At 61.9% G+C, this 48,318-nt stretch carries 44 protein-coding genes (1 of these 44 only partly in view); 18 read left to right on the top strand and 26 right to left on the bottom strand.

The features are described 5' to 3' along the window. Positions 1-50: 50 nt before the first annotated feature. From gap to uvrA, 7 genes are all read right to left on the bottom strand, one after another. Positions 51-1,055 carry a type I glyceraldehyde-3-phosphate dehydrogenase gene (gap, locus tag KEM60_RS11840; RefSeq protein WP_219107819.1) on the bottom strand — a complete coding sequence of 335 codons (1,005 nt, stop codon included), beginning with the start codon at positions 1,053-1,055 and terminating at the stop codon, positions 51-53. Between the two features lie 280 nt (positions 1,056-1,335). Beyond that, positions 1,336-2,316, bottom strand: coding sequence for a DNA-binding protein WhiA (gene whiA, locus KEM60_RS11835; RefSeq protein WP_219107818.1), 981 nt, complete (start codon positions 2,314-2,316; stop codon positions 1,336-1,338). A gap of 108 nt (positions 2,317-2,424) precedes the next feature. Then, complete coding sequence (yvcK, locus tag KEM60_RS11830) at positions 2,425-3,366, bottom strand: uridine diphosphate-N-acetylglucosamine-binding protein YvcK (RefSeq protein WP_219107817.1); 942 nt, start codon at positions 3,364-3,366, stop codon at positions 2,425-2,427. A gap of 2 nt (positions 3,367-3,368) precedes the next feature. Continuing rightward, complete coding sequence (gene rapZ / locus KEM60_RS11825) at positions 3,369-4,268, bottom strand: RNase adapter RapZ (protein ID WP_219108188.1); 900 nt, start codon at positions 4,266-4,268, stop codon at positions 3,369-3,371. 69 nt (positions 4,269-4,337) lie between these two features. Beyond that, positions 4,338-6,314 (bottom strand): excinuclease ABC subunit UvrC, encoded by a 1,977-nt coding sequence (gene uvrC / locus KEM60_RS11820; protein WP_219107816.1) that lies wholly within the window; start codon positions 6,312-6,314, stop codon positions 4,338-4,340. 70 nt (positions 6,315-6,384) lie between these two features. Continuing rightward, positions 6,385-6,864 (bottom strand): Rieske (2Fe-2S) protein, encoded by a 480-nt coding sequence (locus KEM60_RS11815; RefSeq protein ID WP_219107815.1) that lies wholly within the window; start codon positions 6,862-6,864, stop codon positions 6,385-6,387. Positions 6,865-6,907: 43 nt separating this feature from the next. Continuing rightward, entirely contained in the window at positions 6,908-9,949 is a 3,042-nt protein-coding gene (uvrA, locus tag KEM60_RS11810; protein ID WP_219107814.1) for an excinuclease ABC subunit UvrA, read from the bottom strand. Positions 9,950-10,066: 117 nt separating this feature from the next. On the opposite strand from uvrA, the gene KEM60_RS11805 reads away from it, so the two are divergent. From KEM60_RS11805 to KEM60_RS11790, 4 genes are all read left to right on the top strand, one after another. Further along, complete coding sequence (locus KEM60_RS11805; protein WP_219107813.1) at positions 10,067-10,774, top strand: maleylpyruvate isomerase N-terminal domain-containing protein; 708 nt, start codon at positions 10,067-10,069, stop codon at positions 10,772-10,774. A 31-nt stretch (positions 10,775-10,805) separates the two neighbouring features. Continuing rightward, positions 10,806-11,480, top strand: a complete 675-nt coding sequence (locus tag KEM60_RS11800) for an MBL fold metallo-hydrolase (RefSeq protein WP_370626360.1) — start codon at positions 10,806-10,808, stop codon at positions 11,478-11,480. Beyond that, positions 11,474-12,343: a DMT family transporter gene (locus tag KEM60_RS11795; RefSeq protein WP_255574556.1), complete on the top strand. Its 870-nt coding sequence runs from the start codon at positions 11,474-11,476 to the stop codon at positions 12,341-12,343. Before KEM60_RS11800 ends, KEM60_RS11795 begins: the two co-directional genes overlap by 7 nt. Positions 12,344-12,491: 148 nt before the next feature. After that, positions 12,492-13,997: an acetyl-CoA hydrolase/transferase family protein gene (locus tag KEM60_RS11790; RefSeq protein WP_219107811.1), complete on the top strand. Its 1,506-nt coding sequence runs from the start codon at positions 12,492-12,494 to the stop codon at positions 13,995-13,997. A gap of 156 nt (positions 13,998-14,153) precedes the next feature. On the opposite strand, the gene KEM60_RS11785 is transcribed toward KEM60_RS11790, so the two are convergent. Beyond that, a complete protein-coding gene (locus tag KEM60_RS11785; RefSeq protein WP_219107810.1) occupies positions 14,154-15,308 on the bottom strand; it encodes an acyl-CoA dehydrogenase family protein in 1,155 nt (384 codons plus the stop codon). 147 nt (positions 15,309-15,455) lie between these two features. On the opposite strand from KEM60_RS11785, the gene KEM60_RS11780 reads away from it, so the two are divergent. Beyond that, entirely contained in the window at positions 15,456-16,121 is a 666-nt protein-coding gene (locus tag KEM60_RS11780) for a TetR/AcrR family transcriptional regulator (protein ID WP_219107809.1), read from the top strand. On the opposite strand, the gene KEM60_RS11775 is transcribed toward KEM60_RS11780, so the two are convergent. Together KEM60_RS11775 and uvrB are read right to left on the bottom strand one after the other, a co-directional pair. Further along, entirely contained in the window at positions 16,063-17,049 is a 987-nt protein-coding gene (locus KEM60_RS11775; RefSeq protein ID WP_219107808.1) for a TerC/Alx family metal homeostasis membrane protein, read from the bottom strand. The two genes, KEM60_RS11780 and KEM60_RS11775, sit on opposite strands and share 59 nt — an antisense overlap. A gap of 37 nt (positions 17,050-17,086) precedes the next feature. Then, entirely contained in the window at positions 17,087-19,198 is a 2,112-nt protein-coding gene (gene uvrB / locus KEM60_RS11770) for an excinuclease ABC subunit UvrB (RefSeq protein ID WP_219107807.1), read from the bottom strand. On the opposite strand from uvrB, the gene KEM60_RS11765 reads away from it, so the two are divergent. Next, positions 19,197-19,346, top strand: a complete 150-nt coding sequence (locus tag KEM60_RS11765) for a hypothetical protein (RefSeq protein WP_219107806.1) — start codon at positions 19,197-19,199, stop codon at positions 19,344-19,346. The two genes, uvrB and KEM60_RS11765, sit on opposite strands and share 2 nt — an antisense overlap. A gap of 17 nt (positions 19,347-19,363) precedes the next feature. Here the strand turns inward: KEM60_RS11765 and KEM60_RS11760 are convergent, their stop codons facing one another. Further along, a complete protein-coding gene (locus KEM60_RS11760) occupies positions 19,364-19,861 on the bottom strand; it encodes a hypothetical protein (RefSeq protein WP_255574553.1) in 498 nt (165 codons plus the stop codon). A gap of 241 nt (positions 19,862-20,102) precedes the next feature. On the opposite strand from KEM60_RS11760, the gene KEM60_RS11755 reads away from it, so the two are divergent. Both KEM60_RS11755 and KEM60_RS11750 read left to right on the top strand, forming a co-directional pair. Beyond that, positions 20,103-20,705, top strand: a complete 603-nt coding sequence (locus KEM60_RS11755) for an ATP/GTP-binding protein (protein ID WP_219107805.1) — start codon at positions 20,103-20,105, stop codon at positions 20,703-20,705. Positions 20,706-20,719: 14 nt separating this feature from the next. After that, positions 20,720-21,250: a hypothetical protein gene (locus KEM60_RS11750; protein ID WP_219107804.1), complete on the top strand. Its 531-nt coding sequence runs from the start codon at positions 20,720-20,722 to the stop codon at positions 21,248-21,250. A 6-nt stretch (positions 21,251-21,256) separates the two neighbouring features. Here the strand turns inward: KEM60_RS11750 and coaE are convergent, their stop codons facing one another. The 3 genes from coaE to rpsA all read right to left on the bottom strand — a co-directional run bounded on the left by coaE (position 21,257) and on the right by rpsA (position 25,065). Beyond that, positions 21,257-22,450 (bottom strand): dephospho-CoA kinase, encoded by a 1,194-nt coding sequence (gene coaE / locus KEM60_RS11745; protein ID WP_219107803.1) that lies wholly within the window; start codon positions 22,448-22,450, stop codon positions 21,257-21,259. A gap of 82 nt (positions 22,451-22,532) precedes the next feature. After that, complete coding sequence (locus KEM60_RS11740) at positions 22,533-23,423, bottom strand: glycerophosphodiester phosphodiesterase family protein (protein WP_219107802.1); 891 nt, start codon at positions 23,421-23,423, stop codon at positions 22,533-22,535. 181 nt (positions 23,424-23,604) lie between these two features. Continuing rightward, positions 23,605-25,065: a 30S ribosomal protein S1 gene (gene rpsA, locus KEM60_RS11735; RefSeq protein WP_219107801.1), complete on the bottom strand. Its 1,461-nt coding sequence runs from the start codon at positions 25,063-25,065 to the stop codon at positions 23,605-23,607. 280 nt (positions 25,066-25,345) lie between these two features. On the opposite strand from rpsA, the gene KEM60_RS11730 reads away from it, so the two are divergent. The 3 genes from KEM60_RS11730 (at position 25,346) to KEM60_RS11720 (ending at position 29,356) form a co-directional block, all read left to right on the top strand. After that, entirely contained in the window at positions 25,346-26,215 is an 870-nt protein-coding gene (locus KEM60_RS11730; RefSeq protein WP_219107800.1) for a class I SAM-dependent methyltransferase, read from the top strand. Between the two features lie 155 nt (positions 26,216-26,370). Then, complete coding sequence (locus KEM60_RS11725) at positions 26,371-28,074, top strand: formate--tetrahydrofolate ligase (RefSeq protein ID WP_219107799.1); 1,704 nt, start codon at positions 26,371-26,373, stop codon at positions 28,072-28,074. 157 nt (positions 28,075-28,231) lie between these two features. Next, positions 28,232-29,356, top strand: a complete 1,125-nt coding sequence (locus tag KEM60_RS11720; RefSeq protein ID WP_219107798.1) for an alpha/beta hydrolase — start codon at positions 28,232-28,234, stop codon at positions 29,354-29,356. A gap of 60 nt (positions 29,357-29,416) precedes the next feature. Here the strand turns inward: KEM60_RS11720 and KEM60_RS11715 are convergent, their stop codons facing one another. Genes KEM60_RS11715 through recO form a run of 3 tightly spaced genes read right to left on the bottom strand, consistent with a single transcriptional unit; the run spans position 29,417 to position 31,644 of the window. Then, positions 29,417-29,983, bottom strand: coding sequence for an LmeA family phospholipid-binding protein (locus KEM60_RS11715; RefSeq protein ID WP_219107797.1), 567 nt, complete (start codon positions 29,981-29,983; stop codon positions 29,417-29,419). Next, complete coding sequence (locus KEM60_RS11710) at positions 29,980-30,780, bottom strand: isoprenyl transferase (RefSeq protein WP_219107796.1); 801 nt, start codon at positions 30,778-30,780, stop codon at positions 29,980-29,982. The genes KEM60_RS11715 and KEM60_RS11710 overlap by 4 nt, the downstream gene beginning before the upstream one ends. 39 nt (positions 30,781-30,819) lie before the next feature. Beyond that, a complete protein-coding gene (recO, locus tag KEM60_RS11705; protein ID WP_219107795.1) occupies positions 30,820-31,644 on the bottom strand; it encodes a DNA repair protein RecO in 825 nt (274 codons plus the stop codon). 283 nt (positions 31,645-31,927) lie between these two features. Between recO and KEM60_RS11700 the strand changes: the two genes are divergently transcribed. Both KEM60_RS11700 and KEM60_RS11695 read left to right on the top strand, forming a co-directional pair. Beyond that, positions 31,928-33,439: a M4 family metallopeptidase gene (locus KEM60_RS11700; protein ID WP_255574653.1), complete on the top strand. Its 1,512-nt coding sequence runs from the start codon at positions 31,928-31,930 to the stop codon at positions 33,437-33,439. Between the two features lie 128 nt (positions 33,440-33,567). Then, positions 33,568-34,404 carry a hypothetical protein gene (locus tag KEM60_RS11695; protein ID WP_219107793.1) on the top strand — a complete coding sequence of 279 codons (837 nt, stop codon included), beginning with the start codon at positions 33,568-33,570 and terminating at the stop codon, positions 34,402-34,404. 158 nt (positions 34,405-34,562) lie between these two features. On the opposite strand, the gene leuA is transcribed toward KEM60_RS11695, so the two are convergent. Next, complete coding sequence (gene leuA / locus KEM60_RS11690) at positions 34,563-36,371, bottom strand: 2-isopropylmalate synthase (RefSeq protein ID WP_219107792.1); 1,809 nt, start codon at positions 36,369-36,371, stop codon at positions 34,563-34,565. A 416-nt stretch (positions 36,372-36,787) separates the two neighbouring features. On the opposite strand from leuA, the gene KEM60_RS11685 reads away from it, so the two are divergent. Beyond that, entirely contained in the window at positions 36,788-37,342 is a 555-nt protein-coding gene (locus tag KEM60_RS11685) for a LysM peptidoglycan-binding domain-containing protein (RefSeq protein ID WP_219107791.1), read from the top strand. A gap of 68 nt (positions 37,343-37,410) precedes the next feature. On the opposite strand, the gene era is transcribed toward KEM60_RS11685, so the two are convergent. Genes era through hrcA form a run of 7 tightly spaced genes read right to left on the bottom strand, consistent with a single transcriptional unit; the run spans position 37,411 to position 44,230 of the window. Further along, complete coding sequence (gene era / locus KEM60_RS11680; protein ID WP_219107790.1) at positions 37,411-38,340, bottom strand: GTPase Era; 930 nt, start codon at positions 38,338-38,340, stop codon at positions 37,411-37,413. Continuing rightward, positions 38,337-39,614 carry a hemolysin family protein gene (locus KEM60_RS11675; protein ID WP_219107789.1) on the bottom strand — a complete coding sequence of 426 codons (1,278 nt, stop codon included), beginning with the start codon at positions 39,612-39,614 and terminating at the stop codon, positions 38,337-38,339. The genes era and KEM60_RS11675 overlap by 4 nt, the downstream gene beginning before the upstream one ends. A 42-nt stretch (positions 39,615-39,656) precedes the next feature. Further along, entirely contained in the window at positions 39,657-40,121 is a 465-nt protein-coding gene (ybeY, locus tag KEM60_RS11670; protein WP_219107788.1) for an rRNA maturation RNase YbeY, read from the bottom strand. Next, the gene (locus KEM60_RS11665; protein ID WP_219107787.1) at positions 40,121-41,215 is read right to left on the bottom strand and encodes a PhoH family protein; all 1,095 of its coding nucleotides are present in this window, start codon (positions 41,213-41,215) and stop codon (positions 40,121-40,123) included. Before KEM60_RS11665 ends, ybeY begins: the two co-directional genes overlap by 1 nt. A gap of 13 nt (positions 41,216-41,228) precedes the next feature. Beyond that, positions 41,229-42,002 carry a 16S rRNA (uracil(1498)-N(3))-methyltransferase gene (locus KEM60_RS11660; RefSeq protein ID WP_219107786.1) on the bottom strand — a complete coding sequence of 258 codons (774 nt, stop codon included), beginning with the start codon at positions 42,000-42,002 and terminating at the stop codon, positions 41,229-41,231. A gap of 7 nt (positions 42,003-42,009) precedes the next feature. Continuing rightward, entirely contained in the window at positions 42,010-43,134 is a 1,125-nt protein-coding gene (gene dnaJ / locus KEM60_RS11655; protein ID WP_219107785.1) for a molecular chaperone DnaJ, read from the bottom strand. A gap of 40 nt (positions 43,135-43,174) precedes the next feature. Next, a complete protein-coding gene (gene hrcA / locus KEM60_RS11650) occupies positions 43,175-44,230 on the bottom strand; it encodes a heat-inducible transcriptional repressor HrcA (protein ID WP_219107784.1) in 1,056 nt (351 codons plus the stop codon). Between the two features lie 99 nt (positions 44,231-44,329). Between hrcA and KEM60_RS11645 the strand changes: the two genes are divergently transcribed. The 3 genes from KEM60_RS11645 to KEM60_RS11635 all read left to right on the top strand — a co-directional run bounded on the left by KEM60_RS11645 (position 44,330) and on the right by KEM60_RS11635 (position 47,039). Continuing rightward, the gene (locus KEM60_RS11645; RefSeq protein ID WP_219107783.1) at positions 44,330-45,229 is read left to right on the top strand and encodes a DUF3097 domain-containing protein; all 900 of its coding nucleotides are present in this window, start codon (positions 44,330-44,332) and stop codon (positions 45,227-45,229) included. A gap of 7 nt (positions 45,230-45,236) precedes the next feature. Then, on the top strand, positions 45,237-46,178 hold the full coding sequence (locus KEM60_RS11640) for a hypothetical protein (RefSeq protein ID WP_219107782.1): 942 nt from the start codon (positions 45,237-45,239) through the stop codon (positions 46,176-46,178). Positions 46,179-46,379: 201 nt separating this feature from the next. Further along, positions 46,380-47,039, top strand: coding sequence for a hypothetical protein (locus tag KEM60_RS11635; protein WP_219107781.1), 660 nt, complete (start codon positions 46,380-46,382; stop codon positions 47,037-47,039). A 101-nt stretch (positions 47,040-47,140) separates the two neighbouring features. Here KEM60_RS11635 and KEM60_RS11630 read toward each other — a convergent pair whose 3' ends face one another. Further along, positions 47,141-47,560, bottom strand: coding sequence for a hypothetical protein (locus KEM60_RS11630; protein ID WP_219107780.1), 420 nt, complete (start codon positions 47,558-47,560; stop codon positions 47,141-47,143). Between the two features lie 64 nt (positions 47,561-47,624). Between KEM60_RS11630 and KEM60_RS11625 the strand changes: the two genes are divergently transcribed. Then, positions 47,625-48,318: the 5' portion of an MFS transporter gene (locus KEM60_RS11625; protein ID WP_219107779.1), read on the top strand. 557 nt of this gene lie beyond the right edge of the window; 694 of the gene's 1,251 nt are visible here — the first part of the coding sequence; its start codon is at positions 47,625-47,627; the stop codon falls past the right edge of the window.

Raw genomic sequence — 48,318 nt, 5'->3', positions numbered from 1 at the left:
CGGGTCGGCCACCCGACGCACGGGGTGAATCGGAAGAGGCTCGACCAGGGTCAGAGCTTGCTACCGACCAGGGAGACCAGGTCGACCAGACGGTTGCTGTAGCCCCACTCGTTGTCGTACCAGCCGACAACCTTCACCTGGTTGCCGATGACCTTGGTCAGCTGGGCGTCGAAGATGCAAGAAGCCGGGTCGGTCTCGATGTCCTTGGACACGATCGGGTCCTCGGTGTAGACGAGCTTGCCCTTCATGGCGCCCTCGGCGGCCTTCTTGACAATCGCGTTGACCTCTTCAACCGTGGTCTCACGGGTCGCCTCGAAGGTGAGGTCAGTGGCCGAGCCGGTCGGTGTGGGAACGCGCATCGCGTACCCGTCCAGCTTGCCCTTGAGCTCCGGCAGCACCAGGGCGACAGCCTTGGCGGCACCCGTGGTGGTGGGGACCATGTTCAGCGCGGCAGCGCGGCTGCGACGCAGGTCCTTGTGCGGGCCATCCTGCAGGTTCTGGTCCTGCGTGTAGGCGTGGATCGTGGTCATCAGACCCTTGACGATGCCCAGCTCGTCGTGCAGAGCCTTGGCCATCGGCGCCAAGCAGTTGGTGGTGCAGGAGGCGTTGGAGATGATCGTGTGCGCCGCAGCGTCGTACTGGTCGTCGTTGACGCCCATGACGATCGTGATGTCTTCGTTCTTCGCCGGAGCGGAGATGACGACCTTCTTGGCGCCAGCCTCGATGTGAGCCTTCGCCTTCGTCGCGTCGGTGAAGAATCCAGTGGACTCCACCACGATGTCGACGTTGTTGGCGCCCCAAGGCAGGTTGGCCGGGTCGCGCTCCTCGAACGCCAGAATCTTCTTGCCGTCCACGGTGATGGAGGTCTCGTCGAAGGTGACCTCACCAGGGAAGCGACCCAGGATCGAGTCGTACTTCAGCAGGTGCGCCAGCGTCTTGTTGTCCGTCAGGTCGTTGACGGCGACGATCTCAATGTCCGCGCCGGACGCCACGACGGCGCGGAAGAAGTTGCGGCCGATGCGGCCAAAGCCATTAATACCAACGCGAACGGTCACGTCTCATGCCTTCCTGATTGCCTAACACGGTCCGGCGTGGCCTGGCGTCATCCGTGACAGGGCGTCTGGGCTGACTGACGGGGGACGTCGGGCCGGTACGCCGTCGTACGACTCTTAGAACCCTATCCTTTCGGGTGCCCTGTGCGCACCCTCCGGACCGGGACGAAAGGCCCGCGATCCGTACAGATCTGCCCGAACACCCATCGTTCGGCACGAGAAAACACTAGGGTTCGCGACGCAGATCCGATCACTGACTGCGATTGGGGCCAGCGAGATTCGTTCAGCTGTCGAGGAGTTCCTCGGTGAGCACTGCTTCTGTGCCCGGGATGCCCATCTCCGCTGCACGTTTGTCCGCCATCGCCAACAGGCGGCGAATCCGACCTGCCACTGCATCTTTGGTCATCGGTGGGTCAGCCAACGCACCCAACTCTTCCAAACTGGCCTGCTTGTGCTCCAAGCGGAGTCGACCCGCCTGCACCAAATGGTCTGGGATGTCATCGCCGAGAATTTCCATCGCCCGACATACGCGCGCCCCAGCCGTCACCGCTGCTCGTGCCGACCGCCGAAGGTTCGCGTCATCGAAATTGGCCAACCTATTAGCAGTGGCCCGCACTTCACGACGCATGCGTCGTTCCTCCCAGGCCAACACCGCATCGTGGGCACCCATCCGGGTCAAGATCGCGCTGATGGCGTCGCCATCTCGGATCACCACCCGGTCCACTCCGCGCACTTCACGGGCCTTCGCTTGGATTCCTAATCGCCTCGCCGCACCCACCAACGCCAACGCCGCTTCCGGTCCTGGACAGGTGATCTCCAACGAACTGGACCGGCCCGGCTCCGTCAACGACCCATGTGCCAGAAAAGCCCCCCGCCATACCGCCTCAGCATCACACAACGCCCCGTTCACCACCCGCGGTGGCAAGCCGCGCACCGGACGACCACGCAGATCAATCAGACCCGCCTGCCGGGCCAAAGCCTCCCCATCTGACTCCACCCGCACCACATATCGGCTCCCCCGGCGGAGCCCCGATTCGACGAGCACCACCATCTCCGTCGCATACCCATACACCTCACCGATGTCCCGACGTAACCGTCGAGCAGCCGCCGCAGTATCCAACTCACCCTCGACGACGATCCGCCCGGCGACCAGGTGCAATCCGCCAGCGAAACGCAACACCCCGGACATCTCCGCTTTACGGCAACACGGTTTGGTGACCGGGAACCTGCTCAACTCGTCCTTGACGTTCGCGGTCATCGCCATGGGCTCCATAGTGCCATTGGGCGCGACCCGCCGAGGCCACCAGCCACCACCCTCCCAACGTTGATCTTGTCCCCACCCCAGAGTGATCAGACCTGAAAGGTCCAGGGTTTAGTCGAAAATGTCCCGGTAAGCCGCCGCCAGCCGTAACACATCATGAACCCCTGGTACGTCGACCGCAGCCACCGATGCCACCACCAGCTCTGCGCCCAGCCGCGCCGCTGACTCCTCCACCCGATCCCGATCATCCACCACACTCGGGTCGGCCAGCACCACGTCCAAGGTGAGGTCTGGGGCATGCGCAGCCAACGTGTCCAAATGTCGAGATGCGGTGAACCCCAACGTCTCCGTGGTCTGCATCTGCACGTTCAACGTCAACAACCGGCGTGCCGAGGTATCCCGCACCGCACGTGCCAACTCCGGCACCAACAAATGTGGCATCACCGAGGTAAACCACGACCCAGGCCCCAGCACCACCCAATCCGCCTCATCGACAGCTTTAAGCGTCTCCGGATGAGCCGGGGGATCTGCCGGATGCAGCCGTACGTCGAGCACCTCCCCAGCGGTGGTCGCGACCTCAGCCTGCCCATGCACCTCCGTGACCACCGTCGGATCCAACGGGTTCAATCCCCGCACATGCGCTGAGATCCCCAACGGAACAGCTGCCATCGGCAATACCCGGCCACGAGCCGTCAACAGCTTGCCCACCACATCCAACCCTTGCACTGAGTCCCCCAGCAGGTCCCACAACGCAACGATCAACAAGTTGCCCACCGCATGTCCGGCCAACGGCCCCGAGCCATCAAACCTGTGCTGCAACACATCTCGCCACAACAGACCCCACTCGGAGTCGTCACACAGTGCCGCCAACGCCATCCTCAGATCGCCCGGCGGCAAGACGTCGTACTCCTGGCGGAGCCGCCCGCTGGACCCACCATCGTCAGCAACGGTGACCACCGCGGTCAGCCGATCAGAAAGATGCCGCAACGCCCCCAAGGACGCCGCCAGACCATGACCTCCACCTAAAGCCACTACAGCAGGTCGAACTGTCACCCTCACTCCCGTCCCAGGTCACGGTGGAAGAGAATCGTCGCGACCTCCGGGGTGCGCAACCGTTGCGCCAACCTTTCAGCGATCGCCACCGAACGATGCTTCCCGCCGGTGCACCCTATCGCCACCGTGATGTAGCGGCGCCCCTCGCTGAGATAGCCCGCCAACATCGGCTCCATCAAACCGGCGAAACGCTCCACAAACTCCGTGGCCCCTGGTTGAGACAAGACAAAATTGGAGACCTCCTCATCCCGGCCGGTGTGGTTTCGCAGCGCCGGGATCCAATACGGGTTAGGCAGAAAACGCATATCAAAGACCAAGTCAGCATCCAACGGAACGCCGTACTTAAAACCGAAGGACACCAACGCGATCCGCAGCCGGGTCGTGGCTTCCCCGCCGATGATGTCGCGGATCTTCGTGGACAGTTGATGCACATTCAGCCCGGAGGTGTCCAACACCAGGTCAGAATCCGCCCGCAGATCGGTCAGCTTCGCCCGCTCCGCGTGTATCCCGTCCAACAGTCGGCCTTCGCCCTGCAACGGATGTGGGCGTCGCACACTCTCAAACCGACGGACCAATGATTCGTCGTTCGCATCGATGAAAATCACCTTGGGTCGCATTCCCTCACCGTGCAAGGTGGTCAACGCGCCCCGGAATGCATCGAAGAACCCGCGAGATCGGGCGTCGACCACTGCGACAAGTCGAGAAATGGTCGAGGTGGGTGCTGCGGCAAGCTGAGCGAGCTGCGGCAACATTGAGGCAGGCAGGTTGTCCACGACATACCAACCAAGATCCTCCAAGGCGTGAGCGGCGGTACTCCGACCAGCCCCACTCATCCCGGTCACCACCACAAAATCTGGAGTAGCGGGTGCTGTCTGATCGGAGAGCGTCGAATGAATCGTCATTTCCTCATCACTGGTCATGGGGGGCGGCGGAAGATCGGGCGTGCTGCTCATGGCGTGCCTTTCGTCGGCTCACTCCACGATCTCACCTGTGGTGACGTTCACGCTGGGACCAGCGGTGGCTGCCTGCGTGTCGAGGTGCCCGGCAATGGTGGCCGCGAGTGCCGGTCCAATACCTGGTACGGCGCAGAGTTCGTCGGGGGTGGCTTGTCGCAGGGCTGCGACTGATCCGAACTGGGACAGGAGCGCGGCTTGGCGGGTCGGGCCGAGTCCAGGAATGCCGTCCAGTGCGCTGCGGATCATGGCGGTGGATCGTCGTTTTCGGTGGAAGGTGATGGCGAACCGGTGGGCTTCGTCGCGGACGCGTTGGAGGAGGAACAGTCCGTCGCTGCTGCGTGGAAGGACGACGGGGAAGTCGTCGCCGGGTAGCCATACCTCTTCGAGTCGTTTGGCGAGGCCGATGACGGTGACGTCGTGGATGTTTAAGGCGTCCAGGGCGGCTTGGGCGGCCGCTACTTGGGGCGCCCCGCCGTCGACAACGACGAGTTGGGGGGCGTAGGCGAACCTGCGTCGTTCAGGGGCGGGGGTGTCGTCGTGTTCGCTGCCAGGTGTGTCGGGATGGTCGGGGCGGTCCCGGTGGTGTTTGAACCGTCGGGTCAAGACTTCGTGCATCGCGGCGGTGTCGTCGGTGCGAGGTGCTCCGTCCGAGGAAGCGGGCAGGTCCGTGGTGCCTCGGATCACGAACCGGCGGTATTCGCTTTTGCGAGGTAGGCCGTCTTCGAAGACCACCATGGATCCGACGGTGTGGGTTCCTTGCAGGTGGGAGATGTCGAAGCATTCGATGCGTAAGGGGGCTTCGGGCAGTGCTAGAGCGTCTTGCAGCTCGGCGAGAGCCTGGCTGCGGGAGGTGAGATCACCGGCCCGGCTGATTTTGTGGCGGGCGAGGGCTTGTTGCGCGTTGCGGGTGACGGTGTCGGCGAGGGCTCGCTTGTCGCCTCGGCGGGGTACGCGTAGGTCGACGCGTGCACCTCGGAGAGTGGAGAGCCAGTCGGTCATGGTGTCGAGGTCGTCTGGGTCGAGGGGAATCAGGACTTCTTTGGGGACACTTTCGCCGGCTTCGCCGCCGTACACCTGTTGCAGGAGGTGCGTCATGAGTTGGGGGTCGTTTTCGTCTTGACGTTCGAGGACCCAGCCGCGTTGTCCGCGGATCCGGCCGCCACGGACGTGAAAGACCTGGACGGCAGCTTCGAGTTCATCTCCAGCCCAGCCGAAGACATCGGCGTCGGTGGCGTCGGGGAGCACTACTGCGCTGCGTTCGAGGGATTTTTCTAGGGCGGTCACGTCGTCTCTGAGCCGGGCAGCGTCCTCGAAGCGTAGGTCTGCTGCGGCAGCTCGCATTTGCGCTTCCAGGCGGTGGACAAACTTCCCGGTGTGTCCGGCGAGGAAGTCGCACAGGTCTTCGGCGGTACGTCGGTGGGTGGCGGCATCGACCCGGCCGACGCACGGTGCGGAGCATTTATCGATGTAGCCGAGCAGACAGGGGCGCTGTGACAACGTTGCTCGGCGAAACACGCCGGCGCTGCAGGTGCGGACGGGGAAGACGCGCAGGAGGAGGTCGAGGGTTTCCCGGATGGCCCAGGCATGGGTGTACGGGCCGAAGTAGCGGTGGCCGGGTTTTTTGGCACCTCGCATCACCTGGGCGCGAGGGTATTCCTCGGCGAGGGTGACCGCGAGGTACGGGTAGGACTTGTCGTCGCGGTACTTAACGTTGAAGCGGGGATCGTATTCCTTGATCCAGCTGTATTCGAGTTGGAGTGCTTCGACTTCATTGGTGACCACCGTCCATTCCACGGCAGCACCGGTGCGGACCATGGTTTGGGTACGGGGGTGTAGCCCGGCAACGTCTTGGAAGTATGAGGACAGCCGGGAGCGAAGATTTTTAGCTTTTCCAACGTAGATGACCCGTCCTTGGTCGTCACGAAACCGGTATACCCCGGGGTCGGTGGGGATCTCCCCGGGGCGGGGTCGGTACGTCGAAGGGTCGGCCACGCAGTGCAGCGTACGACGGGTCGTCAATCAGGTGTGTGTTCTGCCGTTGACGCGCGACCGGGGCGGGGGGTCAGGCGGGGCTGACTTTGTCGCCGTCGACCTTGAGTTTGGTGGCAGTGAGGGGACGGTCTGCTGGGCCGACTTTGACTTCACCAGTCTTGGGGTCGAACTCGCTGCCATGCAGAGGGCAGCGGAGGAAACCTCGGCTGGACACCTCAGAGACGGCGCCGCCTTGGTGTGGGCAGGCAGTGGAAAAGGCGGTGTACTCGCCGGGCGCTGGCTGGGCGAGGGCGATACCGGTGCCTGCGAGGACTGTTGCTGAGCCGACAGGGACTTTTCCAGCGGTGATCGCGGCGCTGATTTTTTGGGTGGTGGAGGCATCGAGAGTGGGCGGGGCGGGAGTGGCAGCGGATGGGGTGTTTTGGCCGCCTCCGCAGCTGCTCAGCACGGTGACGGTAGTCCCAGCGAGCGCGATCACGGCGGCTCCGGTGAGGACATCGCGGCGGCGAGGGGCGCTGGGGTGTGCGGTGGGAGGGGGTGTGGTGGTCATCGGGTCCTCCTGGATGGGATCTGGTGGCCTGGCGACGCTCGGGTCAGGCCTCTTTGGCGCGCCGTCGGGCGGCGGTGGTGGTCTTGGTCGTGGAGCGCTTCCCCGCGGAGGTGCTCTTTCCGTTGGCGTTGCCGTGGGTGGTAGAGGTGTCGACACGACGGAACGGCTGGGGTGGTGGCACTGGCGTGTGCCGGGCCAACAGGGGTGCGAGGAATCGTCCGGTGTGACTGTCTGGCACGGTGGCGACATGTTCGGGAGTGCCTTCGGCGACGACGGTGCCGCCGTTGATTCCCCCTTCTGGCCCCATGTCAATGAGCCAGTCAGCGCATTTGATGACGTCGAGATTGTGTTCGATGACGACGACGGTGTTGCCTTTCTCGACGAGGCCGTGGAGGACATCGAGAAGTTTGCGGATGTCTTCGAAGTGCAGACCTGTAGTGGGTTCGTCCAGGACGTAAATAGTCCGTCCAGTGGAGCGTTTTTGCAGTTCGGAGGCGAGCTTGACGCGTTGCGCTTCGCCACCTGACAAGGTGGTGGCGCTCTGTCCTAGTCTGACGTAACCGAGTCCGACGTCGTTGAGGGTGCGTAGGTGTCGAGCGATTGCTGGTACGGCGGCAAAAAACTCTGCGGCTTCTTCGATGGGCATATCAAGGACGTCAGCGATGGTTTTTCCCTTGAAGTGGACTTCGAGGGTCTCCCGGTTGTAACGGGCGCCGTGACAGACCTCGCAGGGGACATACACGTCAGGTAGGAAATTCATCTCGATCTTCAGGGTGCCGTCGCCGGAGCAGGCGTCGCAGCGTCCGCCTTTAACGTTGAAGGAGAATCGTCCTGGTTGGTAGCCGCGAATCTTGGCTTCGGTTGTCTCGGCGAATAATCTCCGAATGTGGTCAAAAACACCGGTGTACGTCGCAGGGTTGCTGCGTGGAGTCCTCCCGATGGGGCCTTGGTCGACGTGAACAACTTTGTCGAGGTGTTCTATCCCGGTGACGGTGCGGTGTCGCCCTGGGACATGTCGGGCCCCGTTGAGTCGGTTAGCGAGGACGTTGTAAAGAATGTCGTTGACCAGGGTTGATTTCCCTGATCCGGAGACTCCAGTGACGGCCACGAAACCACCGAGAGGAAAAGCTACATCGACATCATGCAGGTTGTTTTGGCGGGCGCCCTTGACGTGAATTTTTCTCCCCGGGTCGAGGGAACGTCGTTGGGTCGGCATGGGGATCTCACGTCGGCCGGAAAGGTAGGCGCCGGTGACGGAGTGGGCGTTGGTGAGCAGGTCATCTAGCGGACCGGAGTGCACGACCTGACCGCCGTGTTCGCCAGCGCCCGGTCCGATATCGACCACCCAGTCAGAGGCAGCAATGGTGTCCTCGTCGTGTTCAACGACGATGAGGGTATTGCCCAGGTCGCGCAGCCGGGTGAGGGTTTGGATGAGCCGATGGTTGTCGCGTTGGTGCAGGCCGATAGACGGTTCGTCGAGGACGTAGAGGACTCCGACGAGTCCCGATCCGATCTGGGTGGCAAGCCTGATGCGTTGCGCTTCACCACCGGACAGTGTCGCTGCGGGTCGGTCCAGGGAGAGGTAATCCAAACCCACATCCAGGAGGAACCCTAGGCGAGCGTCGATTTCGCGGAGGACTCTCTCGGCAATCTGAGCTTGGCGTTCACCGAGGACGATGTCATGGAAGAAAGCCGCGCAGTCGGCGATGGACATGGCGCAAACCTGGGCGATGCTACATCCACCGATCAGGACGGATAGAGCTTCGGGTTTGAGCCGTGCCCCGTGGCAGGTGGGGCAGGGCACCTCCCGCATGTATGCCTCATATTTTTCTCTGGCGTAGTCGGATTCGGTTTCGTTGTGGCGTCTCTTGACCATGGAGACGGCCCCTTCAAAACCTGTGGTGTAGGCCCGTTCGCGCCCGAATCGATTGCGGTACTTCACGTGAACCTTGTAATCCCTGCCGTGGAGGAGAGCTTCTCGGGCGCGGGCGGGCAGGGCTCGCCACGGTACATCCAGGGAGAAGGAGAGGTCTTCAGCGAGCGCGGTGACGACACGCAATTGGTATTCCTGCATGGAGCCGCCCTGCGCCCAGGGCACGATGGCCCCTTGGCGTAGCGTGAGTTCTTCGTCAGGGACGAGGAGGTCAGCGTCGACTTCCAATTCGGTACCGATACCGGTGCAGGTGGGGCAGGCGCCGAAGGGACTGTTGAACGAGAAGGTTCGCGGTTCGACGTCGTCGATGGCCAGGGGATGCTCGTTGGGGCAGGCCATCCGTTCGGAGAAGCGGCGTTCTTTAGTGTGTTCGGGGTCATGTGGAGCGATATCGACGAGATCGGCAACGACAAGTCCGTCAGAGAGAGTGAGCGCGGTTTCTACAGAGTCAGTGAGTCTCCGCTGCGCGGTGAGGTCGCCGCCTTTGGCGACAAGACGGTCCACGACGACTTCAATGGTGTGTTTCTTTTGTTTTTCTAGACGTGGTGGGTCAGTGAGTGTGACTACCTCGCCGTCTACACGAGCCCGGGAGAACCCTTTGCCTTGGAGCTCGGCGAAGAGGTCAACGAATTCGCCTTTGCGTCCGCGCACCACCGGCGCGAGGATCTGGAACCTGGTGCCTTCGGGAAGGGTCAGCAGACGATCGACGATTTGTTGTGGACTTTGCCGGGTGATCTGTTCGCCGCAGACAGGACAGTGGGGGGTGCCAGCTCGGGCGAAGAGCAACCGGAGGTAGTCATATACCTCGGTGATGGTGCCGACCGTAGATCGCGGGTTGCGGTTTGTGGACTTTTGGTCGATGGACACCGCCGGAGAGAGTCCCTCAATGAAATCAACGTCTGGTTTATCCATCTGGCCAAGGAATTGGCGCGCATAGGCTGATAGCGACTCGACGTACCGTCGTTGGCCTTCAGCGAAGATCGTGTCGAAAGCTAAAGAAGACTTTCCAGACCCGGACAAACCCGTAAAAACGCACAGCGCGTCTCGGGGAATGTCGATGGAGACGTTCTTCAGGTTGTGCTCGCGTGCGCCCCGCACGATCAGGCGGTCATGCGAGTGCGAGGGGACGACTGCGGTGGAGGTTTCGGGCACGTGATCATGCTAGGGGGCGGCTCCGACGACGCTGCGGGCAGCGGCCCGACAGTTCGGCGGTGTCAGCCTTGACGGGCTGTTGTCACGGAACAGGTCGCGCCAGGTGAGGATGGTGTGATGACCGACGCTGAGGTGACTTCGACCCTACAAGCCGACCTGGAACTCCTTGAGGTGGAAACGGCATCGTTCCTGGAATCAGTGGGGCGCCTCACCCCGGAAGAACTCTCCCAGCGGTGTGGGATGAGGTCTTGGTCGCGAGCGCAAACTATCTCTTGGCTGTCGCGGCACGCCGAGGGGTTGGTGCGGCTAGTGGTCTCCGCCCGGACGGGGGTGTCGATACCGCAATATGTCTCATCCTCGATCAGGGATGAGGAGGTCCTGGTGGGTGCTGCCGATGTGACGTCGGTGGTGGCAGCCTCACGGACCTCGGCGGACGTGCTGCGGGACGCTTTGGGAGCGTTGGCATTGCCGTTGATCTCGACAGAAACGTTCGTTGATGGGATGAACTCACCGGTGGCGTCGCTGCCACGGTTAAGGTTGCGCGAGGTGTTGCGTTGCCATGCTGATGTGGAATGCGACTGGACGCCAGCGCAGGCCCACCCTTTAGCCGTCGCTGATGTTCTGGATCTGGCAGTAGAACGTCTCAGCGTTCGCGATGATGTTCCTGGGATGACGTTGTCCAGCATCGAAGGCGACCGGTACGTCGTGGGGGATGGTTCTCTTCAGATCAGCGGTTGTGCTGCCGCTCTGATGGACTGGCTGTGTCGTGGTTGCGCAGATGAGGTGACCTGTGCGGGCCCGTTGCCAGCGTCGCCCTGGCTGTGACCACCTGATGTGTCGTGATGAGAGGATGACGATGAGTTCTGATCCTGTGACCTATACCGGCGTGGTCTCCCCCGGGGGACCCAGCGACTACCGCGATCTGGGCACGTTGATCGTGCGTAAGTGCAGTGTGGGCTCCTTGGACAACAATTGTTATCTGCTGACCTGCACTGATACTCAGGAGCAGATCTTGATCGACGCGGCCGATGACGTTCCGCGCTTACAACAGTTGATCGACGAAGGCAGCGGGCATCTGTCCATGATCGTGACGACCCACCGTCATCACGATCACGTCCGGGCATTGCCGGAATTGGCAGCTCTTACTCAAGCGGCGACGCTAGCTGGTCGCGATGACGCCGCAGCGTTGCCGTTAACACCAGATCGGTGTCTGACTGATGGTGATGAGATCGTCGTCGGTCGGCAACGACTGACGGTCATTGAGCTTCGTGGACATACTCCGGGCGGGATTGCGTTGTCATGGACCGCGCCTGACGGGTGGTCTCATCTGTTCACCGGGGATTCGCTGTTCCCCGGCGGACCAGGGAAAACCTCAAGTCCGCAGGAGTTTAACCAGCTCATGGACGACCTGGAATCACGCATCTTCGGGGTGTACGACGACTCAACCTGGGTCTATCCCGGGCATGGCTCGGACACCACAGTGGGAACCGAACGTCCTCACCTGTCGGCATGGCGTGATCGAGGGTGGTGACCCCGAGCCGCGAAACGAGCGGCTACCCCGTCGCTCTCGTCCTCATCTCCATTCTGTCGGTGCAGTTCGGTGGCGCTTTAGCTTCGCTGTTGATCCCTCGTGCTGGGGTGTGGGGCTCCGTGGCGTTGAGGTTGTCGATCGCTGGCTTGATCATGCTGGTGATCTCTCGACCAAAGCTGGCTGGGCATGGTTGGGGTGATGCGGCGACAGTGATGGGTTTTGGCCTGTCGTTAGCGGTGATGAACACAGCGTTTTATGCCTCTCTGGCACACCTTCCCATCGGGGTGGCCGTCACAGTGGAGTTCATCGGACCGTTGACATTGTCAGCAGCTCTGTCACGCCGTTGGGCAGACAGGCTCGCTGTGCTAGCTGCCGCTTCCGGGGTGGTGATGATCTCCGGGATCTTCGACACATCATGGGAACGGGTCGAATACACCGGGCTAGCGTTAGCGCTGCTCGCAGGAGCAGCATGGGCGGCGTACATCATCATGTCGGCACGCGCAGGACAACGCTTCCCTGGGACCCAAGGACTGACCTGGGCGATGCTGATCGCCACCGCGGCAGTCCTCCCCCACGCGTTGTACGTGGACGCCAGGATGATGTGGGACCAGGAGGTCATCTGTTACGGCGTGGGGATTGCGCTGCTCTCTTCGGTCCTGCCGTATTCGTTGGAGCTGGTGGCCCTACGCACCCTGGACACGCGCATCTTCGGGATCTTGCTGTGTCTGGAACCGGCCGTAGCAGCGCTTGCTGGCTTCCTGATGCTGCACGAGACCCTGACAGCAATGCAATTGGTCGGCATGAGTGTGGTCGTAGGAGCCGCAGCCGTGGTGACCAAACGATCATCAACGCCCACGGGCTGAGGTGTATCTCCGGTCACTAACGCCCCTGATCAACGTCATGACATCGGCAAAGTATCTCCGACATGCCCGAAAGTCCCATCCGAGCAGGTCCTGCGGGGGGGTAGCGTTGTACCGCTACATGAGTTCTTGACAACACGGGAGGGCCCCCATGGGTAACCGCATCGCGAATGCCGAGATGCGCAAGAAGGTGATGTCGGCCAGTGACGCCGCCGCGCTGATCCAGCACGACGACAACGTCGGCACCAGCGGTTTCACGGGCGCCGGATACCCCAAGGCCGTCCCTGGAGCGCTCGCGGAGCGGATCAAGCGGGCCACCGAAGCCGGCGAGGACTTCCGTGTCGGCATCATGACCGGTGCGTCTACCGCCCCCGAACTGGACGGTGTCCTCGCTGAGGTCGACGGCGTGAGCGTCCGGATGCCGTACCAGTCCGACCCGGCCACCCGGAACCGGATCAACCAGGGCACCATCGACTACACCGACTGCCACCTCAGCCACACGACCCAGACGGTCTCTCGTGGCTTCTATGGGGCCCTCGATGTCGCTGTCATCGAGGTCACGGCGATCAACGAAGACGGCGGGCTTGTCCCGGCATCCTCGGTGGGAGCTAACCAGACCTGGCTGCATGACGCCGACAAAGTGATTCTTGAGGTCAACTCCTGGCAGTCGTCGGACCTCGAGGGCATGGCAGACATCTGCTACATGCCGTTGCCTCCGCACCGTCAGCCGATCATGATCACCAAGCCATCTGACCGCATTGGCGAGACAGTCATGCGCGTCGACCCGAGCAAGGTCATCGCGATCGTCGAGACGGACGCGCCTGACCGCAACACACCGTTCAAGCCGCTCGACGAAGACAGCAAAGCCATCGCTGGCCACCTGCTCGACTTCCTGGACGGCGAAGTCAAGGCAGGCCGACTCAGCAAGAGCCTGCTCCCCATGCAGTCGGGCGTGGGCAATATCGCCAACGCCGTCCTCGCTGGCCTGCTTGACAGCCCGTTCGAGCACATGACCTCCTACACCGAGGTCATCCAGGACGGCATGATTGACCTGATCGACGCTGGCAAGGTCGACCTGGCCTCCGCGACCGCTTTCAGCCTTTCCCCCGATTACGCGGAGCGGATGAACGACGAGGCCGCGAAGTACAAGAACAGCATCATTCTGCGGCCGCAAGACATCTCCAACCACCCTGAGGTCATTCGTCGCCTCGGTGTGATCGCCATGAACGGTCTCATTGAGGCCGACATTTATGGCAACGTCAACTCCACGCACATCATGGGCAGCCGGATGCAGAACGGCATCGGCGGCTCCGGCGACTTTGCCCGCAACGCCTATCTGTCCTGCTTCGTGACCCCGTCCACCGCTAAGGGCGGCGCTATCTCGGCAATCGTGCCGTTCGTGTCTCACGTGGACCACACTGAGCACGACACGCACGTCATCGTCACCGAGCAGGGCCTCGCGGACCTGCGTGGTCTGGCTCCGCGTAAGCGCGCCAAGGTCATCATCGAGAAGTGCGCCCACCCGGACTACCGTCCGATGCTCGAGGAATACTACGAGCGTGCGCTGAAGGTCGCCAACGGCCTGCACACCCCGCACGACCTTGAGATGGCGCACCAGATGCACCGCGCCTTCCTCAAGACCGGATCGATGCGCTGACTCACTGAGAGATCACCCACTCAGGAGGGGTACGACCATGTGTGGTCGTACCCCTCCTGGTGTCATCCAGGGACAGAGCTTCAACAGCAGGTGAATCCCAGCACACTCAGAATAAAAACACCCTGCCGACGGCTACGATCTCGGATTCAGGTGGGGTCACAGCCCAAGGTCACGGCCGATAATTTCCTTCATGATCTCATTGCTTCCCGCCCAGATCTTATGGACTCGAGCATCACGCCATGCCCGGGCTACGCGATACTCGTTCATGTATCCATATCCACCATGAAGCTGCACGCATTCGTCAAGAACATCGCATTGCACCTGAGCGGCCCACCATTTGGCTTTGGCAGCATCCACCGGGGTGAGTTTCCCATCGGCATGTGCCGCAACGCAATCATCAATGTAGGCTTCAGCTACTTCCACGGCGGTGACCATCTCAGCTATTTTAAACTTGTTGTGCTGAAAACTCCCGATCGGCTGCCCGAAAGCTTTGCGTTCTTGACAGTAGTGAATGGTCTCCCCCAAGATCTGTTTGGCATTAGCAATATTGGCGATCGCATTGCCGATGCGTTCCTGCGGTAAGTGCTGCATCATGGCAATGAATCCCGCACCTTCCTCGCCCAGAAGGTGATCCGCCGGGACTCGTACCTGATCGAAGAATAGTTCGGCGGTGTCAGATTCTACTTGCCCGACCTTGTCAAGCTTGTTGCCCTTGGTGAAACCCGGCGTTCCCGCTTCCAGCACAAAAAGCGAGATCCCCCGAGCACCTTTGTTTTGATTGGTGCGGGCAGCAACCACAGCCAAATCACACTGATGCCCGTTAGTGATAAACGTCTTAGATCCGTTGATGATCCAGTCCCCTGTTCCGTCGTCAGCTTGGACGGCAGTGGTTTTTAAGGCAGCCAGGTCGGAGCCGCCAGAAGGTTCAGTCATCCCAATAGCCATAATTTTTTCACCGACGGCAACATCGGGCAACCAACGTCGTTTTTGCTCTTCGGTGCCGAGATGGCCGAGGTACGGCGCAGTGATGTCCGAGTGGATCCCAAAGCAGGATGCGACCGCTGCAGTGAACTTAGCCATCTCCTCAGCGAATACTGCCTGGAACCGGTAGTCATCGATCCCAGCACCGCCATACTCCTCAGGAAGGCACAAGCCAAAGAATCCTTGCCGACCAGCTTCACGCCAGATGTCGCGAGGAATGACTTTGTCGCGCAGCATTTCTTCACCGCGAGGGATGAGGGTGCGTTCGACGAACTCTCGACATGATCCACGGAAGTCCTCGTGCTCCTCAGAGTAGATATTGCGGGGCATGGTGTCCTCCTGGGATGCCGAGGCGACGACATCGTCGCGGTTGATGAGCAGCGCTCCGTCGAACGGCCGATTGAAGCTTTCGGAGTCTCTTCCATCAGGGTGACTAAGCGCTTGCTTATTTTGGGTTGCCTCCCATACTGTCCAGAGATGAGCAGCCAGTCAAGGAACGCGGCAGCCGTGCCTGAAGCCAGTCGGAGTCGGCTCCTCGACGCGGCGGTGCGCACCTTTGGTGCTAAGGGTTTCCACGCCACCACCACCCGGGACATCGCGACCGCTGCTGGGATGAGCCCGGCCGCGTTATACGTGCATCACCGTTCCAAGGAAGAACTTCTCTACGCCGCCTGCCTCATCGGCCATCAAGAGATGCTGGCCCGCATCAAGGCGGCGGTCTCCCCTCACCACGATTCACGCGACCAGCTCAAGGCCTTAGTGCTGGCTTGGGTTGTTGAGCATGCTCACCGGCGTGACACTGCGCGAGTCGTCAATGACGAGCTCGATGCTCTCACTCCAGAGCACCGCGCGATCGTCGATGATCTTCGACGAGCCATGGAAGGCGTCGCCCGACGTGTCTTAGACGACGGTGTCGCCCAAGGGGTTTTTGCTGTCGATGACCCCCACCTCGCCGCTCGCGCGGTGCTTTCGCTCGGTCAGGATGTCGCACATTGGTTTCGGCCTGACGGCCGGTGGTCAGCCAGCGTGATCGCCGAGCACTATGCCGTCATGGCCTTGCGTATGGTCGGGGCCGCCGACACGGTCATCCCTGCGAATCCCGTTTCTGCCGAGCCGAGGACAGCAGACTTGCCACCGTCGTGACCGTGAGGATCGCCACGATCGCACCCAGTGAGGCCCCAATCGAGATTTCCGGCACGGAACTTACTGGCTGCCCAGAATTAATGAAGGGCAACGTGTTGGTGTGCAAGGCGTGCAAAATCATCTTCACGCCGATGAACGCTAACAATACGGCGAGGCCGATCCCAAGAAACACCAGCCTCTTGAGTAGATCACCGATCAAGAAATACAACTGCCGCAATCCCATCAGGGCAAAAATGTTAGCGGTCAACACCAGGAATGGTTCAGAGGTCAGCCCATAGATCGCAGGGATGGAGTCCAACGCAAACAGCAAATCAGTGGTGCCGAGCGCCACAATGACCACCAGCATCGGGGTCATCACACGAACCCCATCGACCCGGGTGATCAGCCGAGGAGCTGCATCCCAGGATCGCGTTGCGGGAAAACGCCGCTCCAGCCAGCGCAGGATCACGTTCTCATGGAATTCATCATCTTCGTCGCTGCCACGCACCAACGTATAAGCAGTCACAATTAAAAACAACCCGAAAAGGTAGAAAACCGACGTAAACCTGTTGATGGCAGCGGCCCCTACTGCAATAAATCCCGCACGAAGCACCAGAGCCATCACGATCCCGATGAGCAGGGCCGTCTGCTGGAATCGTTGCGGAACGCCAAACGATCCCATGATCACCAGGAACACGAACAAGTTATCCACCGACAGTGAATACTCCGTGATCCACCCCGCGAAGAACTGCGCCCCATAGCTTGATCCGCTTGTGACGGTGATGATTAGCCCAGCAGCAACAGCACCAGCGATATACACACTCAATGCCATCACACACTCGCGGGTCGTAGGAACCCGAGGGCGTCGTGCCACCAACAGTAGGTCACAAAGCACGACCCCCACGGTGACAGAAATCACTGCCACCCATACCCACCATGGAAGATTCACCGTGACACCGGTTCCCGCACGACTTCGCCCCGCGCGCTCACCGGTTGGCCTCCTGCATCTGCCGCAGTTCTTTCTTCAAATCGGATAACTCATCCCGCAGTCGTGCAGCCAGTTCAAATCTCAATTCGCCTGCGGCTTGATGCATTTGCGCAGTGAGTTCCTGAATCAAGTCGGCAAGATCTCCAGCGGCGACTGCTCCTGGCTCAGATCCTCTGGCGGTGGCAGCATCTGCCGCCGCGGTCCCTCGCCCGGACCCTCCCCCCGATCGGCCTCTGGACTGGGTTCTACCGCCACCCATCAGAGCCTCGGTGTCGGCATCCTCCCGTTGCAACATGTCAGTGATATCGGCGATCCGTTTCCGTAACGGCTGGGGATCAATCCCGTGCTCAGTGTTGTATGCGATTTGTTTTTCGCGACGACGCCGAGTCTCCTCAATCGCGTCATGCATGGAAGCTGTGATGTTGTCGGCGTACATGTGGACTTCACCGGAAACATTCCGGGCGGCACGTCCGATCGTCTGGATCAGGCTACGTGTCGATCTGAGAAATCCTTCCTTGTCGGCATCAAGAATACTGACAAGTGACACCTCAGGAAGGTCTAAACCCTCACGTAACAGGTTGATCCCCACGAGAACGTCATACTCACCCAAGCGCAGCTCCCGCAGCAGCTCCACTCGACGCAAGGTGTCAATGTCACTATGGAGATAACGGACTCGGACACCACGCTCCAGCAAATAGTCGGTGAGATCCTCTGCCATCTTCTTGGTCAATGTCGTGACCAAAACCCGCTCGTCCCGGTCGGTGCGCATCGTGATCTCGTGCAGCAAATCATCGATTTGACCCTTCGTGGGTTTCACGACGATGTGCGGATCGATCAGACCAGTCGGTCGGATGATCTGCTCGACCACCCCATCCGACTTGGCCAATTCGTAGGGGCCTGGCGTGGCCGACAGGTAGACGGTCTGACCGACTCGTTCCAAGAATTCTTCCCACTTCAGCGGCCGGTTGTCCATGGCGCTGGGCAGACGGAAGCCGTGGTCAACGAGAGTGCGTTTCCGAGACATGTCACCCTCATACATCGCTCCGATCTGCGGGACTGTCACATGGGACTCGTCAATGACCAGCAGAAAGTCCTCGGGAAAATAGTCAAGGAGACAGTTGGGTGCGCTCCCTGGCTCGCGGCCATCAATATGCAACGAGTAGTTCTCGATCCCCGAGCAGGCTCCGACTTGCCGCATCATCTCGATGTCGTACGTCGTGCGCATTCGGAGTCGCTGCGCTTCCAGGAGTTTCCCTTGTCGCTCGAATTCATCGAGACGTGTCGCTAGCTCGGCTTCGATCCCCCGGATTGCGCGTTCCATTCGCTCCGGACCGGCCACATAGTGGGTTGCGGGGAAGACATACATCTCAGGTTCTTCACGCAAAATCTCACCAGTCAGTGGATGCAAGGTGTAAAGCCGTTCGATCTCATCTCCGAAGAACTCGATCCGTACGGCTAGCTCCTCGTACATCGGGATAATGTCGACAGTATCTCCCCTGACCCGGAAGAAACCACGAGTGAACGAATGATCGTTGCGAACATATTGCATCTCGACGAAACGTCGTATTAACTCATCACGACCAAAGGCTTCCCCAATTTTCAGCCGTGCCATTCGATCCACATATTCCTGAGGGGTCCCCAGGCCGTAAATGCAAGACACTGAGGCCACCACCACGACATCTCGTCGAGTCAGTAGGGAATTTGTCGCTGAGTGTCGCAGCCGCTCAACCTCATCGTTGATCGAGGAATCTTTCTCGATGTAGGTGTCTGACTGAGGGACATACGCCTCAGGCTGGTAGTAGTCGTAATAACTGACAAAATATTCGACAGCGTTATGTGGGAAGAGCTCCCGAAATTCGTTGGCCAGTTGAGCTGCCAGGGTTTTATTGGGGGCTAGGACCAGGGTCGGCCGTTGGACCTGCTCGATCAGCCAAGCTGTAGTCGCGGATTTTCCTGTCCCGGTGGCACCGAGCAGGACGATGTCCTGCTCTCCAGCGCGCAACCTGGTGGTGAGATCGGTGATGGCTGTGGGTTGGTCCCCTGATGGCTCGTACGGCGACACGACCTTAAACGGGGCCACGGTACGTTGCACATCGGTGACAGGTCGCATGACGATCACGCTACAGGTGCACACCGACCACGCTGGGTCGACGTCAGATCATCCCCCGCAGATTCACCAGAAAAGCAGGTCGCTCACCCTCATTGGATACGGCGATGGCGTCGATCCCGGAGGATCGACGCCATCGCCGCTGTCGTGACGCGCAGAGATTGGAGATCAAGCGCCCAGCTGGCGGGCGTGGCGGTTCACCGAGGCGCGCAGCAGCGCGAGGTTGGTCTCCTGACGGTCCGCAGCCACGTACACGAACGTGGTGGGGGTGATCATCTTGATGAGGTGCAGCTGGTCACCCAGGGTGAGCAGCATGTCCTCCAGCTCGCTCTGAATGTTGAGCACCCGGATGGTCTTCTGCTTCGCCTTCACCATTTCGGTGTTGTAGGCGCTGGCAGCTTCCAGGTCGAAGTCCGCGCGACGTGACTTAGCCGCAAGAGGCATGCCGGTCTCAGCGTCGACGATCGAAGCTCCCATGAAACCGTTGACCTCAGTGTCAATTCCGTTGATGACATCCATCAACTGGTCGTGAGTGAACATCTCGTTCCTTTCGAAGTCTGGCGAGCCCACAGCGGGCTCCTCAATGTATGTCGGGACCTCAACAGGCCCCGCTATGGCGGGAACTTCTTCCCGCTCCAACGGCGTTGGTCCCGTCGTCGGCGCCATCGCGCTGGGATCTCCTCCCGCACGCCTTTCTGGCGGGTCCCCCACGGAACCGGTGGACCTGGGGACAGCCACGCCGGAGCGTCCCAACAACGGGCGCGACCAAAGCCTCCAGGTGACCATCAAGGTCGATAGTAAAGGGTCAGTCGTCCAACTGACTCATGCGCAAGAATCTAAGCTCGTTGACCAGGGATAACGTTAAGAGCGGTCAGCGCGAGCCAACCGGCCATGGCAAGCTGCCGATGTGAACTCAACCGACCGCAAGTTCGCTCCAGCCGTTCTTGGGCCGACGACTCAACGCCAAGTGGCCTTCGTCGGCCCACTCGGCGTGGGCAAGACGACGGCCGTGCGGTCGATCTCAGACGTCCCGGTCCTTTCGACCGAGGTGATGCGAGCCGCTATTGCGGTGCGCGCTGACTCTTTCAACAACAAACGCACCACCACTGTCGGGATCGACTACGGCGAGTGGACCACTCCTTCAGGGATGAGAGTCGGTGTCGTTGGCACCCCAGGTCAAGTACGTTTCTCGTCCACTCGCACCTCTGTCATTGCCCGCAGGGGCAGCATCGTCCTCTGGCTCTTCGGGGACCACCCGCAGCCGGTGCAGCAAGCAGCGGAGTGGATCGAACGGCTGGGCGATGCGTCAGTGTGGAGCCGTCTAGTCCTGGCCATCACCAGACGGCCACCCTACGGCGGCACAGATCTCGCGGAGTTCGAAGCCTGTGCCCGCTCCTATCACCCTCAGATGAAAGTCCTTGACGCCGATCCCCGCGTCAGAGAAGACGTTGCCAGGATCATCATCACCGCATTGGACAACCCTTACCCCACATCCGGCCACGCCTCATGAAGGAGCACGAGAGCATGAGCGATGCCTTCGATGAGATCGACGCTGACGACGAGACCCAGCTGGGCTCCTCACTCGCTCACGACGACGACACCCACCAAGAAGTGCACATGCACGAAGGGATCGCCGCTGATTGGGAACTCTGGTCCACGATCATCGGGAAAACCGCTCTGCCCCGGCTGGAGCAGCTCCAGGCCAACCTTCCCACCATGATCTCCGCGATTCTCAGCACTGCGGATGGCTTGAACCTCTGCTCCTTGGGTATCGCCCCCGAAGACGTGGGTCGGCTTGCCGCTCTGAACAGCTCCTTATTTGCTGTTTCCTCGGCCCAAACGGAAATCATCCAGGGCGACGAAGCCGCCCCGAACCGAACATTGGTGCACCTCACCTCTGGTGAAACACACATCGTGATGGTCAGCTTGGTCCAAGAACCCCTCGGGCATCTGCTCCTGTCGGTCAGCGCTCGCGACGTTCAGCTGGGGACTGTCGCCGTCAACGTCCGTAACGCGGCCGATGACATCCGTCGCTGGCTCGGTAACACCTTCTAATTCGCATTACGCCCGCCACGACGACTTCTGCGCCCACGCCGTGATGCGGGGCCACACCTTCTCGAACCACGGTTCCTTCGCCTCGGCATACTCGCCGCTGTTAGCTGTGGTGCGAGCTAATTCTGCTTTCACTTCCACATATTCGTCTGCAGCATCGGGATCTGCTCGCAACCAGTCGCGGAAAAGCAACGCTGACTGCCACCCGGGGCTGTCCACCACTCGAACATGAACGTGCACCATCCGCCCTGGATCACACGAACCGTGAAATCGCTTCACCCACAAGGATGGATCAAGTAATTCTCCCGTCGGATGGTCCATCCTGATGTCCTCAACTCGAGGGAATCCCAAGTTCGTCAAGGTCGCTACGAACTCCTGGTCATCGGCGTCGCGCAATTCAGATACGCCAATTTGGATGTCGATGACGTCCTTCCCAGGCATCCCTGGCACCGCCGTTGACCCCACATGCTCGATCTCTGGAGCACGTGCCCCCAACGCATGGCTGAATCGGGCAATCAACCGCTCAGCCTGGGCAGGCCAGTCGTCGTCGTACGTGCTGACCACTGGAAGGTCATAGCTGCGACACAACCGCCGTCCCCGCAAGTTATCGTCGAAGGGTTGCAGCCGCTGCTGCCATAACTCATCAACGGCAGCATGCAGGTCATGAACTGTGCCATCGTTACCGATCACCACATCAGCAGCGATACGACGCTGAGCGTCGGTGGCTTGATGGGCCATCCGTGTCTTCACATCGCTCTCAGTCATCCCCCGCTGCTCTTTGAGTCGACGCACCCGAGCTGACAACGGTGCATCCACCACCACGACCAGGTGATAGTCCGGCCCCAGGTGGTTTTCCACCAGTAAGGGAACGTCATACACCACGACCCGGTCCGGACCCGCCTCATCCAGCAGGTCAGCGCACCGAGAGGAAATCAACGGGTGGGTGATGGCCTCCAGGTCCGCTTTGGCTCGTTCGTCCTCAAAGACCACTGCCGCCAAGGCTCGCCGATCCAACCGACCGTCCCCACCGATCACCGCATCTCCGAAACGGGCCCGCACCTGATTCAGGCCATCCGTTCCTGGCGCTACGACCTCACGCGCCAGCGCATCGGCATCGATGACGACTGCCCCCAACTCAGCGAGACGCCGAGCCACCGTCGATTTACCGGATCCGATTCCGCCAGTAAGGCCAACCCGCAACATGACTTCACTGTAGGCGCGCGCAGCGCAGAACGGGATATCAGCGCGCAGAAGCCGTCTCAACGGTCACTCGACGGTACTGACGTCACCGTTTCAGTAACTCTTTCAACCGTCCGGGATAGTTGGTGACGATCCCGTCCACTCCTGCACGCAACAGCTCGATCCACTGGCCGGGTGCGTCAACTGTCCACGGGTTGACCACCAATCCGAGCCGGTGGGCCCGCTCGACAAAAGCCCTATGCACCACTGCATGTCCCCGCGCATCGTGATGGCAGGGGGCGATGGCGTCCACTCCGCACCAGTAAGCTGCCAACGCCAGGTCACCTCCACAGGAGTCGTAGGTGCTTTCACCGACGTACGGGCTGCCCGGAAGCCAGGTCTCTCCATGGGATGCCAGCGCTGACCGAGGAAGATCCGGGGCATCGTGCGCTGCTAGCTGCAAGATGTGCCAGTCAAAGCTGTGCACGATCACCCGCTCCCGCACTCCACCGGCACTGATCGCGTCACGAATCGCGTCCCAGATCATCCGACGCCGAGCCACCTGACACGGATCGTCGCACTCGAGCTTGATTTCCACCGTGAACCACATGCCAGGGTCAACCGCCGACAGCCGCTGGAACAGCTCCACCAATGAAAGCATCACCTGCCCAGCCACACCCCGCTGGTGCGGGAACTGAGCAGACTGCATTGACTGCCCAACATCCACCCGGCTCAGCTCCCGCCAGGTCACCTCATCGATCCGTTTCCCGAAGAGGCGTGGATCACCGCAGCTCACCTCGCCCGGCTCTAACACCATGTCGTGCCAGACCACCGGAACCCCATCCGCACTCACCCGCACATCAAGCTCGACGTTCCGGGCTCCTTGCCGTGCCGCCTCGGCAAACGCTGGCCACGAGTTGCCCACATAAGCGCCCTGTGCGCCAGCGTGAGCTTGAATATCGCAGGTCAATCCGTCCCACGGGCCACGCCTAGCCATGTCCACCGTCCTGGGTCATTGATCCTTGACAGGTCGACAGCTTCTCTGACGTCCGACGCGCCCGCTAGGAGAAGCTATCCGCCGCAGCAGAATACCGATGGGCTGTGCAAGCATCAGCTGGCACAGCCCATCGGTTAATCAATGCGACGTGCTGAGGTCAGCAGCGTCAGATCGGCAGGGATCAGTTGCCGGTCAGCTTCTCACGCAGCGCAGCAAGCGCCTCGTCGGAAGCCAGGGTTCCCTCTGCCGGAGCGGAGGTCGAGGACGCACCAGAAGAGTACGACGTCGGGGCGGCGTCGCCACCGGCAGCGTTGGCTTCGGCGTCGGCGTCCAGCGCCGCCTGCACCTGGGTCTTGTGGGACTCCCAGCGGGCGTGTGCGTCGGCGTACTGCTTCTCCCACCGCTCGCGAGCGGCTTCGTGGCCGGGCAGCCACTCGTTGGACTCCGGGTCGAAGCCCTCGGGGTACTTGTAGTTGCCCTGCTCGTCGTATTCCGCGGCCATGCCGTAGAGGGTGGGGTCGAACTCGCTGGTAGCCACCGCAGCATCGTTGGCCTGCTTGAGGCTCAGCGAGATCCGGCGACGCTCCAGGTCGATGTCGATGACCTTGACGAAGATGTCAGCACCCACGGTGACAACCTGCTCCGGCAGCTCCACGTGACGCTCGGCCAGCTCGGAGATGTGGACCAGACCCTCGATGCCGTCGTCGACGCGCACGAATGCACCGAAGGGCACCAGCTTGGTGACCTTGCCCGGCACGACCTGGCCGATGGCGTGGGTGCGGGCGAAGTGCTGCCACGGGTCTTCCTGGGTCGCCTTCAGCGACAGCGAGACGCGCTCGCGGTCCATGTCGACGTCGAGGACCTCGACCGTGACTTCCTGGCCCACTTCGACAACCTCGGACGGGTGGTCGATGTGCTTCCAGGACAGCTCAGAGACGTGAACCAGACCGTCGACGCCACCGAGGTCGACGAACGCACCGAAGTTGACGATGCTGCTGACCACACCGGAGCGCACCTGACCGCGCTGCAATTCGCGCAGGAAGGTGGTGCGAACCTCGGACTGAGTCTGCTCGAGCCAGGCGCGGCGCGACAGGACCACGTTGTTGCGGTTCTTGTCGAGCTCGATGATCTTGGCCTCGATCTCCTTGCCGACGTACGGCTGAAGGTCGCGAACGCGACGCATCTCCACGAGAGAGGCAGGCAGGAAGCCACGCAGGCCGATGTCGAGGATGAGTCCACCCTTGACGACCTCGATGACGGTACCGGTGACGACGCCGTCTTCTTCCTTGATCTTCTCGATCGTGCCCCAGGCACGCTCGTACTGAGCGCGCTTCTTGGACAGGATCAGGCGACCTTCTTTGTCCTCCTTCTGAAGGACAAGCGCCTCGACCTCGTCGCCGACAGCGACGACCTCGCCCGGATCGACATCGTGTTTGATGGACAACTCGCGGGAGGGGATCACGCCCTCCGTCTTGTAGCCGATGTCGAGGAGGACCTCATCGCGGTCAACCTTGACGATGACTCCTTCGACGATGTCGCCGTCGTTGAAGTGCTTGATGGTGGCGTCGATCGCGGCGAGCAGGTCCTCTTCCGAACCGATGTCGTTGATCGCAATCTGGGAAGTAGCCGGGCTGGCAGTCATGTAGTCGGGACTCCGATTGTGGACAGGAAGGTCAAGGGGTGTGGACATCGGGTCCACTCCCCGGCGTACAGGGAACGTGACGAGTGCTGTCGACGGTTCTGTCTCGAAAAACCAAAGCTGCAGAACAGAATTCAGCCGAGGCCTGTACGACTTCGGCCGGCTGCCCTGTGACTCGTCCCCGCGACAGCGAAAACACCACGCGCACACTCGCGTGCGCCGGTCCACCCTACCTTTCCAGGAGTCGTCCAGGCAAAGCGCGACACACCCCAGACTGGTCGTCATGAACACCTCACCCCCAGACGACGCTCATGCAGGCTACCGCCCCACCGATCAGCGCTCCAGCATCGACGCCAACCGGCATTGGTGGGATGAGGACGCGCAGGACTATTACGCCGCTCACGGCGCCTTCCTCGGCGACGTTGACCTGGTGTGGGGCCCAGAAGGGACCCGCGAGCGCGACGCGCAACTACTCGGTTCCATTGACTCCCTTGTCGGACGAGACGTCCTAGAAATCGGCTGTGGCGCCGGTCAAGGCGCCCGGTGGGTCGCCGCTCAAGGGGCACGGGTCGTCGCTGGTGACCTCTCCGCAGGAATGCTCCGCCAAGCGCGGCGCATCGAAGAACGCCTCCATCAAGATGCTGCCTCGTACTCTGTGGCTCCAGAATCACCCCAACACGAACGCACCCCCGTGACCTATGTTCAGGCTGATGCCTGCGCGCTACCTTTCGTCGACCAGAGTTTTGACATGGCGTTCTCCGCCTACGGCGCTGTCCCCTTCGTTGCCGACTCGGCTCAACTCATGGCGGAGGTCTACCGAGTGCTCCGCCCGGGAGGTCGATGGGTTTTTTCCGTGACTCACCCCATCCGGTGGGCCTTCCCAGACGCTCCCGGACCAGCAGGGCTCACCGTCCACCGGTCGTATTTCGACGAAACCCCTTATGTCGAAAGCCTCGGGGACACCATCACCTACGCCGAACACCATCGCACTCTCGCGCATCGGATCAACGAAGTGATCTCAGCTGGACTCATCCTGACCTCGATCACCGAACCCACCTGGCCTGCCGACAATCAACAAATCTGGGGTGGGTGGTCCCCACTGCGAGGGGCACTTCTGCCGGGCACCCTCATCGTGAGCGCATGCCGCCCCTAGGACCTATCAGGCACCTCAGCTGTGGCTGCCGGGAAAGTCACTGCACATCCGTCCCTTTCAGCCCGAATCACCCCTAAAGTGCCCATTTCAGGACGAAAGGCCCGACGCTGGCGAATGTCCTGCGCCTTACCGACCGCTCCGCCCACGATGGCCACGTGACCCTCACCATCGCCTCAGATCTGGACATTGCCCGCGCCGCCGCACTCGCGCCGCTGACTGACATCGCCCGCGACGCTGGCATCCCCGCCGACTGCCTCGAACCCTACGGCCGCCACGTCGCCAAGATCACCGACGACGCCGCCCACATCATGGCCGACCGGGCTCAAGCCAAATACGTCGTGGTCACCGCAATCACCCCGACCCCACTGGGTGAGGGAAAGACCACCACCGCGGTCGGACTCGCCCAAGGATTCAAACACCTCGGCAAACACGCCACCTTGGCCCTACGACAACCTTCCATGGGGCCCACTTTCGGCATCAAGGGCGGCGCCGCTGGGGCGGGATACAGCCAGGTCGTCCCGATGGAGACCCTCAACCTGCACCTCACCGGTGACTTCCATGCCATCACCGCCGCACACAACATGCTCTCGGCGATGCTGGACAACCACCTCCACCACGGCAACGCCCTCGGCATCGACCCTCGCCGGATCTCCTGGCGCCGCGTCGTTGACATCAACGACCGCTCGCTGCGTAACGTCGTCCTTGGCCTGGGCGCTCGCATCGACGGAGTCCCCCGTCAGTCCGGCTTTGACATCACCGCCGCTTCCGAGGTGGGAGTGGCCCTCGCGCTCGCCACGTCGTTGCAGGATTTACGGCGGCGCCTGGGCCGCATCGTCGTCGGCTACTCCTACGATGGTGAAGCTGTCACCGCAGAAGACCTCAAAGCTGCCGGTGCCATGACCGTCATCATGCGTGACGCGATCAAGCCGAACCTCATGCAAACCATCGAGCACACCCCGGCCCTGATCCACGCCGGTCCTTTCGGCAATATCGCCACCGGAAACAGCTCCATCATCGCCGACCTGGTCGGCATTCGGATGGGTGACTACCTCATCACCGAAGCTGGCTTCGGTGCAGACATGGGTGCCGAACGGTTTGTCAACGTCAAATGCCGCGAATCCGGGCTGCGGCCTGACGCGGCGGTGTTGGTCGTCACCGTCCGGGCTCTCAAAGCCCACTCCGGGCGCTACAAGATCACCGCTGGTAAACCTCTCCCAGAGCAGATGTTGCAGGAGAACCCTGATGATGTCCGCGCCGGAGCCGATAATCTGCGCGCTCACCTGCGGATTCTTTCCGGATTCGGGATCACCCCCGTCGTGGCCATCAATGCTTTCCCTGACGATCACGACAGTGAACATGACGTCATTCGGGAGATCGCCACTGAAGTGGGCGCTCATGTCGCCGTCAGCACCCACGTCGTCGACGGCGGAGCCGGAGCTGTCGAGCTGGCCAAGGCTGTCGCTGCAGCATGCGACGAGGAACACGAGTTCCGCTTCACCTACGACCTCGAAGCTCCACTGAAGGAAAAAATCACCGCCGTGGCCACCAAGGTCTACGGTGCCCACCACGTGGCCTACGCCCCTGAAGCGGAGAAGAACCTCGCTGAGTTCGAGCGTCTCGGGTACGGCAATATGCCAGTCGTCATGGCAAAAACCCACCTGTCCATTTCGCACGACCCCACGCTGCGTGGCGCACCCACCGGCTGGACGCTCCCCGTCCGCGAGGTCCGGCTTGCCGCGGGCGCCGGATACGTCTACGCGATCTGCGGCGAGATGCGCACCATGCCCGGATTATCGAAGAGCCCTGCTGCCGAGCGGATAGACATCGACGACGACGGCAATATCGTCGGACTGTTCTGAGCATCAGCCCAGGCCCCAGCAGCTCTCTCCTACCCCGGGGCCTGGGGGAACGGCCAGCATGACCGCTCCTCCAGGCCCCGGAGCCACGCCCTGACCCATCAGTCTTGTCGCCATCCCCATGCAAGGACAAACGGCCCTAGACGGCAGGATGGGTCCCATGTCCGACACGCCGGTACGTTCTCCCCGCACGGTTGACCGGCATCTGCGCCTGCCGCGATCTCCCGGCCGCACCTACGACTCCACCCCCTTACCCCAACGGCAGGCCCCCAGCACAGCTAGCTCTGCCATGTCGAGCCCGTCACCTGCCCGGACTCATCCGCCGTACGACGACGAACTCGCTGAACGACTCGTCAACGGTCCGGTGGACGGGCACTCCCTCCATCGTGCTGACATCCCTCGACTCCGCCAGATCAGCGCGTCCTGGCGCCCGCACCCCGCTGACCTGACCCAAGGGGGCGCTGTCTGGCCTGAAGAACGGACGATCCCTGGCCACGGTGACCAGCCCAACGTTCCCGTCCTGATCCTGTGGCCCACCACCCCGTTCTGCGCCCCCCGCGCAGCGCTCATCGCGTGTCACGGTGGCGGCATGGTCACAGGCAGCGCCTACAGCGGCGCCCCTGGTCTCGCCGGATGGGTCGCCCAACTCGGCCTGGTCGGCATCTCCGTGGAATACCGACTGGCGCCCGAGCATCCCTACCCAGCTGCTCTCCACGATGTCTCTACCGTCGTCAACTGGGTCCATGATCAGCACCACAATCTGGGCGTCGACCCTGCCCAGACCGGGATCTTCGGCATCAGCGCCGGCGGAGGCCTCGCCGCCGCATACACGCTGCGAGCACACAGCGAAGGACTCCCGGCGCCGGCCTTCCAGATCATCCAGGACGCGATGCTTGACGACCGTCATCACCGCCCGTCCACTTTCGAACACGACGGTTCCGGAGCCTGGGATCGCACCAGTTCCTGGACTGCATGGAATGCCTACCTCGCCGGAAAAGCAGGGCATGCCGACACCCCGGCATACGCCGCCCCCGCCCGCGCCCTCGACCACCCTGACCTCCTCCGCGGACTCCCCCCGACGTATCTGGATGTCGGCACCGCCGATCTGTTCCGCGACGACGTCCTCGCCTACGCCACTGGTCTGACCCAAGCCGGCGTTGCGACAGAGCTGCACCTCTGGCCCGGAGGCTGGCACGGCTTCTCGGAAATGGCCCCAGACACGACTCTGTCCCATGTCGCTAACGAGACCCGCACCCGCTTCCTTCGACGGATGATCCACCGGTAACCCCTCACCAACCGTTCTGGGGAGTCCCTCAACTGTGACCGCGCCCGGGACCGGACCCCCTCAGCGGCGTTGATCCGGCAACGGCACCTGAGTGCCCTCTACCCGCACTTTGAGCCCGTCTTCAACTGGCGTGACCTTGGTGGCATGCACGTGAGACGGCAACCCCGAAATTGGAGTGCGGATCGTCACTGCCGATGCAGCAATCCGTCCCACCACATCCCCGAGGAAACCGGTGCCCGGCAAGTCAATCGACGACGGACGCACCACCACATCCCCACCTTCGACAACGACATCCCCCACTGCCACCGCCTGCAACTCTCGACCCGCAAACTGCACCGGTGCCGACACCCGAATGCGGCCCTGCCCGGCATAAGAAAGCACCGCCTCACCACCCGCACGCTGCTGCGCCGTCTGATAAGGAATCACCACATCTGCGGTGAGCTGCTGCGCGACCAATCCCTCCGTAGACGGCGGAGCGCTCGGCGCCGAGTCAGCAGGAGCTGAGGGCCCAACCGGCACTGGACCACTGAGCGTTAACCACACCAGCGACGTCACCACCAGGACCACTGTCAACGCCCCGACCACCGCCAATGCCCCGACTACCCCACGACGAACCCGCCCGCTCATACCCCGCCTCCATCGTCGCTGGACACCACAGCCTGATCCACAGCCCCGCCGTACCGGCGGTCACGACCCGCATATATCTCAATGGCCTGCCACAGATGACGCCGATCAAAATCCGGCCACAACGTGTCCAAAAACACCATCTCAGCGTATGCGCTCTGCCACAGCAGAAAATTACTCGTGCGCTGCTCGCCAGAACTACGCACGAACAGATCAACATCTGGCATATCTGGGTCGTACAAATGCCGCGCAAACGACGCCTCGTCAATGCCTTTCCCTTTGATCTTCCCCTTACGGGCGTCCTCAGCGATCCGACGCACCGCATCCACAATCTCAGCGCGCCCTCCATAATTCACGCAAAAATGCAATGTGAGCGTCGTGTTGTGCTCACTGAGCCGCTCAGCGTCTAAGAGCTCGTCGATCACGGACTTCCACAACCTCGGCCGACGCCCCACCCACTTGACCCGCACCCCCATCGCCGCCATCTCATCACGACGGCGGCGAATCACCTCCCGGTTGAAGCCCATCAAGAACCGCACCTCATCAGTGGATCGGTTCCAATTCTCTGTGGAGAAGGCATACGCCGAGATGTGCTTCACCCCTACCTCGATGCATCCGGCAAGCACATCCATCAAGGCAGCCTCCCCCGCCCGGTGCCCTTCAGTGCGTGGCAACCCGCGCTGATTAGCCCACCGACCGTTACCGTCCATCACGATCGCCACGTGCTGCGGCACCAGCTCCGCCGGAATCGCTGGCGGCCGGGCACCACTGGGATGCGGGAACGGAGGACGAACAGCCATGATGAGGACTCCTTGCGCGATGGACAACCCGGACCGAATCTAGTGCGCGTCACCGACGGCACGGCGCCACGACCCCCGATGGTGCTCGACGTCAAGGTCAGCAGGAGCATCTGGAGGCGCGGAAACCGAGGGGTGAGTTCCCCGCTCAACCCACCGCAACGACCGCACACCCCGCTCCAGATGCCACTGCAAAAAGGCAGCGACCATGCCACTGGTTTCACGGCGGGCCGCAGCGGAACTCCCGTCGGCAGTCACCCAATCGCCCTCCAGAAGAGCACCGGCTAACACCAACGACGCCGACGAGGGCGCCGTGGCACCAGGCAGCCGGCAGGACGGGCAGACGCACCCTCCGGATGCGATGTGGAAGGCCCGGTGCGGACCTGTCGCGCCGCAGCGCACACAATCACGAAAACTAGGGGCCCACCCGGCCACTGCGAGCGCCCGCAGCAAGTAGGCGTCTAACACCAGGGCGGGATCGTGACGTGCTGCAGCCAGACTGGCGAGCGCCCCAGTCAGCAGTCTGAAGTGGTGTGGGCTGGGGTCTTGTTCGCCGGTAAGGCGTTGTGCGGTCTCCAGCATGGCGTGGCAGGCCGTCCATGAGGTGTAGTCACGGGCGATGGCGTCGCCGTACGGCGCAATCATTTCGGCTTGGGTCACGGTGTCTAGTGATCGGCCTTCGCGGCATTGCAGGTCGACGACCATGGCTGGTTCAAGTCGTGCGCCGAAGCGGGAGCTGGTGCGTCGTACTCCTTTGGCGACCACACGGATCTGTCCGCGGTGGGGGGTGAGCACGGTCACGATCCGGTCTGCCTCGGCCAGGTCGTGGGTGCGCAGCACCACGGCGGCATCTCGGTACACAGGCACGTGCCCATTGTGACGGTGTTGACCGACATCAGCTCCGGGTCCGGTCCGCGGCCGATCATGCATCGTCAAATTCCGTCAACACGGAAGCTGATTCAGCTCTCGCACGGTTCCGGCCAGAGCAAGCCAATTCCACGGGGAGGCAAGGTGTTTATGGATTCGTTCAACCCTCTTCCCCCTCTTGCCTTGGTGCTGTCACAGTCTTTTCACCGCGAAGTCGACGCCGCGTCACAGCCAGTTCATGCCACCCGGCCGCCCCCGGGAGCGAAGGAGCACCCTCGTGTCCATGCGTCTCCATGGCAGCGTCGCAGTCCTCACCTGCCTGGCCCTCTCTGTCCCCGCTATGACCATGATGCCCGGCGCCAATGCCGCGCCTCAGGATGACGGTGTCACCTTGCACCAACGCTCGGTGATCGTCGACTCTGACGGCACTCAGCACATCCGCTACGACCGCCAATACCACGGTTTGCGGATTATCGGTGGTGACCTCGTGGTGCACCGTAGTGCCCAAGGTCGCGAACTCAGCCGCACTGTCAACACCCGGGAACAGATTGCTCCTCGGGGCAGTGATGATCCGTTGGTGACGCGACGTACGTCGTTGAGCGAAGCTCAGGCGATGGCGCGCGCCACATCGAAAGCCGCTCCAGGCAGTGAGAAACGTCAAGCAGAGAAAGTCGTTTTCAACGGGAAGAACGGCCCGGTCATGGCGTACGACGTGCTGGTCACCGGCATCCGTGCGGATCAGACCCCGGTGAAGGCACACACCATCGTCGATGGCACTACCGGGGCGGTCCTGGCGCACTGGGACGTGGTACGGCATGGCACTGGCAATGGCATCCACGACGGCAAGGTCGACATCGCTACCACGAAGTCCGGCAAGAAATTCGTGATGAAGGACAAGCTGGGCAATGCTGCTCTGGACATGAAAGGCCAGGAGTGGGGCGACGGTGTCCTTTTCAGCAGCACGAAGGACGTCTGGGGTGATGGGACGCAGAAGAACCGGGCGTCCGCAGCAGTTGACGCGCTCTTTGGCGCGCAGAAAACCTACGACTACTACCAGAACATCCACAAGCGTGCCGGTATCTGGGACAACGGCAAGGGTGCCGTCAGTCGGGTCCACTATGGACAGTCATATGACAACGCCTTCTGGGATGGCGAACAGATGACATATGGCGATGGCGAGAACGACGCTCTCCCCTTGACCTCTTTGGATGTTGCTGCCCACGAAATGACCCACGGCGTCACCCAGAACACCGCAAACCTGGGTTTGGGCCCTGAAGCTGGCGGATTGAACGAAGCCACCTCAGATATCTTTGCGGCAGCAGTGGAGTGGTATGCCAACTTGCCCAACAACCCACCGAACTACCTCATGGGCGAGAAACTCATCCCCGGTGGCGCTATCCGCTACATGGACCAGCCAAGCAAGGACAAAGCAAGCCCAGACTGCTACAACGATCAGGTCGGGTCGATGGACGAGCACTATGCAGCCGGTCCGTTGAACCACTGGTTCTACCTGATGGCAGAAGGGTCTGGCGCCAAGACCCTCAACGGGTTCTCCTATAACAGTCCCACCTGCAACAACAAGAAGATCAAAGGTGTCGGACGAGCCACTGCCGAGAAGATCTGGTTCCGAGCCCTGACCGTGTACCTGACATCTGGAGCTGGCTACGCGCAAGCTCGCGACGGCGCGATCCACGCTGCGAAGGACCTCTACGGTGCATCCAGCAAGCAGTGCCGAGTCACCACGGCCGCCTTCGACGCGATCTCCGTACCGAAGGGGAGCCAAACCTGCGAATGAACAGTGCGCGACACGTGATCCCGTAACCGGATGACGAGGTGGCCCCGGCGTAAGCTCACGTCGGGGCCACCTGGCGTCCCCACCCATCAACGGTGAACACCGCCCGAACCCTAGGAGGCCGCCCGAGCATGCCACGCACCTGCCCCTGGTGCCTGCGCACAGCAGCGGCCACAACCATTTTTTGTGAAGGATGCGGACGTCCCCTCCCCGGTGGACGCGCCCCCATTCCTGGCCGAGCTTCCTTCGCCCCGTTAATGGCGACCGGTCCAGCTGACGACGCCAGCACCGCGTCAACGCCGTCCCCGGCCACGACGCCGGAGCCACCGCAGACTCCCGCAGAAGCCGCTCCCCCTGCCCGGACCTTGATGCAGAATTGGCATCGCATCCTGCTCCCCGTGGTCCTTGTCGGTTATCTCGGCACCATTTTCCTAGCCCAGCCAGAGCCGCCCTCGACGGTCCCCGACCCCCCGCAAGTAATGCACCTGGCAGCAGACCGCAGCGCACCCATCACCACCAACGAATGCCAGACCCTGGACGTTGCGCTGCACAGCACGGAAGGAAGCCCCGCCACCAAGCGTTCCCTGGACGGCGCTGCCTGCCGCATCAACCGGCAGACTAACCCCTCCCCCAAAGCGCCCTGGACTTCGGTGGTGATCGCACCTGTCGTGGACATCGACACCCGCTCAGCGGCACGCACCCGCGCCGTCCCCACCACCGAACAATCCTGGCCCCTCGACGGATTCGGTACCGCACTCCTGCTCACCGTCACCGATCCCCAAGGCATCCACTTGGAGATCAAAATCACCCCCACGTCTGGTGATCGCACCATCACCGTGGCGCTGCCACCACAGGTCGGCACCAGCTGGACCAAAGTCTCGGCAACCCGCCGCGCTGATCTCCTCACCTCAGCGCGCAAAGTCGCCGAACGGATCCATGCAATCCCCCAGGAACCACACCCGCGCTGATCTGCCACTCAGCACGGCCTGCCGCTGTGGCCCTACCGGCGACGACGCTCTAGGCCCCAATCCCAGCAGCCTGGCTGTGATCCCACCCCTATCAGGACAGGACCACAACCAGGCCGCCGGTCAGCAGGACAAGAGCCGCCGTACCGCCGCGCGAGTGGTCAGGGCCCGCCTCCCGGCCGGCTGATCACAGCGCCTTCCTGGCCGACTCCAGACAGACCACGACCGGCATGTCCTTCCGCGCGTTGCGCGCGATTGATCGCTGACAAGATCGCCATGAAGGACGCCTTCACAATCGAGTTATGCAAACCCACCCCCCACAACACCCGATCGCCCACCGCACATTCGACGTACGACGCGGCGCGCGCGTCACCACCAGAACTCAACGCATGCTCTGAATAGTCCAACACCCGCACGTCAATGCCATACCGGGCAAAACCATCCAAGAACGCCGCGATCGGCCCGTTGCCTTCACCTTCCAACGAAACTTTCCGTCCCCGATCAGTCACCACCGCACGCACCCGATCCCGACCGTCAGTCCCAGAAGAGACTTGACTTGCGACTGGCACGAACCGACCCCAGGCACGCTCGCCATGCCCAGTCCCTGGCAGATACTCGTCAGCAAAGATGGACCACAGCTGGGCGGAGTCAACTTCTCCGCCTTCGACATCTGTCTTGTGTTGCACCACCGCGCTCATCTCGATCTGCAACCGTCGCGGCAAGTCCAACCCGTGATCGTTCTTCAACAGGTACGCCACCCCGCCCTTTCCGGACTGGCTGTTGACCCGCACCACCGCTTCGTAAGATCGGCCGACATCATGCGGATCGATCGGCAGATACGGGACACCCCAGACCAGGTCGTCGATACTGACGCCTTCAGCTGTGGCTCGCCGTTCCATGTCCTCGAAGCCCTTTTTAATGGCATCTTGGTGTGATCCGGAAAATGCCGTATAGACCAGATCGCCGCCGTAAGGATGCCGTTCATGGACCGGCAACTGATTGCAATACTCCACCGTGCGCCGTATCTCGTCGATATCAGAGAAATCGATTTGCGGATCGACGCCCTGACTGAACAGATTGAGACCCAAGGTCACCAGACACACATTGCCGGTCCGCTCTCCATTACCAAAGAGGCACCCTTCGATGCGGTCTGCACCAGCCAAGTAGCCCAGCTCTGCCGCAGCTACGGCGGTGCCTCGATCGTTGTGCGGGTGCAATGACACGATCACGCTGTCTCGACGATCCAGGTGACGGTGCACAAACTCCACCGAATCTGCATAAATGTTAGGAGTGGCCATCTCGACCGTCGCCGGAAGGTTGATGATCATTGGGCGATCTGGTGTCGGGTCGATCTCCGAGATGACGGCATTGCACACGGTGACCGCAGCATCCAGCTCGGTTCCGGTGAAGGACTCCGGGCTGTATTCATAGGTGATCGCGGTGTCCGGGATCTGCTGTTCTAGCTTGCGGCACAACCGTGCCGCTTGGACAGCGATATCGGTGACCCCTGCGATGTCAGTGTGGAACACCACCTCCCGCTGCAGGATCGATGTGGAATTGTAGAAATGCACGACAGCGCTCCTAGCGCCAGCGATCGCATCGTAGGTCCGCTCCACCAGATGATCCCGAGCCTGGGTCAGGACCTGGATGGTCACATCGTCCGGAATGTGCCCCTCGTCAATGAGCATCCGCGCGAAGTCAAAATCGGTCTGGCTCGCGCTGGGAAAGCCAATCTCAATTTCCTTGTAGCCCATCTTCACGAGCAAGTGAAACAGTCTCAATTTGCGCTCAGCGTTCATCGGGTCGATCAACGCCTGATTGCCATCCCGCAAGTCGACGGCGCACCACCTGGGTGCTCTTGTGATCGTCGCATTCGGCCAAGAGCGATCCGGCAGGTCCGTCGCAATGACCTCACCAAAAGAACGATATTTACGGATCGGCATCCCGGAAGGACGCTGGCAATTCTCCATGGTGACCTCTTTCCCGTCGTACGTCGTCCGGGCCTGCGCTCAGGCGGCGGTGGTCTCCGCGACGGGGACGGCCCAGAGGAGTCAGGCCCCGTCGCGGCAGCGAAGACGCCACCAGGACGTCATGGCGAGCAAGGTCACGGGGTACACGTCGGTCAGGTTAGCTCGACCCGCGCCGGAGAGTCCATAGTCGCCCGCATACCGTACGGTCACCTCGATGCACCTGCCCCGCTCAGCCCCCGGCTTGCGAGCCTGCTGGCCAGACCGACCGATCGGTTGTGACCCCGCTGGTAGGCAAGGGACTTGGACGAATGTTAAGTTCCGTCCTGGGCCGCGCGTCAGCCTCACGACGGCGCCGCTGACCTGCGCATGCGCAGGAGCTGCGGCGTGCCCTTATCCACGTCCAAGGAGACACATCTATGAGCGCTCTGCGCGCAGGTCAAGGACTTCGCCGAGGCGAAAGCCTGGACTCCTCGACCGGCAAGTTCGTCCTCGCACTGCAGGAGGACGGCAACCTGACCCTCAGCGACCGCGGCCAGGAAGTCTGGGCGAGCGGCACCCACGGTCAGGGCGTTGACCGGCTCGACGTACAGGACGACGGCAACGTCGTGTTGTACGCCGGTGGTGACGCAAAGTGGTCGACCGGCACCCACGGCAACTCCGGGGCGTCGTTGACCCTGCAGGACGACCGCAATGTCGTCGTCTACTCCGGTGACGGCCAGCCGCTGTGGGCGACCAACACCGGCACCGACGACGTCGACTCTGCGGACAACGGCTCTGCGGACTACGAGGACGAGGGCGAGGACGACGACTCCGACGAGCAGGAGTACGTCGTGGAGAGCGGCGACACCCTATGGGGTCTGGCCGAGCGTTTCTACGGTGACGGCTCGCAGTACACCCGGATCGCCGAGGCCAACGACATGGACGACCCCAACATCCTGGACGTGGGTCAGGTCCTGATCATCCCGGCCTGATCTGCCGGACACGCGGCGGGGCCCGGGCCAGAGGATGGGTGTCCTCCAGCCCGGGCCCCGACGTCGACTCAGAATCCCAGTTTGCGCAGCTGCTTAGGGTCCCGCTGCCAGTCTTTAGCGACCCGCACGTGAAGATCTAAGTGCACTCGGTGACCGAGGATTTCCTCAATCCCAGCTCGCGCTTTGGTCCCGACCTCTTTCAAGCGAGACCCTCCCCGACCAATCACAATCGCCTTCTGGCTGTCTCGTTCCACATAAACCTCAACCCGGACATCGGTCAACGGCCGATCAGCTGGCCGGTCAGGTCGATCCACCATCTCCTCGACGACCACCGCCAGGCTATGCGGTAGCTCTTCGCGGACCCCTTCCAATGCCGCCTCACGCACCAGCTCCGCGATCATCGTCACCGGTGACTCGTCAGTGAGCATCTCGTCGGGATAAAGCTTCGGGCTCACCGGCAGTCGAGAAGACAACTCCCGACGTACGACGTCGACCTGGATGAGGCCACTGGCTGAGCAGGGCACGATGGCGTCCCACTGACCCAACTGGTCCACGGCAATCAAATGTTCGGCGAGCCGCTTTCGGTCCACCACATCTACCTTCGTGGCGATCGCGACGACCGGGGTCCGTTTGGCGCGTTGGAGCTCGGCGAGTTCCCGGGCGATGAAGGCATCCCCAGGCCCAGGTTTTTGGTCGGCGGGCAGACAAAAACCCACGACGTCGACGTCCAACAAGGTCTCGCGAACGAGGTCATTGAGCCGTTCACCCAGCAACGTCCGCGGCCGATGCAACCCGGGGGTGTCGACGAGGATCAGTTGGCTTTCCTCAGTCGTGGACACACCGCGAATAGTGTGTCGCGTCGTCTGCGGCTTGTTGGAGGTGATGGCCACCTTCGAGCCGACTAGGGCATTGGTCAGGGTAGATTTCCCCGCATTGGGCCGCCCCACGAGGGCCGCAAAACCCGCCCGGTAGGACCCCTCGGTCTGAGCGTCGTTCACTCTTCCTCCTCTTGGTCGGGATGTGCGATCCGGTGGACCAACACTGTGGCGATCCGATGCCGTCGACCGGACATCCGCTCGGCCAGTAGCTCCAACCCGGCGACCTCACCGCGTGATCCCAAAATCGGGACGCGACCGATGACCTTGGCCAACAAGCCCCCGACGGTGTCGACGTCTTCCTCGTCAATGGTGATGTCAAACAGGGTCGCCAAATCATCGATGTGCATCGTGGCGTCGACCCGATAACCGCCGTCCGGTAATTCTTCGTATTCATCGCTTTGCCGGTCATATTCGTCGGCGATGTCACCGACGATCTCTTCAATGAGGTCCTCAATGGTGACCAGACCTGCGGTGCCGCCGTACTCATCGATGACCACCGCCATGTGGATCGCGTCATGCTGCATCTCCCGCAGCAACGCATCCACTGGTTTGCTGTCCGGAACGTACGTCGCAGGGCGCATCACCTCGGTGATGCTGTCGGCCATCGACTCCGGAACGTCGTACGTGCGCTGCGCGACATCTTTGAAATACAACAATCCCACCGGGTCGTCCGCGTCTTGGCCGATCACCGGAATCCGGCTGAAACCTGAACGGAGGAACAGTGACGTTGCTTGACGCAAAGTCTTGTCCGATTCGATGACGATCATGTCGGTGCGAGGAACCATCACCTCACGGACCAGGGTGTCGCCCAGTTCGAAGACCGAATGGATCATTTCCCGTTCTTCGTCTTCGATAACCTGGGACGCACCAGCTAAGTCCACGAGGTCTCGTAGCTCCGCTTCGTTAGCAAACGGCCCGTCCCGGTAGCCACGCCCTGGGGTCACTGCGTTGCCAATGGTCACCAATAGTCGCGCCACCGGACCGAGAACCCTGCGCATCCACACCACAGCCGGGGCAGCGAACAAGGCAATCGGGACACTGTGTTGCCGACCGATAGTGCGGGGGCTGACCCCCACAATCACGAACGAGGCAACGCTCATCACCAGAATCGACGTCAGCATGATCGTCCACACCCCGTCGAGGACCTGATCCATGGCCAACGTCGCTAGGACTGCCGCAGTCGTCTCAGTGAGAATCCGGACGAATGTCAACGTCGACAGGTAACCGGCGCTGTCAGTCAGCACCTGCACCAATCGGTCTGCTCCATGTCGTCCCTCTTCGGCAACGCCCTGAGCGGTGTGCAGACTCACTCGGGCCACCGCCGACTCCGCGAGGACCAAGAGGAAAGTCAACGCCAGACACACCAGGAACCCGGCGATCAACTGGCCGGTCATACCGTCACCGTCCGAAGGATCATCGCCGCCACCGGTCGCAGATCAGTGTTGTCGACCACGGCCGGCGAGATAGGTGAGCAGCAGCGTGCGCTGCAACTCGAACATCTCCTTCTCCTCTTCAGGTTCGGCATGGTCATACCCCAGCAAATGCAAGATGCCGTGGGTGACCAGGAGAAGCAGCTCTTCAGCGGTGGTGTGGCCTGCCTGCTGCGCTTGCGCGGAGGCCACCTCCGGGCACACCACGATGTCACCGAGAGTCCCGGCTGGGGTGATGTCTCCCTCTCGACCAGGCCGTAGCTCGTCCATCGGGAAACTCATCACGTCGGTGGGGCCAGGCAGGTCCATCCACTGCACATGAAGCTGCGTCATCGCTTCCGGGTCAACGCAGGTGATGCACAACTCCGAGCGGGCGTTGACGTGCATCTGCTCCAGGACATAGCGGGCTAAGTCGACTAGTTCCCGGACATCGACTCGATGGTCGGTCTCGTTGAGAACGTCGATGCTCATCAGCGGGTACCCCTGTTTGTCGTACGGCTATGCGGTCCGGTGCGGTTGGTCTCTCGCCGAGGGCGACGGGCATCATCCCATCGCCCGTAGGCCTCCACGATGTCGCCGACCAGGCGGTGACGTACCACGTCGAGAGGAGTCAACTCGGCAAAATGAATGTCATCGACGTCCGCGAGAATGTCCCGGACTACCCGCAGCCCCGACTGCGTGCCACCAGGCAGATCCACTTGGGTGATATCCCCGGTCACCACGATTTGCGAGCCGAAGCCTAGCCGGGTCAGGAACATCTTCATCTGCTCCGGCGACGTGTTTTGCGCCTCGTCAAGGATGATGAACGAATCGTTGAGGGTGCGGCCGCGCATATACGCCAACGGCGCCACCTCGATCGTGCCGGCCGCCATCAACCGTGGGATCGACTCCGGGTCAATCATGTCGTGGAGGGCGTCGTACAGCGGTCGCAGGTACGGGTCGATCTTGTCGTTAAGAGTTCCCGGAAGGAAGCCCAGCCGCTCCCCCGCCTCCACCGCTGGACGAGTCAAGATGATGCGATTGACCTGCTTGGATTGCAACGCTGCGACCGCTTTAGCCATCGCCAGATATGTCTTACCAGTCCCGGCCGGACCGATACCGAAAACGACAGTGTGGGTGTCGATGGCATCGACGTATCTTTTTTGGTTGAGGGTCTTCGGGCGGATCGTGCGGCCCCGACTAGACACGATATTGGTGGTCAACACGTCTGCGGGGCGCTCCTGGACGCGGTCACGCAGCATTCGGATAGAACGTTCTACCGCGTCTCGGTTCAGCGGTTGACCGGATCCGGCGATGACGAGCAGTTCATCCAACAAGGTCTGCGCCAGATCCACCTCCACCTCAGGGCCGTCAAGGTGGATTTCATTGCCCCGCACAAAAATATCCAGGCGCGGCAGGTTGCGTTCCATCGTCGTCAACAACTGGTCGTGTGTGCCGAGCAGGGACACCATCGGCAACCCTGGAGGGATCACGACCACTCGGGAAGGAGAGGACAGGGACGGATCCGTTCCGTCCTGGACCTGGGGAACAGACCCGTCGTCGCGGGCCGAGAAATGGTCAGTCATGAGATGCCCCAGTCTAGGCGTGCCCACGCCATCGCGTCGCCGCCAACACCACCGACAGGCCAGCTGGGCCAGCGCTGGAGGAACGCAACACCGTGTCACCCAATCGCACCGGGATGGCACCAGCTTCCTGCAGGAGCAGCACCTCTTCCGGAGCGACGCCCCCTTCCGGTCCCACCACCAGCATCACCTGCCCCGGTATCGCGGCGCCATCGACACCCCAGGAGGACATCTGCTCGACTAAACCGGTGGGCGCGTCTTCATGCAGCACGTACGCCGCATCGACCTGCGCCACCCGCTGCACCAACTCCTGCGTCCCCACCGGGCCATGCACCAACGGAACCGTCGCTCGACGAGCCTGCTTCGCTGCCGCGAGCGCGATATTGCTCCATTTCCGCAGGGATTTACGGCCGCGTTCGCCGCGCCACACCACGATGCTGCGTCTGGCTTGCCAGGCCAAGACTTCATCCACGCCGAGCTCGGTGGCGGTTTCGACGGCCGCTTCGTCACGGTCGTTCTTGGCCAGGGCTTGGGCGAGGATCAGTCGCGGCGCGGCGGGGGTGGCGTCGTGGATGTCCTCCAGGCGGGCGCTCAGGCCCTCCCGGGTGACGTCGGTGACATCGGCGTGGGCGACGAGGCCAGATCCGTCTGCTACCAGGATGGTCTCGCCGACACGGATCCGTCGTACGGCGACGGCGTGGTGCCCTTCGGTGCCGGTCAGGTGCACGGTTGATCCTGCCCTGGCACCGTCGAGGGTGTCCGGGTCGAGCCAGAACAGTGCCGCTGTCATCGACCGGTCACTTGCCGAGGAAGGCGTCGCGGACCCGTCCGAGGAAGCTGCTTTCTTTGACTGCGGACAGTCGGCCTTCGGGTTCTTCTTCGCCGCGGAGTCGGGCGAGTTGCCGGAGCAGTTCTTCTTGTTCGCCGTTGAGTTTGGTGGGGGTGCGCACGTCCAGGTGGATGAGCAGGTCACCGCGTCCGCTGCCGCGTAGGTGGGTGACTCCTTGGGCTTTGAGGGTGATCACTTCGGCCGGTTGTGAACCGGGGCGAATGTCGATGCGCTGTTCGCCGTCGAAGGTTTCCAGTGTGACGGTGGTGCCCAAAGCTGCCGCTGTCATGGGGATCTCGGTGCGGCAGTGTAGGTCGTCGCCTCGGCGGGTGAATACATCGTGCGGGGACACTCGTACTTCGACGTACAGGTCACCGGCGGGGCCGCCTCCTGGGCCGACTTCACCTTCCCCGGAGAGTTGGATCCGAGTGCCGGTGTCGACGCCTGCGGGGACTCGCAGGGTGAGGGTACGGCGGGTGCGGACTCGTCCTTGGCCGGAGCAGTCAAAGCAGGGGTGGGTGATGACGCTGCCGTATCCCTGGCAGGCGGTGCAGGGGCGGCTGGTCATGACCTGGCCGAGGAAGCTGCGTTGCACCTGCTGTACTTCGCCGCGGCCCTGACAGACGTCACATTGGCGAGGGCTGGTCCCTGATTGGGTGCCGTCGCCGTGGCAGGTGGAGCAGACCACTGCCGTATCGACGTGGAGTTCTTCTTCGCCGCCGAATACTGCGGTGCGCAGTTCGACGTCTAGGGGGACGAGTGCGTCCTGGCCGCGTTGGCGTCGGGAGCGGGGGCCGCGTTGAGTGCCGGCGGCTCCTCCGAAGAAGGCATCCATGATGTCGCTGAAGCTGAAGCCTTGACCGTAGCCACCGGAGGCACCGCCGTAGGGGTCAGCGCCCATGTCGTAGGCGCGACGTTTTTCGGCGTCGCCGAGGACGTCGTAGGCCTGGCTGACCTTTTTGAATTCGGCTTCGGCCTCGGCGCCGGGGTTCACATCAGGATGCAGTTTGCGAGCCAGTCGACGGTAGGCGCGTTTGATGTCCTCGGGACTGGCGTCCCGGGCGACGCCGAGATCGGCGTAGTAGTCGTTCACTGAAGGCCTTCCTGGATGAGGTGGGCGGCGTGGCAGTAGGTCATGAGGCGAGGATTCTGCTCACGTACGTCGCCACGCTGCGGACGCACGCCATGGTCGTGGGGTAGTCCATGCGGGTGGGGCCGAGAACACCCAGACCGGCGACCATATCGTCTCCGGTGCCGTATCCGGCGCTGACCACGGAGGTCGCGGCGAGCCCGAGATGGTTGTTTTCTCGACCGATGGTGACGGCGACCCCGGAAGCAGGGGGTTTTTCTGAGGCGAGAGTCCCGAACAGTTTCAGCAGGACCACGTGTTCTTCGAGGGCTTCGAGGACCGGACCGATCGTCAGCGGGAAGTCCAGGGGGAATCGGGCGAGGTTGGCCGTGCCGGCCATCACTACTCGTTCTTCTCGTTCCTCGACCAACGCATCCTCCAATGACTGGACGATGGCGCGCGCCAGGTCTCGGTGCTCAGGTGGCAGATCGTCGGGCAGCGCCGCCAACCGTTCAGCGGCTTCGGGGAGGGTGCGTTCGGCGGTCTCGGTGTTAAACCGGCTTCGGAGGTCGGCGAGCAAAGCTTCGCCGCTCGGTGAGCGCAGATCCAAAGGGTGTGGGGCGCCATGCGCGTCGATGATGCGCTGCTCCACCCGACCGGTGGTGAGGATCAAGACGACCATCGCTTTGTCGTCACCGACCGGGAGAATCTCGATGTGCCGGACTCGGCTGCGAGTTAACGACGGGTATTGCATGACGGCGACCTGATGGGTCAACGACGCGAGGAGACGCACGGTCCGGTCGACGACGTCGTCGAGGTCGATGGCGCCGGCGAGGAAATCGCTGATGGCGGTGCGTTCCGCCGGGGAGAGCGGTTTGATTTCGGAGAGCCGGTCGACAAAGAGTCGATATCCAGCGTCGGTGGGGACCCGGCCTGCGCTGGTGTGCGGTGCGGCGATGAGTCCTTCTTCTTCGAGGGCGGCCATGTCGTTACGGACGGTAGCGGCAGATACGCCGAGGTGGTGACGCTCCAGGAGTGCCTTGCTGCCCACTGGCTCCGACGTACGGACGTAGTCCTGGACGATGGCGCGTAGCACCGTCATCCGGCGCTCTTCACTCACGACTGCTCCTTCCCCGCTCCGTGAACGCAACGATCAATCGACATCCGGTGACGGCCGGTCGGCGCGCTGGCACTCGGAGCTTGCGAGTGCCAGTTTACGATGCCCTGTGTGATCTCTCGATACGACTCCGATCCGCTGGCCGGTGACTGGCGTGCCCTGCGCAACGGACGTTCCACTCCCCACGAAGCCACCATCGGCCTGGTCGTCGAAGAGATCACCACCGGCTGGTGCGGAGCTGTCGTTGCCGTGGAAAAAGCTGGCGGCATGCACGTCGTCCACCTTGAAGACCGTCGTGGAGTTGTCCGCGCCTTCCCCTTGGGTCCCGGATTCCACCTCGACGGACGACCTGTCACCCTCACCCCGCCCACCGCACACACCCGGGCGGCACTCCAACAGGCACGTCAGGCTGCCTCCCGCACCGCCAGCGGATCACGCGCCGTCGCCGGAGCCACTGCCCGCGTCGCCCGGGGTTCCCGGCTCCTCGTGGAAGGTCGGCACGACGCCGAACTTGTCGAAAAAGTCTGGGGCGACGACCTGCGGGTCGAAGGGGTCGTCGTGGAACTCCTCGACGGCGTCGACCACCTCCCTGCCTATGTCGATGAGTTCCGACCCGACCCGACCCGACGCCTCGGAGTCCTCGTCGACCACCTCATCCCCGGCAGCAAAGAATCCCGCATTGTCGCCCAGGTCATTGACGGCACCCGTTACGGGCAGCACATCAAAGTCCTCGGACACCCCTACGTCGACGTATGGCAAGCGGTGCGCCCCGCCCGCCTGGGTTTGACCGCCTGGCCCACCGTCCCCCGCGACATTGAATGGAAACGTGGCATTCTCGCCCACCTCGGCTGGCCACACAACGACCACATCGATATTGCCCACGGCTGGAAACGCATCTTGGGTACGGTGCATACGTATACCGATCTGGAACCGGCGCTTCTCGCGCCGGTCGAAGAACTCATCGATTTCGTGACCGTCGACGACGCACAGATGCGGAGCTGAACCAGACGTGGCCGTGGAACTGCAGAGCACCGAGGTCGTCGCCGTCGTCGTGACTGTCAACGACGACTCCCCACAGGTGTTGACCGTCGGCGCTCCCGGTGGGATCCCTGCTGTGCCCAGTGGCCCGCTGCTCGCCGACCATCGTTCTCTGCAAGCCGGACTCCGCGACTGGGTCACCTCCCAAACGGGACTGCACCCCGGGTACGTCGAGCAGCTCTACACCTTCGCCGACCGCGAACGCGCTGGCAGCCACACCCGGATGATCTCCGTCAGTTATCTCGGACTCACCCGCGCCGCCACTCCCGACGGCGGCTCCGCGTGGCGGAACTGGTATGACCTCTTCCCCTGGGAGGATCGCCGCGACGACAACGGCATCCAGCGCAGCCATCACCTGGTCCAGCAACTCCACGGGTGGGCAGACTGTGGGGCCAGTGACGCTGTCCGACACAGCCGGTCCGAGCGCATCGCCGCCACCTTCGGGCAAGCCAGCCGCCCCTGGCGCCCCGAAGACTGCCTCCACCGATATGAATTGCTGTGGGAAGCAGGTCTCCTCGCTGAATCTCGGGCACACGGCTCGGGGCGCCCCGCCGCGACACCTGGCCATGTGCCCACCACCGGGACTCGGATGCGCCACGACCACCGCCGGATCGTCGCCACCGGCATGGCTCGACTCCGCGCCAAAATCCAATACCGCCCGGTTATTTTTGAACTCATGCCTCCCACCTTCACCCTCGGCCAACTCCAAAACGTCGTCGAAGCCCTGACCGGCACCCGCCTCCACAAACAAAACTTCCGTCGGCTTGTCGCCCAGGAAGACCTCGTCGAAGAAACTGGCGAACGCACTACTGACACCGGCGGACGCCCCGCGAAACTCATGCGGTTCCGCGCCGACGTTCTCTCCGAACGGCCTTCAACCGGGTTACGACTCCCCCAATCACGTCCTCGCTGAACTGTGATGGTAGCGACATATAAGTCCGCGATCTGCTCTGCCTTAGCCCTCAGCATCTTCACCGCCAGCTGCAGCACTGGTCCCCTTATTAAAGACAGACCCTACCCTCCCTCGCTGGTATCGGATTTATCGCAACTCATCGATACCGGGACAGGCCTCTTCGCGGATCCCGAAAGTGGGGATGGCGAGCCAGGTAACCTCTTGGCAACCTATGAAGTTTCACTCCTCATCGAACAAGATTTCATAAAAATCATCAACAACAAAACAGTCAGCTCACTGAGGCGAATCTATGATGATCCGAAAATTACTTTACAACAGAAAATGATGGCAGCAGTCTCTCTGCGTGCGGCGCATTCTCTCACCGAAAGGGATCAAGGCGAAATCCTCGCTGCGATACGAAAGAAAAAGTGGGAAAATATGAATTTTAAGGACGCTCAGGATTGGTCAGAGGTGAGTTCACTTGCGTATTACCTATCTGGAATGAAGATCCCGGCCTCGCTGGCAAAAAAATTAGCTAAGACTGACGAAGAGAAGCGCGCTCTCATTGCAATACTTTCAAATCCGGTTCCTCTTCATAATTTTCAAGAAATTGTCGACTTAAATCAAGATTCTCTTGAGTCTATTAAAAGTAGCTTAGATCTTACTGATATGCCTACGATTGATCTGGCGCGCGCCACAATTGCCTTGCATCTATCTGGATCGATCGATAACCTTGAACTCGCCCATCATAGGTCATTAGTTGAGAAGAGGACTGGCTGCCACTACAGCAAAAATATCTTGTTTAGCACAGCACAGAATAGAGATGCATGCTCGTTAACTGCTTCTCGAATATGGATGTATAGCGGCGTTTCGAGCTCATGAAAGAGCGATGTGCACCTCTAGCAATAGCCACCCCAGCCTCCCGTCATCGACGCCGGGATATCGCGCTAAGACATCATCGAATCACTTTTTTCGGTGAGCACCTATCTGGGCTGACCAGATTGCTCTTGAGGCTTTTCAGTAGCGAATCTAGTGTGGGCGGTAAATTCGACCAGGCCGCCGACCTGGCACAGATCAACCTCATGACGTTCCAGCCGAATGGGATCCACATTCTCATCGTCGTACACAATCCATTGGATGCCCTCGTCCATCACGCCCGTGTCAACACCTGCCCCCACAAGCCGCGACTGACGCAATGATGACAATTTGTCTGTATCGGCGTACGGGCAGACAACGGTGCCGGACGAACCGTTGACAGGCCCCGAAAGGGACACCGATGACGGATCGCGTTTTACCTCGGAGAGGATCCGATCGGCGCTCCCTTGGTGGGCCGTGAGCAACACCAGTGATGTCGCTAAAGTCGTGGCGATCACCGCCACCGCAGGCCCACGCCAGGTCATCACCCGACCCATTCTGGTCATAAATCAACACGCAGCGGGGGAACTCGCTCCACGTAGACTCGCGCGGGTGAACTTCCTCGAAGCCGCTCTGCCGCACCGGCTCGGAGGTTCCTTCCGTGCCCTCATCGCCGCGAGCTCCCTCAACCAGTTCGGTGACGGCATGCTCCTCGCCGCTGGACCATTGCTATTGGCGTCGCTGACCCGGGATCCATTCTTGATCGCGCTAGCCCCGGTGCTGCAACGGCTACCTATTCTGCTACTCGGACTAGGTGTCGGGGCCTATATTGACCGCGTCAACCGTCAACGCCTCGTGATCATCGTCGACCTGACGCGTGCTGCGGTGCTGATGTGTATGGGAGCGCTTGTTGCCACCGGCACAATGACAATCGGGCTGGTGCTGGCGTTGATCAGCCTCCTTGGTGTCGCGGAGGCATTCGCTGACGTCGCTGGGCAGACCTTACTTCCCAGCACTGTTCCAGCCGAACACATCGGGGTCGCTCAACCGCGGATGATGGCGACGTACGTCGGAGGCAACCAGCTCTTCGGGCCGCCCGTCGGCGCGTTCCTTTTCGCGGTGGGAGCAGCCTGGCCATTCGTTGCTAACGCCGTCTGTTTCGCTGCGGGCGCCGCTCTCATTTCACGGATGACAGTCCGGCATGTCACGGAAGAGACGCGTTCCAGTGCCGCGCTGCGCCATGACGTTGTCGAAGGATTACGTTGGCTCGCTGGCAACGGCCCGGTGCGCACGCTGGTGCTCACCG

The sequence above is a fragment of the Austwickia sp. TVS 96-490-7B genome (assembly GCF_019331795.1).
Lineage (GTDB): Bacteria > Actinomycetota > Actinomycetes > Actinomycetales > Dermatophilaceae > Austwickia.
Note: the sequence above shows the minus strand (reverse complement) of the source record. Positions and strands in the feature narration are given on the sequence as shown.

What these genes read in the sequence shown, in the direction of transcription:
- KEM60_RS11645 (WP_219107783.1), top strand. Translation starts at nt 44,330, where the DNA reads ATGCCCTGTGTGATCTCTCGATACGACTCCGATCCGCTGGCCGGTGAC.
- KEM60_RS11800 (WP_370626360.1), top strand. Translation starts at nt 10,806, where the DNA reads ATGAGTTCTGATCCTGTGACCTATACCGGCGTGGTCTCCCCCGGGGGA.
- KEM60_RS11685 (WP_219107791.1), top strand. Translation starts at nt 36,788, where the DNA reads ATGAGCGCTCTGCGCGCAGGTCAAGGACTTCGCCGAGGCGAAAGCCTG.
- ybeY (WP_219107788.1), bottom strand. Translation starts at nt 40,121, where the DNA reads ATGAGCATCGACGTTCTCAACGAGACCGACCATCGAGTCGATGTCCGG.
- KEM60_RS11750 (WP_219107804.1), top strand. Translation starts at nt 20,720, where the DNA reads ATGAGCGATGCCTTCGATGAGATCGACGCTGACGACGAGACCCAGCTG.
- whiA (WP_219107818.1), bottom strand. Translation starts at nt 2,316, where the DNA reads ATGGCGATGACCGCGAACGTCAAGGACGAGTTGAGCAGGTTCCCGGTC.
- KEM60_RS11720 (WP_219107798.1), top strand. Translation starts at nt 28,232, where the DNA reads ATGTCCGACACGCCGGTACGTTCTCCCCGCACGGTTGACCGGCATCTG.
- coaE (WP_219107803.1), bottom strand. Translation starts at nt 22,450, where the DNA reads ATGTTGCGGGTTGGCCTTACTGGCGGAATCGGATCCGGTAAATCGACG.
- KEM60_RS11740 (WP_219107802.1), bottom strand. Translation starts at nt 23,423, where the DNA reads ATGGCTAGGCGTGGCCCGTGGGACGGATTGACCTGCGATATTCAAGCT.
- KEM60_RS11700 (WP_255574653.1), top strand. Translation starts at nt 31,928, where the DNA reads ATGCGTCTCCATGGCAGCGTCGCAGTCCTCACCTGCCTGGCCCTCTCT.
- rpsA (WP_219107801.1), bottom strand. Translation starts at nt 25,065, where the DNA reads ATGACTGCCAGCCCGGCTACTTCCCAGATTGCGATCAACGACATCGGT.
- KEM60_RS11785 (WP_219107810.1), bottom strand. Translation starts at nt 15,308, where the DNA reads ATGCCCCGCAATATCTACTCTGAGGAGCACGAGGACTTCCGTGGATCA.
- KEM60_RS11790 (WP_219107811.1), top strand. Translation starts at nt 12,492, where the DNA reads ATGGGTAACCGCATCGCGAATGCCGAGATGCGCAAGAAGGTGATGTCG.
- KEM60_RS11715 (WP_219107797.1), bottom strand. Translation starts at nt 29,983, where the DNA reads ATGAGCGGGCGGGTTCGTCGTGGGGTAGTCGGGGCATTGGCGGTGGTC.
- KEM60_RS11710 (WP_219107796.1), bottom strand. Translation starts at nt 30,780, where the DNA reads ATGGCTGTTCGTCCTCCGTTCCCGCATCCCAGTGGTGCCCGGCCGCCA.
- KEM60_RS11675 (WP_219107789.1), bottom strand. Translation starts at nt 39,614, where the DNA reads ATGACCGGCCAGTTGATCGCCGGGTTCCTGGTGTGTCTGGCGTTGACT.
- KEM60_RS11760 (WP_255574553.1), bottom strand. Translation starts at nt 19,861, where the DNA reads ATGGCGCCGACGACGGGACCAACGCCGTTGGAGCGGGAAGAAGTTCCC.
- KEM60_RS11660 (WP_219107786.1), bottom strand. Translation starts at nt 42,002, where the DNA reads ATGACAGCGGCACTGTTCTGGCTCGACCCGGACACCCTCGACGGTGCC.
- KEM60_RS11730 (WP_219107800.1), top strand. Translation starts at nt 25,346, where the DNA reads ATGAACACCTCACCCCCAGACGACGCTCATGCAGGCTACCGCCCCACC.
- KEM60_RS11805 (WP_219107813.1), top strand. Translation starts at nt 10,067, where the DNA reads ATGACCGACGCTGAGGTGACTTCGACCCTACAAGCCGACCTGGAACTC.
- KEM60_RS11665 (WP_219107787.1), bottom strand. Translation starts at nt 41,215, where the DNA reads ATGACTGACCATTTCTCGGCCCGCGACGACGGGTCTGTTCCCCAGGTC.
- KEM60_RS11695 (WP_219107793.1), top strand. Translation starts at nt 33,568, where the DNA reads ATGCCACGCACCTGCCCCTGGTGCCTGCGCACAGCAGCGGCCACAACC.
- KEM60_RS11815 (WP_219107815.1), bottom strand. Translation starts at nt 6,864, where the DNA reads ATGACCACCACACCCCCTCCCACCGCACACCCCAGCGCCCCTCGCCGC.
- rapZ (WP_219108188.1), bottom strand. Translation starts at nt 4,268, where the DNA reads ATGACGATTCATTCGACGCTCTCCGATCAGACAGCACCCGCTACTCCA.
- leuA (WP_219107792.1), bottom strand. Translation starts at nt 36,371, where the DNA reads ATGGAGAATTGCCAGCGTCCTTCCGGGATGCCGATCCGTAAATATCGT.
- KEM60_RS11780 (WP_219107809.1), top strand. Translation starts at nt 15,456, where the DNA reads ATGAGCAGCCAGTCAAGGAACGCGGCAGCCGTGCCTGAAGCCAGTCGG.
- KEM60_RS11765 (WP_219107806.1), top strand. Translation starts at nt 19,197, where the DNA reads ATGACGATCACGCTACAGGTGCACACCGACCACGCTGGGTCGACGTCA.
- uvrB (WP_219107807.1), bottom strand. Translation starts at nt 19,198, where the DNA reads ATGCGACCTGTCACCGATGTGCAACGTACCGTGGCCCCGTTTAAGGTC.